Origin of the sequence: Nocardia transvalensis (assembly GCF_015477765.1) — a bacterium.
GTDB lineage: Bacteria > Actinomycetota > Actinomycetes > Mycobacteriales > Mycobacteriaceae > Nocardia > Nocardia transvalensis_A.
The window spans coordinates 287,762-345,432 of the sequence record NZ_JADLQQ010000009.1 but is presented as its reverse complement, the minus strand read 5'-3'; the positions used below and the strand labels follow the sequence as shown (position 1 = coordinate 345,432).

Genomic DNA, 57,671 nt, shown 5'->3' with positions numbered 1-57,671 from the left:
AGTGATTCCTAGCGAGCGGTCTGCGCGGCCTCGACGGCAATGACCTTCTGGCGCAACTTCTCCACGGTGGCGCCCGGGTCTTCGGTGCCGTACACCGCCGAGCCCGCCACGAAGCAGTCCACGCCCGCCTCGGCCGCCTGCTCGATGGTGTCCATATTGATTCCGCCGTCGATCTCGACGACCAGTCGCAGCTCGCCGGAATCGACCAGCCGCCGCACCGTGCGGGCCTTGTCGAGCACGTGCGCGATGAACGACTGACCGCCGAAACCGGGTTCGACGCTCATCACCAGCAGGGTGTCGAAGTGACGCAGGATCTCGAGGTACGGCTCGATCGGAGTGTTCGGCTTCACCGACAGCCCCGCCTTGGCGCCCGCGGCGTGGATGTCACGCGCCACGCCCACCGGATCGTCGGTCGCCTCGGCGTGGAAGGTGACGTTGTAGGCCCCGGCCTCGGCGTACGGCGGCGCCCATCGCCCCGGATCCTCGATCATCAGGTGGCAGTCCAGCGGAATGTCGGTGGTCTTCAGCAGGCTCTGCACCACCGGCAGGCCGAGGGTCAGATTCGGGACGAAGTGGTTGTCCATGACGTCCACGTGCAACCAGTCGGCGCCCGCCACGGCGTTGGCCTCGTCCGCCAGATGCGCGAAATCGGCGGACAGGATGGAGGGGGCGATCATCGGCGAGGGCCGGTGGAAGTGCGAATTCTCGGTGGACACAGGCCCAGAGTCTAACGGGGCCCGGTCACATCCCGGACGCGAGCCGGACCGGCCCGCGCGCATGCGACGCTCAGTGTTTGCGGGGCCACTACCACACGGCCGCGGATGCGCCGCAAATTGGGCACACCCACGCTCGAGCGGGGGCCTTTTGGGTAGCCTTCTCTCTGTGATCAATATTTCGGCGGAACAGGGACTGCGCAGTACCCCGGTGGAGATCGGCGTGGCGGCTACCGTGTCACAGTTGCCGATCGTGCGCGGGCTCGCCGAAACCCTCGTCCTGCTCAGCGATTTCACTCTCGACGAGGTGGCCGATATCCGGCTCGCCGTCGACGAGGCGTGCTCGACGCTCATCGCGATCGCCGCGCCCGGCAGCACCCTGCAGTGCCGGTTCAGCGTCGGCGAACAGGATCTGCTGGTGCGGGTGGCCGGCGTCGCCGGTCACGAGGGTCTGCCCGATGAGCATGCCTTCGGCTGGCACGTGCTGCGGACGCTCACCGACCAGATCGCGGCCACCCAGGAGCCCTTCGACGAGGCAGTTTCCGGTTATCCGACGGTCGTGGAGTTCCGTCGGGTCCGGGGGAAGGCGTAGTGGCTGACGAGGACACCGTGTTCGATTCCACCGAGGGCGGCGGGGCCGCGTCCGAGCACGCGCCGAACCCAACGGCCGCCGTGGACACCGAGGACGACAACGACACCGACGACGTCGACACGACCGACGCCGACGAGGTGGACGAGGTCGCCGAATCCGTCTCCGGATATGACGATGTCACAACGCTTTTCGAGCAGCTGGCGGCCGCGGGCGACAATCAGGAGCGCCGGGCCGAGCTGCGCGGCGAGCTGATCAGCCGCTGCATTCCGCTGGCCGATCACATTGCCCGCAAGTTCAGCGGCCGCGGTGAGCCTTTCGACGATCTGACGCAGGTCGCGCGGGTGGGCCTGGTGCATGCGGTGGACCGGTTCGATATCTCTCGCGGATCGAATTTCCTGTCGTTCGCGGTGCCGACGATCATGGGCGAGGTTCGCCGCTATTTCCGTGACAACACCTGGGCGATGCGAGTTCCCCGGCGTGTCAAGGAGACTCACCTGCGCATCGGTGCTGCCATCGATGCACTGTCGCAAACACTGGGCCGCTCCCCCACCGCCAAGGAGATCGCCACCGAACTCGGCATCTCCGCCGACGAGGTCACCCAAGCCGTGATCGCGGGCAACGCCTATCAGCCCAGCTCCATCGATGCGGTCTCGGTGGGCCGCGATTCGGAGGCGTCGCTGCTGGACACCCTGGGCGAGGAGGAATCGCAGTTCGACCGCGTCGAGGAATACGTGGCGATCCGCCCGCTGCTGGCGGGCCTGCCCGAACGCGAGCGCCGCATCCTCACCATGCGCTTCTTCGAATCCATGACCCAGACCCAGATCGCCCAGCGCATGGGCATCTCTCAGATGCACGTCTCGCGCATCCTCGCCAAAACCCTTGCCCGCCTGCGCGAGCAGTCGGCGCGGGAATAAACCCCCAGGTTTTGCGGGGTCGCGGATGATTCCGACCGGAAGGTAGCTTCAAGATCGGCCGCGCGGGCGGGGTGATGGCGCGGAAATCTTCTACCATGAGAGGTTCGGCGTGAAACTACGTGCGTCTTCGGTCCTGTCGGCGATCGCTGTCATCCCCGGTATCGCGGTAGCGACACTGGTTGGCGCACCGGCGGCGTCCGCGATCCCGACTCCCCTGTGCACGATGACCTACCCGACACCGGAGGGCGACTTCACCGTTCAGGCATCCAGCCAGGCCTCGATCATCAGTGAGGGCAGCGGCAAGATCTCGCTGTCGTTGAACACCGACGCCGCGTCCGCGACCGGTTACAGCCAGAAGTTCCACTTCACCTGGTCGAATCTGGACACCGGCCGGATCGGCGGCAACGAGGTCACCGCGTGGGTGCAGGGCCCCAACACCGTCTTGCACATCCCCACCACGGACACCCAACCCGGGCGGCTTTCGCTCGTGCTCAACGTGACGAATCAAGCGGGCCCTAAAACCACCACCGGCCAGTGCAGCGCGGAGTTCACCGCGCCCTGACGGCCTGCAGGCCGCACACCGCCCCATGTCGTAGATTGACCATGATCACTCGGTCGGACGCAAAGGGGTCGCAGTGCCGCAGGAACCGCCGTTCGAGTCGCTGTACCGGCACGGGTTCGCGCGTGTCGCGGTCGCCGTGCCGCCCGTGCGGGTGGGCGATCCGGGCTTCAATGCCGAGCAGACCGTAGAGCTGGCGCGGCGGGCGGCCGCCGACGGGGCGGTGCTCACGGTGTTTCCCGAGCTCGGGCTGTCCTGCTACACCGCCGACGATCTCTTTCATCAGGATGCACTCGATCACGCCGTCGGGTTGGCGCTGCAGCGAGTGATCGCCGACAGCGCGGCCATCGAGACGGTGCTGGTCGTGGGCGCCCCGGTGCGGGCGCAAGGGCGATTGTTCAACTGCGGCATCGTCATCGATCGAGGCCGGGTACTCGGCGCGGTCCCCAAGAGCTATCTGCCGAACTATCGGGAGTTCTACGAGAAGCGGCAGTTCGCCGCCGCGCGAGAGGCGTTGGACGACCACATCACGATCGCCGGGCAGCGGGTGCCGTTCGGGTCGGATCTGCTGTTCGAGGCCTCGAATTCGGCCGAGTTCGTCTTTCACGTCGAAATCTGCGAGGACGGGTGGGTGCCGTTGCCGCCCAGCGGGTTCGCGGCGCTCGCGGGTGCGACGGTGCTGGTGAACCTGTCCGCCAGCAATATCGTCATCGGCAAGGCGGACTATCGGCGGCAGCTGTGCGCGTCCCATTCGGCTCGCTACATGGCGGCATACCTGTATTCGGCGGCGGGACACGGCGAGTCGACCACCGATATGGCATGGGACGGGCAGGCCCTGGTCTGCGAGAACGGGGAGGTGCTGGCCGAGGGCGAGCGATTCGCCGACCATCCGCAGCTGGTCGCCGCCGACATCGATCTGCGGCGATTGACGGCCGACCGGCTGCGGATGACCAGCTTCGCCGATAACGTGCACGACCACCGCGAGCGACTGGCGAGGCTGCGCAGGCTCGAATTCGACCTGCCGATCCCATCGCGCCCGGTGACCCTGCGGCGCGAGATCGGCCGGTTTCCTTACGTTCCCGCCAATCCCGCCGTGCGCAACGAGCGCTGCGCCGAGGTGCACCACATCCAGGTCGAGGGGCTGAGCACCCGGCTGGCCGCCACCGGTTCGCAGCGGGTGGTGATCGGTGTGTCGGGCGGCCTGGATTCGACACTGGCGTTGGTCGTGGCCGCCAAGACGATGGACCGACTGGGATTGCCGCGAGAGAACGTGCTGGCCTACACCATGCCCGGATTCGCCACCAGCAAGCGCACGCTGAACGACGCGCACCGGCTGATGCGCGCGCTGGGCGTCTCGGCACACGAGATCGATATCCGGCCCTCCGCGACCCAGATGCTGCGGGACCTGAACCACCCGGCGGCGCAGGGAGTTCCGCAGTACGACGTCACCTACGAGAACGTGCAGGCCGGGGAGCGGACCTCCCATCTGTTCCGCCTCGCCAACCAGCACCGCGCGCTCGTGGTCGGCACCGGTGATCTCAGCGAACTGGCCCTGGGCTGGTGCACCTTCGGCGTCGGCGACCATATGGCGCACTACAGCGTCAACGCCTCGGTGCCCAAGACGCTCATCAAATACGTCATCGCGTGGACGATCGACACCGGTGCGCTGGGCCCGCAGGCCGACGAGGTGCTGACCTCGATCTTGGCGACCGAGATCTCCCCGGAGCTGATCCCGTCGGAAGACAGCGGGGCACACGGCGATGCGGCCCAGCCGGGGCAGAGTTCGGAGGCGACGGTCGGGCCCTACGAACTGCAGGACTTCCACCTGTACTACCTGCTGCGCTTCGGCTATCTGCCCAGCCGCATCGCCTACCTGGCCCACCATGCCTGGTCCGACCGCACCCGCGGTCGCTGGCCGGACCTGATCCCGGTCAGCGACCGCCACGAATACGATCTGCCGACGATCAAGCGCTGGCTCGCCGAATTCCTGCGTCGATTCGTCCAGACCAGCCAATTCAAACGCTCCACCCTCCCCAACGCCCCGAAGGTGGGTTCCGGCGGATCGCTGTCCCCGCGCGGGGATTGGCGGGCGCCCAGCGACGCGGTGGCCACCGCCTGGCTCGACGAGCTCGAACGCAATGTCCCCGACCTCAGCCGAGATAGCCCATCCTCCGGCTGATCCCCGTCGCGGCGGCGATGGTCAGCTCGGCCACCTGCCCGAACCGTTCCGGGGCCAGCCGGTAGGCCGGGCCCGAAACACTCAGTGCCGCAACGACCGACCCCGTGCTGTCGTGAACGGGCGCGGCAACCGCGTTCAACCCGATCTCGAGTTCCTCACGGACACTGGCCCATCCGTCGACCCGCACCCGCGCCAGCTGCGCGGCCAGGTCGCCGCCCCTGGTGATGGTGTGGGCGGTGTATGCCTCCAGCTTGGCACCGACCAGCTTGCGCACCGCCGCGGGCTCCTGCGCGGCCAGCAGGACCTTGCCGCTGGAGGTGGCGTGGGCCGGGCAGGTCTTGCCGACCCAGGAACGCAACGCGATCGAGGCCGGGCCATTGGCCTCGACGATATTGATGACCCGATTACCGTCCAGCACGGCAATATTCGTGGTCTCTCCCGATTCGGCCGCCAGTGCGGTGCACGCGCTCTGACTCTGCCCGGCGAGGTCGAACTGCGCGCTGGTGGATCCGGCCAGTCGCACGACGGAGAAGCCGAGCCGGTACTTGCCCCGCTCGGACACCGGCTCGACGTAACCCCGCGCTTCCAGGACGGCGATCAGGCGCGACACGGTCGACTTGTGCACGCCGAGTTCGGCGGCGATCTCGGTGACGCCGGCCTGGCCCAGCTTGGCGATGATCTCCATGACGAGCAGAGCGCGGTCGACCGACTGCACCGCAGCAGTCCGCCCACCGTCCCCGCCGTCCCGTCTCACCATGACAAGGTCATTTTAGGCAGAGACGGCTGCCACCTTGCGCCCCCGGATGAGATCCGCACACTTCTCCGCCATCGCCATGACGGTGATATTCGGGTTCACCGCAGGTAGTTTCGGCATGGCGGACGCGTCGACCACCCGCAACCGCTCGACGCCCTTCACCCGCAGTTCCGGATCCAGCACCGCCATCGGGTCGTCGGCCGCACCCATTCGCGCGGTACCCGCGGGATGGTAGACGGTGTTGTGGGTCTTGCGGATGTAGTCCAGCAGTTCGTCATCGGTGACCGCCTCCGGCCCCGGTGCCAGCTCCCGGGCGATCCATCCGCGCAGCGGCTCCTGTTCGGCGATCTTGCGCGCCAACCGGACGCCGGCCAGCATCACCCGTTCGTCGTGACCCTCCGGATCGGTGAAGTACCGGGGGTCGACCTTCGGCCGGTCCCGGAAGTCGCGGCTGCGCAGCCGGACCGTGCCGCGGGAACGGCCCTGGGTCACGTTGGGGGTCAGGCAGAATCCGTTGTCGGTGGTCGCATAGCCGTGGCGGACGGTGTTCATGTCGAACGGCACGCTGCCGTAGTGCATCATCAGATCCGGCACCGTCAGACCGTCCTCGGTGGTGGCGAACAGACCGATCTCCCACCACTGCGTCGAGGTGGTCACCATCGGCCGCGCGGCCTCCCAGAACACCAGCCCCTCGACGTGATCGTCGAGATTCTCGCCGACGCCGGGCGAGTCCACCCGCACCGGAATGCCCATCTCGCGCAGATGCTCCGCGGGGCCGATTCCGGAGAGCATCAACAACTTCGGCGTATCGATGGCGCCCGCGGTGACGACCACCTCGCGCCGGGCCGACACCGTGTCGTAGCCGGTGAGGTCGGGACGCTGGTAGCGCACGCCGGTCGCGTTCTGCGCGTCGTCGAACAGGATCTCACTGGCCCAGCAGCCGGTGCGCACCTCCAGATTCGGCCGCGAGCCGAGGATCGGGTGCAGGTAGGCATGCGAGGACGACATCCGCGTGTTGTCCTCGTCGGCGTTGATCTGGAACCAGCCGGCGCCGTTGCGGACGGTGGTGCCCCGGTTGAATTGCACCGTCGGAAGCCCGACCTGCGCGGCGGCCTCCAGCACCGCGGCTCCACAGGGATCGCGCGGCGGGACGTCACGCAGTCGCACCGGACCGCTACGGCCGTGGAAATCGCCTGGGGCGTCGTTGTTCTCCAGCCGGGCCACATACGGCAGCACCTCGGCCGCGCTCCAGCCCTTGGCGCCCATGGCGGCCCACTCGTCCAGTCCCTCGGCGGGCGGCCAGAAGGCGATACACGAGTTGTGCGAGGAACATCCGCCGAGCACCTTGGCCCGGGCGTGGCGCAGGAAGCTGTTGCCGCGCTCCTGCGGTTCGACCGGATAGTCCCAGTCGTAGCCGGAGTCCAGCAGGTGCATCCACCGCTCCAGCCGCAGGATGTTGTCGTCGTCGACATCCGACGGTCCGGCCTCCACCAGGCACACCGTGACCTCCGGATCCTCGGACAGCCGTGCGGCCAGCGCGCATCCGGCCGAGCCACCGCCGACGATCACGTAGTCGAAAGTATTGTCAGACATTGTTTTTCACCTCCGTGTCAGCGGCCGCATGCGAGGCCAGGGTGCCGATGTTGTGCCTGCCCTTCAGCAGGTACCACAGCAGCCCGACGCCGAGGATCAGGCCGATGTAGACGAATGCCCCCCAGGTGTTGTACCAAGGCGTGCCGTAGACCGCGGTCCGCGGCCAGGCCAGGTTCAGCGCCATGCCGATGCCCCACACGACCGCGACGATATTCACCGGCAGGCCCCATTTCCCCATGGTGAAATAGCCGCCCGCCGCCAATTCCCGTGGCGGCCACTGGCCTTGCAGCCGCTTGCGCAGCATGGGCCCGGTCACCATCAGATAGGCCAGATAGATCATGATGATCGCGATCGAGGTCAGCACCGTGAAGATCTTGGGCTGGCCGATATTGATCACCAGGATCAGCGCGGACAAGCCGCCGATCACCACGGCCGGAATCACCGGCGTCTGCGTCTTGGCGTGGACGCGAGCCAGCTTCTCGCCGAAGGGAAGTGCGTTGTCGCGGGCCATGGCGAAGGCCAGCCGGATCGCCGCGGTGTGCACGGCCAGCGAGCACACGATCACCGCCACCACGATGCAGCAGAGGAAGATTCGCCCGAGCGGCCCCCACATCACCTGCTGCACAATGTGTTGCAGGCCGCCGTCGCCGCTACCGATCTTCGGGTCGTTCAGATCGGGTGCCGCCATCACCGCGAAAACCAGAATGGCGCCGCCGATCACGAACGAGGCGAGCACCGCCCGCAGGATGGCCCGGGGCGCCGTGCGCCGGGGCTCCACGGTCTCCTCACCCAGTGAACTCGCGGTGTCGAAGCCGTACATCACGTAGCCGGAGGCCAGCGAGGCCACCAGGAAGGCGCCCAGGTAACCGCCCGACTCACCGGCACCGTAGCCGTGAGTGGAGAAGAACACCTGTGGGCCGCGAGTGGCGTTGGCCGCCAGGATGATCGCGATCAGCACGGCGGCGATCAACTCGATGAACACCCCGGCGCTGTTGATCATGGCCATCAGCCGGACGCCGAAGGCATTCACCAGCGTAGTGAAGACGATCATGATCGTGCCCAGCAGGACCGCGTTGGTGGCGAAATCGTATTGCCCGCTGCCGTCGCCGATCAGCTGGAATCCGCTCCACAGCCGGGGCAGGTTCAGCTGCAGCGCCAGCACCACCGCGGCCAGCGTCACGATCGACGCGGTGAGCATCAGCCAGCCCGACGACCACCCGATGATCCTGCTGCCCAGCGCCTTCGACCAGTTGTAGACCGAACCGGCCACCGGATACCGTGCGGCCAGCTCCATGAAACACAGCGCCACCGCCACCTGTCCGACGAACACCATGGGCCACGACCACAGATACGCCGGACCCGCGGTGCCGAACCCGAAATAGAACAGCTGGAACGTGCCGGTCAGGATCGAGATGTAGCTGACCCCGGCCGCGAAGCTGGAGAACTTCCCGATACTTCGGTCGAGGGTTTCGCGATAACCGAAGTCCGCCAATCCATTGTTGTCGGACACGCGGGGTTCCGCGACTACCATGACGTCACCGTGCCTTTCGCGGTGTGGGCCGTACGGGCGTCCGGCCCGGAGAACTTCACTGCTTGCCTCTAGATGCCCTTGAACCACTCCGCAGGTTTCGGTGCCGTGTTGTGCCAGATGTGCTTGATCTCTTGGTATTCCGCGAGCCCGGTGGGGCCGAGCTCGCGGCCGTTCCCGGACTTCTTGAACCCGCCCCATTCGGCGCCGGGCGTGTAGTAGCCGAAGTCGTTGAGCCACACCGTGCCGTGCCGCAGCGCGCGGACCACGCGCTCACCGCGCGCCGCATCCGAGGTGCGCACCCCGGCCGCCAGACCGTACTCGGTGTCATTGCCGAGCCGGATCGCCTCGGCCTCGGTGGTGAATCGCTCGACCGTGAGGATCGGCCCGAAGGTCTCCTCCTGCACGATCCGCATGGACCGGTCGCAGTGATCGAAGATGGTCGGCAGGAAGAAGTATCCCGCCGCGAGCGCCGGATCGCTCGGCCGGACACCGCCGGTCACCAGCTTGGCGCCCTCCGAAATGCCCAGCGCCACATAGTTTTCCACCTTCGCCCGGTGCTCCTCGGAGACCAGGGGGCCGGTCTCGCTGGCCGGGTCCAGGCCGGGACCGACCCGGATCCGCTCGGCCCGGCTCGCCAGCTCGGCGACGAAGTCGTCGGCGATGGATTCCTCGACGATGAGTCGTGTTCCCGCCGAACACACCTGCCCCGAGTGCAGGAACACACCGGTGAGCACCTGGTCGACGGAGCTGTCCCAGTCGGCGTCGGCGAACACGATGTGCGGGTTCTTGCCGCCGAGCTCCACGGCGACCTTGGTGACGTTGTCGGCTGCCGCCCTGGAGATGATCTTCCCGGTTGCCAATCCGCCGGTGAAGGAGATGAAGTCGACGTCCGGATTCGAGGTGAGGGCCTCGCCGAGCGCCGCGCCGCTGCCCTGTACCAGGTTGAGCACGCCATCGGGCACGCCCGCCTCCACCGCCAGGCGAACGAACGCGATGGTGCTCAGCGGGGTGACCTCACTGGGCTTGGCCACCATGGTGCACCCCGCGGCCAGCGCGGGCGCCACCTTCCAGGAGATCTGCAGCAGCGGGTAGTTCCACGGCGCGATCAGCACACAGACGCCGATCGGCTCGCGCACCACGCGGCTGAGCACCGCGGGGTCGCCCACATCGATCACCCGATCCGCCTGCGTGCCAACGAGGTTGGCGTAGTAGCGGAATACGGAGATGACGTCGTCGATATCGATCCGGCTCTCCGCGAGCGTCTTTCCGGTGTCGGCGGTTTCCAGCCGGGCCAATTCCTCCTTGTCGCGGGCCAGCAGGTCCGCGATCCGCGTCAGCAGCGCCGCGCGTTCGGCGACCGGTGTGGCGGGCCAGGCTCCCTCGTCGAAGGCCGCCCGCGCGGCGGCGACGGCGCGGCGTGCGTCCTCCGGCGTCGCCTCGTCCACGGTCGCCACCACCGAGCCGTCCGCCGGATTGATGATCCGGCGCGTGCCGCCGTCTGCCGCGCGCGTCCAGGCGCCGCCGATGAGTAGGTCCGGTTCGTCGTTCATCCAACCTCTTCCAGGCCTCGGGAGACCCACTCATGGAATTCCGCGATGTGGTGTTCGGCGGGCACCAGCACCCCGCCGTCACGGTAGGCACGCGAGGACATGGCGGGCTGGGTGCGCTCGCACGCCGCGAAGTCCTGCTCGTTCACTCGATGGAACAATTCGGCCGAACCGGACACATCCTTCCCCTGCGCCACCACATCCTCGGTGTAGAGCCAATCACATTCGACAACGGTGTGGTCGACCGCGAGCGGGTACATCCGATGGAAGATCACGTGGTCGGGCACCAGGTTCACGAACACCTGCGGCCGGATGGTGATCGCGTAGTAACGGCGATCCTGTTCGGCACGAATACCCGGTAGCGGATCGAAACCCGCCGAGCCGTCGACGGTGAAACCCGCTATGTCCGTGCCGAATTCGGCACCGTGTCCAACGTACGCCTGCGCCGCCATCCCGCCCGCGAATTCGGGCAGGACCTCGGTGAGCTCCGGGTGGATGGTCGCGCAGTGGTAGCACTCCATGAAGTTCTCCACAATTAGCTTCCAGTTCGCTGCGACACTGTAGACCACTCGGTGTCCTACCGCGAGCCGCTCGATCCCGTAGGTGTCGATGACCGTGGGATCCCCGAGCCGCGCTGTGACCGCGTTCACCACCTCGGCCTCGAACGACGGCGGCTCGTCGGCCAGGCAGACCCAGGCGTATCCGAGCCACTCGCGCAGCGCGACCGGCACCAGCCCATAGGCCACCCGGTCGATCGGCTCGCCCGACGGGTATCGCAGCGCACCCATGTTCGGTGCGGCGTGGAGCGTGCCGTCGAGCCCGTAGGTCCAGGCGTGATAGGGACACCGCAGGTTGCGCCGGATCCGGCCCGCGTCCTCGGTGCACAGCATCGCCCCGCGGTGGCGGCAGATGTTCAGGAATGCTCGCAGTTCGCTGTCGTGACCACGGATGATCAGCACGCTCTCCCGGCCGACCTGCACCCGCCGGAACCGGCCGGGTTCGGCGAGGTCGGCCGAGCGTACGGCGCAGAACCACAGGCGCTCGAACAGACGTTCCTGCTCGGCCGCGAAGATGCGCTCGTCGACGTACCAGTTGCCGCCCAGGGTGGGGATCAGCGGGTCCGCGGTGGTCATGCGGTCACCAACCTTTGCGGGTCGAAAAGGGCTATGGGATGGCGGGTTTTCGCGTCGATGGCCAGGTCGGCCAGGATCTCCCCCACCACGGGCACGAATTTGAAGCCGTGGCCGGAGAATCCGCAGGCGATCGTCACGCGCGCCGCATCGGGGTGGCGGGCGATGACGAAATGATGGTCGGGGGTGTTGGAGTACATGCAGGTGGCCGTGTGCACGGCCGGACCGTCCAGGGCCGGAACGAGTTCCGCTATGCGCTCGCGTATCTGCCGGATTTCGTGCGGATGGACGACGCGGTCGATCGTCTCGGGCGTGCACTCGGTGCCGTTGCGGAAGAAGGAGGTCTTCACCCCACCGGCCGGTCCGTCGATCGCCGGGAAGGCGTACATCTGTCTGCCGGAATCGTTTTCGGCGATGAAGATCGGCTGGTCCTCGAAGGCCGCCGTCCCGCCGACCGGGTCGAGCCAGAACAGCACGTGCCGCTCGACGGTGATCGGAATCCCGAACTGCGCCAGCAGCTGTGGCGCCCAGGCGCCGGGGCAGATCACCAGCCGGTCGGCCCGATGGGTGGCGCGCGAGGTGGTGACGGCGACCCCGTCCCCGGTCGCTGCCCAGCCCAGTACCTGTTCACCGAACGCCAATGTCGCCCCGGAACGCAGCGCGAGGTCCAGATGCGCCTGCACGGTCGCCTCCGGCCGGGCGAAGCCGCCCTTGGCCTCGTAGACGCCGAGATAGTGCGGATCCGGCGTGAAATTCGGGAAGCGGCGGCGGATGTCGGCGGCGTCGAGCACCTCGTGCGGCAGCGACCACTCCCGGCTGGTGCGCAGGCTGCCCGCGACGGTCAGGCAGTCCGGTGGACCGAGGTACAGACCGCCGGTGAGGCGAAACAGCTCTCGGCCGCTGTCGGCGGCCAGCTGCTCCCACAGCTCGTAGGCGCGCAGCAACAGCGGCACATAGGCGGGATCCTCGAAATAGGACTGCCGCATGATCCGCGAACCGCCGTGACTGGACCCCTTGTCGTGGGCGGGCGTGAACTTCTCCAGCCCGAGTACCCGCTGCCCCCGCGCGGCGAGGTGATAGGCCGCGGCGCTGCCCATACCGCCGAGACCGATCACGATGACGTCGTATCCGGCAGTCGCCGTGGCCATATCGCTACCTCCTGATCCGGGACATCTCGGGATCGACGACCGGCTCCGCGTGCACCCTGGCGGTGTAGCTGGTGCCGAGGTAGTCGACCTCGACGGCATCGCCGGGCTCGGTGGCCGCGGGCAGCCAAGCGTAGGCGATGCTGCGGCCGACGGTGGCGGAATAACCGGCGCTGGTCACATAGCCCGCGCAGGCGCCGCCGACGTACACCGGCTCCTTACCGAGCACCACCGCCGCCGGATCGTCGAAGACGATGCTGCGCAGGATCTTCGCGGGCGGCCCGGCCTTCTCCAGCGCGCTCTTGCCGACGAAGTCCGCCTTGGTCATGCGCACCGCGAAGCCGAGACCTGCTGCGGCGGGCAGATGTTCAGCGGTCATGTCGATACCCCAACTGCGGTAGCCCTTTTCGATGCGCAGGCTGTTGAACGCGATCCGGCCCGCCGCGATCGCCTCGTGCGGGCGCCCCGCCTCCCACAGCAGATCCCAGAGCGCGCGGCCGTATTCGGCGCTCGTGTAGATCTCCCAGCCGAGTTCGCCGACGTAGGAGACGCGCAGCATGGTCACGGGGATAGCAGCCACGTGAGTCCGCAGCGCGCGGAAGTATTTGAATGCCTTGTGCGAGAGATCGTCGGGGCACAGCGGCTGCACCAGCTCCCGCGCCGCCGGTCCCCACACTCCGACACAGCAGGTTCCGCCGGTGATGTCGCGCAGGGTCACCGACCCGTCGGTGGGCAGCTGCCTGGTGAACCTGTCGAAGTCCAGCGGACCGTTGGCGCCCACCTGGAAGCGCTGCTCCGCCAGCCGGGCCACCGTCAGATCGCTTCGGATGCCGCCGTTCTCGTCGAGCAGCAGCGTGTAGGTCACCGAGCCGACGCTCTTGTCCAGATCGTTGGTGGTGAGCCGCTGCAGCAGGTCCAGCGCGCCGGGACCGGCAATGTCGTAGCGCGTCAGTGGCGTCATGTCGTACAGGGCCACCCGCTCCCTGGTCCAGCGGGCCTCCGCAATCGAGATCGGCGACCAGAATTTGCCCGACCAATCGTCGCGCTCCGGGAACGGCACCCCTTGGCCGCGAAGCCGCTGTGCCAGCGCGGTATTGGCCTCGTACCACGCGGGTCGCTCCCAGCCGCCGCCCTCGAAGAAGAATGCGCCCAACTCCTGTTGCCGGTCATGGAACGGGCTGGTCCGCAGGCCGCGCAGGGCGGTGCGGTACTGATGCGGATGGATGATGTCGTAGACCTCGACGAATGCCTGGGTACTGGTCTCACGGACGAACCGTTCGCTGCGGGCGACGTCCTCGAACCGGTACAGGTCGCATTCGTGCACATCGGTACCCGGCACGCCGTCGACGATCCACTCCGCGGTCGCCCTGGCCACTCCCGCCGAATGGGTGACCCAGACCGCCTCGGCCACCCAGAATCCGGCCAGGTCCCGGTGTTCGCCCATGATCGAGAAGCCGTCGGGGGTGAACGAGAAGATGCCGTTGAACCCCTCCTCGACCTTCGAATCCGACAGTGCCGGAAGCAGTTCCACGGATTCGCGCCACGCGGGGGCGAAATCGGCATCGGTGAACGGCAGCATCGAGGGCATCGCCTCGCCCGCGGTGGCCGCCGCGAGTCCGGCCATATCGACCGGCATGGGACGGTGCCCGTAATAGCCGATCCCGATCCGGTCGACGTGCTCGCGGAAGTACAGGTCCTGATCTTGATGTCGCAGAATCGGCAGACTTGCCTCGCCGAGTTGGGTATTGCGGCCCGCGAGCGCGGCGATCGGCGCGGTCTTGGCGTACTGATGTGCCATCGGCACCAGCGGGACCACCAGGCCGACCGTCTTCGCCAGTTCGGCACCCCAGAAGCCGGCCGCGCAGACGACGATATCCGCAGGCACGACGCCCTCGGAGGTACGGACACCCGCCACCCGGCCACCGCGCTCCACGATGGCGAGCACTTCCTGATGTCCGCGGAATTGCGCACCGCGCGCGGTCGCCAGCCGGGCCTGCGCCGCCGCGGCGCGTACCGCTTTCGCCAAACCGTCGCACGGGGTGTGGAATCCGCCGAGAATTCGCTCCCGATCGATCAGCGGGTGCAGCGCGGCACATTCGGCCGGGCCGAGCAGTCGGCCCTCGATGCCCCATGACTGCGCCCACCCGGCCTTGCGATGCAGGTCGCGCCAGCGCTCCGGCGTGGTGGCCACCTCGAGCCCGCCGACGGGATTGAAGACCCAGCCCTCCGGATGGTCGAGGTCCAGGAATTTCTCGGTGGTGTAGCGAGCGAACTCGGTCATGGTTTTCGACGGGTTCGTCCGGAATACCAAACCCGGTGCGTGCGAGGTGGATCCGCCGGTGGCGAACAGTGGCCCGCGATCGAGCACGGTGACGTCGGTCCAACCGCGCGCGGTGATTTCCTCGGCCAGCGAGGCGCCGACGATTCCGGCTCCGATGACAACGACTTTGGGGTGAGCCACGACGGCCTCCGATGTTGCTCGCACCGCAACGGGTTCGTATTACGCAACGATGGTCCCGCCGTACCTCCGGGCTGTCAACCATTGGAAACCCCACTGGAAATCTAACTGTCACAAGGTGTTCCAGGGTTGACTACCTACCCCGAGGCGTCGCACACTGTTGCGTAATGTGATAGTTGTTGCGTATAACGCAACTCAGGGAGGGCCTATGGAATCTCTTGTGAACGGATCCCGGCCAAGAGCAGGCCGAGATGACGGGAGCGAACTGCGCCGGGATGACGGGAACGAACTGTTCGTCACTCGGCTGGTGGATCTCCCGGTGGGTGAGGTCGCCACCGTGCGGCCGGACGGCGGCGGCCCGATTTCGGTCTTTCACACCGTCGAGGGCCTGTTCGCGATCGATGACACCTGCACCCACCAGGACGCGTCCCTGGCCGACGGCTGGGTGGAGAACTGCACCGTGGAGTGCCCGCTGCACGAATCGTGCTTCGACCTGCGGACCGGCCGGGTATCCGGCCCGCCCGCCAAGGTGGGTGTGCGCACCCACAGCGTCCGGGTGAGCGATGGCGACATCCTGATCACGGTGGCACCCTCATGAACCCGGTGGTCGTCGTCGGCGCGTCACTGGCCGGATTCTCGGTCGTGCGCGCACTGCGCGAGTACGGCCATCGCGACCCGATCACGGTGATCGGCGCGGAGGAGTATCCGCCCTACGACCGCCCGCCGCTGTCCAAGGAATTCCTGCACGGCGACGTCGATCTGAGTCTGGCCCGCCCGGACGACGGCCTCGACCTGCGCACACACTGGCTACTCGGCCGCCGTGCCACCGGGCTCCTCGCCGGACGGGGCGTCACCCTCGAAGACGGCACCGAAATCGCCGGGGAATCGGTCGTACTCGCCACCGGCGCCCGCGCCCGCACATTGCCCAGCGCCGGGACGCTGCAGGGCGTCCACACGCTGCGGACGGTGGACGACGCCCGGGCGATCCGCGCCGCACTGGGCACCGCCCGCACCCTCGTCGTCATCGGCGCGGGGCTGATCGGCTCCGAAATAGCCTCCACAGCAATCGGTTTCGGGACCGATGTGACGATCGTCGACATCTCGGCCGAACCGCTCGCCGCGATCTTCGGACCGCAGATCGGCGCCCTGTGCGCAAACCTGCACGCCGCCAACGGCGTCCGGTTGCGCACCGGTGTGGCGGTCACGGAATTCGTCGGCACCGAGCGGGTCCGGGCGGTGCGACTGACCGACGGCAGCGAACTACCCGCCGACGCCGTCGTGATCGGCATCGGCGCGGTGCCGAACACCGAATGGGCGCGCGAGAGCGGTATCGCGATCGACAACGGATTCCTCACCGACGAGTACTGCCGCACGTCGTTGCCCGGCACCTACGCGATCGGCGACTGTGCCCGTAGCTATCTCCCCGCCCTGGGCGCCCATCACCGCAGCGAACACTGGACCAACGCGACGGCCCAGGCCCGCATCGCCGCCGCGACCATCGCCGGTGTGCCGCCGCAACACTCGGCCCTGCCGTACTTCTGGTCGCGACAGTATGGGCGAATGATCCAGTTCGCGGGCGCGTGCCGACCCACCGATACCGTCCACTTCGTCGACGGCGATCCGTCGGCCCCGTCGTGCACCGCGCTCTACGAGCGCGACGGCGCACCGGTCGCCGTCTTCGCCCTCGACAACCCTCGCCGGTTCATCCGGTACCGCAAGCAGCTCGAGCGGCAACCCGCCCCCGCCGCAGCCCCCTGATCTAGGCGGATTCGTACTCGGGCAGGACCGTGAAATGCCGGACGAAACCGGAGATGTCGGGGAGTTCGCGCGGTGGTGTCCAGGTGCGGAAACCGTCGGAACTGTCGCTGTAGAGGTACCGGCCCTCGGTGTAGGCGTCGAGGTAGATGCGGTGACCGCCGTCGGGGAGTGCGATGACGCATTGGCCTTCGCGTGGGGCGCCCCAGCCTGCCCAGTCGCCGGTCTCGATGAATTCGTAAGGGCCGAGCAGGGATTCGGCGACGGCGAGTTCGACCTCCTTGGTGGTTTCGTTCTTGGTGAACGCGTAGTACCGGCCGTCCAGCACGCTGACGGTGGTGTCGATGTAGCCGAGCGATCCCGGTGCGGCCGTGATGCCCTCCAGCGGAGTGAGCGGACTCCAGGACTGCAGCGCCTCGTCGGTGGCCGTCATCAAATGCGGCTGGAAGTATTCCCCGCCGTGCAGCGACACGATCACGTTGACGCTGCCGCCGGGATCGATGAACCACTCCGGTGCCCAGGTGTGCCGGATTCCGGGAATCGGCACGGTGTAGTTGTACAGGAATGTCCACTCGATCCGGTCGGTGCTGCGGGCGAATCCGATGGTGTCCCCGTCCCAGCCGGTCGTGTAGGTGATGTAGTAGGCGCCGTCGGCATGCCGGATCACGCTGGGATCCCGAATCAGCCCGGTCGGTGGCCGGTAGGCAGGACCGCGCACCAACGTGAAGGTGGTGGCGTCCGTCGATTCGTAGACGTACATCTCGGCTTCGCTGCTGTTGGTGAATGCGGTCATCGTGTATCGCACGGTGCTCTGCGTCCCCATGATCGCCACGTCCCTCGGCATAGCTCGACGACAAGACCCCTCACCACGAGGATAGGCCGCTCAGGCCGCCGGTTTGCGGAGAGCGGCCATGAACATGGCGTCGGTGCCGTGGCGGTGCGGCCACAGCTGGGCGGCCGGGCCGTCGCCGAGGTCGGGGACGCCCGGCACCAACTCGCGGGTGTCGAGGTGTTCGGCGTCGGTGCGGCGCAGCAGGTCGGCGACGACGGCGACGGTTTCGGGCAGATGCGGGGAGCAGGTCGAATAGACGACCACGCCGCCGGGGCGCAGCAGATCCCATGCGGCACCGAGCAGTTCGCGCTGCAGGGTGGTGAGGTCGCGGACGTCGGCGGGGGTACGCCGCCAGCGGGCCTCCGGGCGGCGGCGCAGCGCACCCAGACCGGTACAGGGGGCGTCGACGAGAATGCGATCGTAGCCCGGGGTGAGACCGCTGGCGCGGCCGTCGGTCACGTGCACGGTCACCGGCAGTTCGCGGGTCGCCTTGCGGACCAGTTCGGCACGATGCTCGGCCGGTTCGACCGCGTCGACGTGGAAGCCGTCGATATCGGCCAGCGCCCCGAGCAGCGCCGCCTTACCACCCGGTCCGGCGCACAGGTCCAGCCAGCGCCCGGTATCGGGACCCAGCAGCGGGGCGCGGGTGAGCGACAGCGCCACCAGCTGACTGCCCTCGTCCTGCACCGCGGCCATCCCCTCGCGGACCGGCTCGAGTTTGCCCGGGTCGCCGCCGTCGAGATAGACCGCGTACGGCGACCAGCGGCCCTCTTCGCCGCCGGTCACCAGGGCCAATTCCTCGGCGGTGATATCGCCGGGACGCGCCACCAGATGCACCGCCGGGCGCCCGTCGTCGGCGGCCAGCAGATCCCGCAGCTCGCCGGCGCGCGCGCCGAGCGCATCGGCGAACGCCTGCGCGATCCAGGTCGGATGGGCGAATTCGAAGGCCAAGTGCCCCACCGGATCTCGCGGCGCGAGCTCCTGCACCCACTGCTCCGGCGTGCGCTCGGCCACCCGGCGCAGCACCGCATTCACGAATCCGGCCTTGCCCCCGCCGAATTCGGCGCGCACCAGGGCCACGGACGTGTCGACGGCCGCATGCGCCCCGACGCGGGTGCGCAGCAGCTGATAGGTCCCCAGCCGCAACACATCCAGCAGCGCGCCGTCGATCTCGGCGGCCGGTCGCCCCGCACCGGCCTCGATCACCGCGTCGAGGACCCCGAGCGATCGGCACGACCCGTACGTCAATTCGGTCGCGAACGCCGCATCCCGCCCGGCCACCCGCCGCTCGCGGAGCAGCCCGGGCAGCACGAGGTTCGCATACGCATCCCGCTCCCGCACGGCTCGCAGCACATCGCGCGCCACCAGCCGCGCGGCATCCGCCCCGACGTCACGCCCGCCTCGCCCGGACCCGCCGCGGCCGTTCTGCCGGCCGGTGCCCCCGGACGGAGCGGAACCACGCCGCGGCCGACCGGCTCTGTTGCCGGAATTTCTTCCGCCGCTGGTGTTTTCGCCGCGCCGTCCCCGATGCGGGCCGCTCATTCGACCACCGCGCCGGGCTGCAGACGAGCGCCACGGGCCCAGTCGAGAGCGGACATCATGCGTTTACCTTCGGGTTGGACCTGGGTCAGGCGCACGGCGGTGGTGGCGGTGCCGACATAGACACCGGACTTGCGGACCTCGATCGTCCGCACGGGCAGCGACTCCTCCACAAGTTCCACCGGGCCCAGCTTCAGGCGTTTGCCCTCGACCTGGGTCCAGGCGCCGGGAGCGGGAGTCACCGCGCGGATGCGCCGGTTGATCGCCAGCGCGGGCTGATCCCAGCGGATATGGCCCGCATCGGCATCCACCTTCGGCGCGTACGACACGCCCTCGGTCGGCTGCGGCACCGCCTGCACCGTGCCGTCCTCGATGCCGTCCAGCGTCGATTCCAGCAGGCGCGCACCGGTGTCGGCCAGCCGCTCCAGCAGCGTTCCGGCGGTGTCGGTGACTGCGATCTTCTCGGTGACCACGCCGAACACCGGGCCCGTGTCCAGCCCCTTCTCGATGCGGAAGGTGGAGGCGCCGGTGATCTCGTCACCGGCCAGCAGCGCCGCCTGCACGGGTGCCGCGCCCCGCCAGGCGGGCAACAGGGAGAAGTGCAGATTCACCCAGCCGTGGCGCGGGATGTCGAGCACCTGCTGGGGCAGCAGGGCGCCGTAGGCCACCACCGGGCAGCAGTCGGGCGCCAATTCGGTGAGTTTCTCGACGAATTCGGGCTCCGCGGGCTTGTGGGGCGTCAGCACCGGGATGCCGTGCTCGTCGGCCAAGCGCCCGATCGGCGATCGGGTGACCTTGCGGCCCCGGCCCGCGACGGCGTCCGGGCGGGTGACCACGGCGACGACCTCGTGGCGCGACGACTCGAGCAGACGCCGCAGCGAGGGCACCGCCGGGTCGGGGGTGCCCGCGAAGACCAGGCGCATCAGCGGCTCCGTTCCGCTGCCGCGGTGGCTTTGGAATCGGCCACCTCCGCGGCCGACATCACCGTCTTGCCCGTGGTGAACCACACCGATTCGCGCACCGCGCGCATCGCCTCCTTCCGTGTCGCCGGATCCAGACGGTCCAGATACAGCACACCGTCGAGATGGTCGGTCTCGTGTGCGACGCAGCGCGCCAGCAATCCCTCGGCCTCGAATTCCACGGGAGCGCCGGTCATATCGACACCGCGGGCCCGCACCCGCAGCGCGCGGGTCACGTCGTAGCGCAGGCCCGGAATCGACAGACAACCCTCCGGCCCGGTCTGCTCCTCCGTGCCCAGGACCTCGTAGGCCGGATTCACCAGGTGCCCGGCCGCGGTGCCCGTATCGTAGACGAACACCCGCAGACCGACCCCGATCTGCGGTGCCGCCATCCCGACACCCTGGCTGGCATGCATGGTGTCGGTGAGGTCGGTCACCAGCTGGCGCAGTTCCCTGTCGAAGGTGGTGACCTCGTCCGCGCGAGCGCGCAGGACGGGATCGCCGAACAGGCGAACGGGCTGGACGGTCACGAGCAACTCCCCGGGCGAATCGGATACGGTCGTCTCATTTTACGGACGCCGTCCGCTCAGCCGTGCGCACCCAGGATGACCTCCGGAATCCCGGTGCCCAGCGGCACGAACCGGCAGACCGGTTCGCGGGCGTGCTCGGGATCGAGGACGTTGGCCAGCAACTGCTGCACGTACGGGTCGTACACCATGTGGAAGTGTCCGGTCAGATTGATCGGGCACAGATCCTGCAGCACCAGATTGGTCGCGCCCGGACCGCGCAGGGCGATGTTGTCGAAGGGCTGGATCATCTCGTCGACCCGGCTGCCGATCGTGGTGTACTGCACGCCCGCGACGGTGTCCCCACCGGCGTTCAGCTCACGCATGAACGGCGCCCCCTGCGCCTGCTGCACCGCCGCCCGCGAGGTGACCTTCTCGAAGGCATCCCACAGCGGCGGCAGGGCATTGGCCACCGGCACCAGGCCGAACATCACCCCGCCGTAGGTCGGCGAGGCCAGGCCGACCCACCGGGCCACCTTGGCGGCGCCGCCCAACTTGTTCGTGTAGTACCGGGTGACGCTGGCCCCCTGGGAGAATCCGACCAGATCCACCTGCCGGGCACCGGTCGCCGCCAGCACGCGGTCGACGAACTCGCCGACCTGGCGAGCCGACAGCCACAAATCCTCGGTGCCGTAGCTGGTCGCCCCCGGTTTTCCACCGTAGTTGAGGGCGAACACGCAGAATCCGGCCCGCGCCAGCTGGGGAGCGATCACCGACCAATCGGAATAGGCGGAGGCGTCGGTACCGTGCGCCAGCACCACCGGGCGCGGATGGTCGGCGCGCGGACGGCAGCCGAAGTCGTTGGCGCCCTGGGGAGCTGCGTTCGGATGGGTTTTCATGTACCGGGACGCGGCCAGGTGATCCGACTGCGGCGGTCCCGGTTCGGTCGGCACCACGGGCGGATGGTATTCGGCAGCGGTGTCGCGATCGGCCGGGGCGGCCCCGGCGAGCGCACCGGTCCCGACCACCAGCGCGCACACCACCGCACCCGTCACCGCGATCCGCCGCCACTGTGAGATACCACGAGCCACCCGGCTCCAACGCTGTCCCATGTCATGATCATTCCGCACACCGGCGGAAATCCGCGCTGGGACACATCATTTCGTCGCCGTTACTTCTCCTGGGTGTCATCATCGGCGAGGATGCGGTAGAGCGAGCGCCGCGCCTCGGTGAGCACCTCGGCCGCCTTGGCCGCCTGCTCCGGCGTGCCGGCCCGCGCCACCTGCGCGACGGCGCCCATCAGTTGACCGACCAGTTCCCGCAGGTCGAGGGCCTGGTCGCCGATGCCGTCGCGCACCTCCTGCCACGGGTCGCCGAGCTCGTCGCGGTGCGACCGGACGTACTCGACGCCCTCGTCGGTGAGCTTGGCGGTCTTGCGGCCCGACACCTGCTCGATGATCACCAGGCCCTCGTCCTCGAGCTGGGACAGCGCGGGATAGATCGAGCCCGGGCTCGGACGCCAGACGTCCTCGCTGCGCTCGCGGATCTGCTGGATCAGCTCGTAGCCGTGCATCGGGCGCTCCTGCAGCAACAGCAGGATCGCCGCGCGCACGTCACCGCGCCGGCCGCGACCGCCGCGGCCACGACCCCGGCCGAACGGACCGCCCCGGCCGAATTCCGGTCCGAACGGGCCGAACTCGGGGCCGAAACCGTGCGGCCTGCGGGGGTGGCGACGGTAGTGCTCGTGTCCGCCGTGATCGCGACGATCGGGGCGTCGGCCGCGTCGGCGGCCGCGCATGTCCATGTTCTCCATGCCTTCCATGGGTTGCCTCCTCAGGCTTGTTCTGTCGTTGACGCTATTGACGATATATCGGCAATGCATCATCGACAAGTGTGAGGAGGCACACGAACCGACCGGGTCGTTCTATATGGTGGGGATCCAATTGCCGTGGAATCCGGCAGGGACGCGATGCGGCAGATGCACGCCGGCCACCGTCTCGAGGGTGGCGGCATCGAGAATCTCCAGATCGCTGCTGTCGGAGTCGGCGTGGTAGACCAGGCCCATCAGCACGCCTTCGTCCTCGGCGGCATCGGGCGCGGATGGTTCGAAGACGAACTCCCCCAAAGACGTTCCGCTTCCGAAGAATCGGGTGGCGGTCGTTCCGGTGGTCAGATCGTGTTTGAACAGCTGCCCGCCGTCCCGAAGCCTGCCGCCCACCGACACCGCGTAGCCATAGCGGTGGCGCTTACCGGTGCGGCGCTCATCCACCCGCGGGAACTCCTGCGCCCGGTCGTCGAATCGGTCATCGCGGACCTTGTCGGCCGTCAGATCGATCTCCCAGCGGTCCAGGGTGGGCGGAACCTCACCGGGGCCGGTGCGGTCGGTCGCGAACATCGTCGGATAGCGCACGACATCGAGCACGATCCTGTCGCCCTCGTCGTAGGCGTTCAGCGGGTGGAAGAGGTAGCAGGGGTCGATATCGAACCAGCGGACGTCGGCATTGGTCCCCGCACGCGGCATGACGCCGAGGCGGGCCTGGTACTTCGGATTCCAGCTGTACGGCAACCGCCGGTCCCTACCCTGCCGGCGCTGCATCGCGGCCGGTGGACTCGGAATCGGAATGCGTCCGATGAGGGCCGACAGCATGAGCCGGGCGGGCAGCCGCAGCCAGCGCGGCACGCTCATTTCCGCCGCCTGCTGCGCGTCGAAGGTGACCGGCAGGTCGTAGAACACCACATAGTTCTCGGTGAGTGAGAAGTCGTGCATCATCGTCGCGCCGCCGACCTCGATGTCCTCGGTCCGGCGGACGCGGCCGTCGACTCCGATCACCGAATACTGAATCTTGTTGCCGCGCAGGAACGAATACGACACCGCATGCAGCTCACCGGTGTCGGGGTCGCGTTTGGGGTGGGCGGTGTAGCCGCCGGTGAGGGTGCCGTCGAAATCGCAGACGCCGACGGTCTCGAGTTCCTCGGTCAGTTCATAGACCGGCGGACCGCCCTCGACCAGCGCGAGAGTGCGCCCCGCGTGGCCGATGACGTTGGTGTTGGGACCGGTGCCCGCGAACCCCGCGCGGTCGTCGATCGTCGGTTCCCCCAGCGCGCGGGCGGCCACGGGACCGCGCACCCACCGGTTGCGGTACCACTCGGCCTTGCCATCGCGCAGGCGGATGCCGTGCACCATGCCGTCGCCGGTGAACCAGTGGTACAGCGCGGGATCCAGCTCTCCGATCGGATTCGGTCCGTTGCGTAGGTAGCGACCGTCGAGGTGGTCGGGGATGGTGCCGGTGACCTTCAGGTCGGTCAGCGTGTACTCGTGATGTATCGGGGCGAAGATGCCCCCGAGAAAGTGATTGCCCATGCCAGGCCCCCGGTTGATAACTGTGTTATGAGTCTAGAATAACGTCGTTATGGAGGTGTGGCAACGGTGAATTCCCGCTCTCGCCCGGCGCGGTCGACCGGGGCGACCACGCGAGATCAGTTGATCGAGGCCGGTATTCGGCTGTTGGAGGAGGATGGCCCCGAGGCACTGCAGACGCGTCGGGTGGCCGCGGCGGTCGGGGTGTCGACCATGGCGGTCTACACCCATTTCGGCGGTATGACCGGACTGCTGGAGGCGATCGCGACAGAGGCGTTCGCACGGTTCGGCGCCGCCCTGGCGCGGGTGGCTCCCACCGCCGACCCGGTCGCGGACCTGTTCGTCATGGGCACCGCGTATCACCGCTACGCACTGGCCAATCCGCAGCGGTATCGGCTGATGTTCGGGCTCACCGCGCCGCACGTATTCGGCATGCCCGCACCGCAAGCCGGCCGGGGCATCGTCCGCGATCTCACCGCCGGTCCGGCAGACGACGCGATCGGGGCCGAGACCTTCGAACAACTCGTGCGGGTGACGGAGCGGATCATCGAGGGCGGCCACATTCGCACGGATCCGGTGCGTCGGGTCGCCGCGCGGCTGTGGGGGATGATCCACGGCGTGGTGCTGCTGGAGCTGTCCGGTCACCTGGGCGGCGAGAATCGGGCGCTGGTCGACGTTCTCGCGCCGCTGACGGTGGACGTGCTGGTCGGGATGGGTGCCGACCGCGGCGACGTCGAGGCGTCGCTGGGCCGGGCGATCCGGACGATCACCTCCGCACGCTGACCGTCAGCCGATATCGATCGGATCGATCTGCACCCGCAGGGGGGCATCGGAGCGGTGGGTGCTGCGGACCGCCTGGGCCGCGGCCAGCGCCCTCGACAGGGCCGAGCCCGCGGGTCTGTCCACACGCAGGATCATGCGCTCGACCTCGGCGGGAGAATCGCCGGAGGAGAACGGCTTTCGGGCACCGGGGGGCAGCGGGACCGGGCCGAGGACCTCGACCTGGCCGGGAAGCTGTGCCTCGCCGAGTAATTCGGCGATGGAGTCGGTGGTGCCGTCGACGGCGGCCAGGCGGACCGCGGGCGGAAAGCGCACCTCGGCGCGGGCGGCGAGTTCGAAACCCGCGTGGCCCACCGGATCCCACCGCACGAGGGCCTGCACGGTCGGCAGGGAGGGTTCGGCCATGACGATCACCTGGCCGGTCGAGCGCACCAGGGCGGCCGCGCACATCCAGCGCCGCAACGCATCCTCGGCCGCCCGCAGATCCGCTCGCCCCAGCAGGGCCCAGCCGTCCAGCAGCAGCGCCACGCCGTAGCCGCCGGGCACGACCGGTTCGGCCCCGATGGTGGACACCACGACCTGCGGTCCCTCCGGCACCGAATCCAGCACTGCCGCACCGCCGGAGCCGCGGATGGGCACGCCGGGGAATGCCCGACCCAACTCCTCGGCGGTGCGGGTCGCCCCGATCACCACCGCCCGCAGCGCCCGCGAACCACACGATCCGCACCGAAACGCCGCGTCGGTCTTCCCGCACCAGCGACAGCTCGGACTGTGGGCCACCTCGCTGCTGCGCTGTCCGCCCGAATCCTCGGCAGCGGGCAGGGCGAGCGGGCCGTTGCAGTGGCGACAGCGGGCCGGGGTGCGGCATTTCGCGCAGGCGAGGGCGGGAACGTATCCGCGACGGGGCACCTGGACCAGCACCGGTTCGCCCGCGGCCAAGGCCTTGCGCGCGGCGGTGAAGGCGACGGCCGGGATGCGCACCGCCCGCGCGACCGGATCACGTTCCAGCGCAATGTCACTGTCGCCGGGCGCGCTGATCCGCGGCATGTGCTCGCGCACCACGGCCCGGTCGGCGATCAGATCGTGGGCCCACCCCGACTCCACCACGGCCTGAATCTCCGCGGTCCTGGAGAACCCCCCGGCCAGGAACGCCGCCCCGGTCTCGTGCGCCCGCAGCATCGCCACTTCCCGCGCATGCGGATAGGGCGCCCGCGGCTCGGCATACATGTCGTCGCCGTCGTCCCAGATCGCGATCAGCCCCAAATCCCGCACAGGCACGAAAACCGTACTGCGCGTACCGACCACAACCCGCGCACTCCCCCGCAACGCCGCCAGCCACCGTCGATACCGCGCCGCGGGCCCCAACCCCGCCGCCAGCCCCACCACCGAATCCCCCACCAACTCACCGCATGCCGCCAGCACCCGATCCAAATCCCGCTGATCCGGCACCACCAGCACGGCACTGCGCCCACTCTCCACGGTCACCGCCGCCACCTCGGCCAACCGCCGCGCCCACTCCTCCCCCGGCAGCGCCTGCCACGCCGCCCGCGGCCCTCTCCCCTGCGCCAAGGCCGCCAGAAACGACTGCCCGTGCCGATACTTCCCCCACCCCGGATATCGCGAAACATCCACCGCTGCTTCATTACTCGAGGTGAGCGAAGACCCCTGACCGGACTCCGTCCGGTCAGGGGAAGCAGAAGGAGACCCGCCGGAGTGAACGGTCGCAGACTCCGCCCGGTCAGGCAAAGCGGGAAGAGCTTCCGCGCTGGGGGTATCCGATTCCGACGAAACGTGAAGTGCGGGTTCCGATTCTGCCGTACGGGGAGATGGGGGTTGGGATTCCGCCTTGGCGTGGCGTGGCGGGATGGCCAGGCGGAGGACGTCGGCGCGGGTGCCGGCGTAGCGGGTGGCTACGGCGTTGACCAGGCGGAGGATCTCCGGGGTGAGGACCTGCTCGCCCGAGACCACGCGGTCCAGACGGACCAATTTGCCGGTGTGGTCGGACTTTTCGAGGCGGTCGAGGATGAAGCCGTCGACCAGGCGGCCGGAGAAGCGGATGCGCACGCGTACGCCCGGTTGGGCGAGGGCGTCCATCTCCGGGGGGACCAGATAGTCGAAATCCCGGTCCAGATGGGCCGGTTCCAGCAGCGGCAGCACCCGCGCGATCGGGCGCTCCACCGCCGACGAGGCTCCCCCGGTGGGAGGCCCGGACGCACCTCTGGCGGCAGCCTGCGGAGAATCCGCGGCTGCCGCCAGAGGTGCGGCCTGCTCGGCCAATTACAGGCCGACGGCCGCGCGGAGCTTGTCGGCGCGCATCAGATGCAGCCTCCCGCGGCAGGTCGACGTGTCCATCCCGGGCGCTACCTTACAGGCCGACGGCCGCGCGGAGCTTGTCGGCGCGGTCGGTGTGCTCCCAGGGCAGATCGACATCGGTGCGGCCGAAGTGGCCGTAGGCCGCGGTCGGGCCGTAGATCGGCCGCAGCAGGTCCAGGTCGCGGATGATCGCGCCCGGACGCAGGTCGAACACCTCGGCGATGGCCGCGGAGATCTTGGCCGGGTCCAGCTTCTCGGTGCCGAAGGTCTCCACGAACAGACCGACCGGGGCCGCCTTGCCGATGGCGTAGGCGACCTGCACCTCGACGCGGTCGGCCAGATCGGCGGCGACCACGTTCTTGGCGACCCAGCGCATGGCGTAGGCGGCCGAACGGTCCACCTTCGACGGATCCTTACCGGAGAACGCGCCGCCACCGTGGCGGGCCATGCCGCCGTAGGTGTCGACGATGATCTTGCGGCCGGTCAGGCCCGCATCACCCATCGGGCCGCCCAGTACGAACTTGCCGGTCGGGTTCACCAGCAGCCGGATATCGGAGGTGTCCAGCGGCTCGGGCAGCGCCAGATCGGCCAGCACCGAGTCCACGACCTTCTCGCGGATATCGGGGGCCAGCAGGTTGTCCAGGTCGATGTCGGCGGCGTGCTGGGTGGAGATGACCACGGTGTCCAGCCGCACCGCGCGGGCGCCGTCGTATTCGATGGTGACCTGGGTCTTGCCGTCCGGGCGCAGGTAGGGCAGCACGCCGGACTTGCGGACCTCGGTGAGCCGCCGCGACAGCCGGTGCGCCAGCGCGATCGGCAGCGGCATCAGCTCGGGGGTTTCCTTGGTGGCGTAGCCGAACATCAGGCCCTGGTCACCGGCGCCCTGCCGCTCGATCTCGTCGTCGATGCCGCCGGTGCGGGCCTCGTGCGAGATATCGACGCCCTGGGCGATATCGGGCGACTGGGAGCCGATGGCGACGTTGACACCGCAGGAGGCGCCGTCGAAGCCCTTGGCCGAGGAGTCGTAACCGATCTCGAGCACCTTCTCCCGCACGATGGTGGGGATATCGGCATAGGCGGAGGTGGTGACCTCGCCGGCGACATGGACCTGACCTGTTGTGACCAAGGTCTCCACCGCGACTCGGCTGCGCGGGTCTTGCGCGAGCAGCGCGTCGAGGATGGAATCGCTGATGGCATCACAGATCTTGTCCGGGTGACCCTCGGTCACGGACTCACTCGTGAATAGCCGGCTACCGGACGTGCGCACAGTTCTTCCCTCTCCCTCAACGGGTTTCTCGTCTCGGACTGCGACGGTAACGGCATGACGTCATCGCGCAACCCTTTGACTCAGACTATTCCAAACCACCGACGGGGTGGGCGATGACGCCGCCTCTGCGACGCCCCCACCTGCGACAACACCTCCACAGGGCTCCGTTTCGGTGGTCGGTGCGCAAGTGCATCGAGTGCACTTCGGCACGGTGTGCCGTTATCAGGATATGACGGAACCTGCCGGCGCGTCAGCGCAGGAGTGGTCCCAGGGCATCCAGCACACGACTGGCAAGCAAGGCCTTCGATCCGTGATCGAGGGCCTGTTCGGTGCCGTCGGCGCCGAGCAGCCAGCCGTCGTTGTTGTCCACCTCGAACGCCTTGCCCTCGCCGACCGCGTTGACGACCAGCAGATCGCAGCCTTTGCGTTCGAGTTTGGCTCGGGCATAAGTCAATACGTCGCCCTGCTCGTCACCGGTTTCGGCGGCGAAGCCGACGATCGCGAGATCGGGGAGCCGACCGTCCTTGCGCGCCTGCACCAATCCGGCGAGGATGTCGCGGTTCTTGGTGAGCTTGATCGAATCCGGTTCGGCCGCACCCTTTTTGATCTTCGCGGCGGCCACGTTCGTGGGCCGGAAATCGGCGACGGCGGCGGCCATGATCACCGCGTCCGCACCGACCGCATGCTTGTCGACGGCGATGCCCATCTGCTCGGCGGTGGTGACCTGCACCACCTCCACGGCGGCGGGCGGCTCCAGCCCGACGGTATTGCCTGCGATCAACGTCACCTGCGCGCCGCGCTGCGCGGCCACCCGGGCCATCGCGTAACCCTGTTTGCCGGAGCTGCGGTTGCCCAGGAAGCGCACCGGATCCAGCGGCTCGCGGGTGCCGCCCGCGGATACCACCAGGCGGCGGCCCTCCAGATCGCGCGGAACCGCGTCGGCGCGTTCGAGCAGCAGCGAGGCCAGCGCGAAGATCTCTTCGGGCTCGGGCAGCCGGCCGGGACCCGTGTCGGCACCGGTGAGCCGCCCCGAGGCGGGCTCCATGACGATCGCCCCGTGCGAGCGCAGCGTCGCGACGTTCGCGACCGTCGCCGGGTGCTCCCACATCTCGGTGTGCATGGCCGGGGCGAACAGCACGGGACATCGCGCGGTCAGCAGGGTGGCGGTGAGCAGGTCGTCGGCGCGGCCCATGGCCGAGCGGGCCATCAAATCGGCCGTCGCCGGGGCGATCACCACCAGATCGGCCGCCTGGCCGATTCGCACGTGCGGAACCTCCGGCACATCGGCGAAGACGCCGGTATCGACTCGATTTCCCGACAGCGCCTCAAAGGTAGCCTTGCCGACGAACTGCAGCGCCGACTCGGTGGGAATCACCCGGACGTCGTGCCCGGTCTCGGTGAACTTGCGAACGAGCGAGCAGGCCTTGTAGGCGGCGATTCCGCCGCCCACGCCGACAACGATCCGCATCTGACTACGCCTTTTCGGTCCGGTGGTGGGCGGCGGGCGACCGCGACTTACTCGCCTTCGGAGTGCTCGAGCAAATCCGCGTGGATCTCCCGCAGCGCCACCGACAGCGGCTTCTCCTGCAGACCCGGCTCGACGAGCGGACCCACATACTCGAGGATGCCGTCGCCGAGCTGGTTGTAGTAGTCGTTTATCTGGCGCGCCCGCTTGGCCGCGTAGATGACCAGCGCGTACTTGGACGACGTGCGCTCGAGCAACTCGTCGATCGGCGGGTTGGTCAGGCCGACCGGGGTGTCGTACGCGGGCACGGTCTTGGTGTCGCTCACTAGTGAGGCTCCTGCGGGTCGTGTGGATGGATCCCGGCATGCACCGGGACGGGCGAAACCCCTGGGGTCCGCCTACATCGATTTTGTGCTAACGAACAACGATACCAATTGCCCACAGGCGCTGGTCAGGTCGTCGTTCACGATCACGGTGTCGAACTCGTCACACGCCGCCAGTTCCATCTTCGCCGTCTGCAGACGACGCTCGATGACCTCCGGCGATTCGGTGCCGCGCCCGGTCAGCCGGGCAACCAGTTCGTCCCAGCTGGGCGGTGCGAGGAAGACCAGATGCGCCTCGGGCATCACCTTGCGAATCTGGCGCGCCCCCTCGAGGTCCACCTCCACCAGAACGTTCTTCCCGGCCGCGAGCGCCTCGCGCACCGGTGCGACCGGAGTGCCCGACCGCTGCAGGCCGCCGTGAATCTCGGCCCACTCGAGCAGTTCCCCCTTCTCGATCATGGCGTCGAACTCGGCCCGGGCCACGAAGTGGTAGTCGCGGCCGTCGACCTCCCCGGGCCGGGGGGCCCGGGTGGTGGCCGATACACTGAAGACCAGGTCCGGCAGTCGTTCTCGGACACACCGGACGATCGTGGACTTGCCGACGGCCGAGGGGCCGACCAGTACTACCAGCCGACCCTTCTGCGTGTGCTCGACCACCCTCGTGATCAGGCTTGGTCGAACTTCGCCAGCAGCGCCTTGCGCTGACGGTCGCCCAGGCCCCGCAGGCGACGGGTCGGGGCGATCTCGAGCTCGCTCATGATCTCGGCGGCCTTGACCTTGCCGACCTTGGGCAGGGCCTCCAGCAGCGCCGACACCTTCATCTTGCCCAGGACCTCGTCCGTCTCGGCATCCTTCAGGACCGTCTTCAGGTCGGTGCCGCCACGCTTCAAGCGCTCCTTGAGCTCTGCCCGAGCGCGGCGAGCGGCAGCCGCCTTCTCCAAAGCAGCGGCGCGCTGCTCGTCAGTCAGCTGGGGAAGGGCCACGGTTCCTCCGTCTCATCGTTCATTGCTTCATCTCCCGCCGGTAACCCGGCGGTCTGTGCGACCGTACCCACGCCGCGTGCCGATTGCGAACCCACCCCCCAGGTCAGCGCGGGATTCGGGCAGGGTATCGGGCGGGCGAGCGCCTCTTTGCGCCCGATCCGGCCGATAGCGCAGATCCTACCGCCGAATCCCCGAACAGCCTTGTGACCTGCGTTTTTTCACCCTCCGACCGGCGTTGTCGCAGTACAGCCCAGATACCCGAACAGCTTGTAACCGGGCCGTTATCGCGCGACCTGGAACTTTCTTGAAATTCCCGGCGTGTCGCGCATTTTCACCCCCGCGTGTCGCGCATCACAGCCGACGAGAGGCGAGGTGCGCAATCCGGGACGGCACCTCCTCGCCCACAGAGGCGCGAATCGGGTCCCCAGACCGCCGCTGACGCCGCAAAACACACAGGTGTAGTTCCTGGGGCAGGAGCGGCCCGCAACGCCGCAGCGGGCCGCAGACGCAAAACGGACCGGTCTCTTCGGAGACCGGTCCGTGTGCTGAGGGCCGCGGCGCGGCGGATGTCAAGCCTGCAGGAAGGCGAACTCCTCGGCGAGTTGATGGACGCGGGTGCGCAGCGCGGCGACCGACGGTCCGGCCGACAGGACCTCGCGGGAGACGGCGGGCACCGCCGCGTGGAGGCTTTCCGGCGGGACGAGTTTGCGGATCGACTCCGGTCCCCCGCCCTGCGCTCCGACACCCGGCATGAGGATCGGGCCGTTGAGCATGGTCAGGTCGGGGGCATCGGTGAGGGTGGCGCCGACGACGACGCCGACCGAGCCGAATTCCGGGCCCGCGTTGCGGGCGGCCGCATCGTCGACCATGGTCTGGGCGATGCTGCGGCCGTCGGCGGTCATGGTGCGCTGCAGCCCCGCGGCCTCCGGGTTGGAGGTGGCGGCCAGCACGAACACACCCCGTTCGTTGGCCTTCGCCGATTCCAGTGCGGGCGTGAGCGATCCGAATCCGAGATAGGGCGAGACGGTGACGGCGTCGCTGCCGAGCGGGCCGTCACCGAGCCAGGCCTGCGCATAGGCGGCCATGGTGGACCCGATGTCACCGCGCTTGGCGTCGGACAGCACCAGCGTGCCTCCCGACCGCAGCGCGGCGATGGTGTCCTCGAGCACCATGATGCCGCCCGACCCGTAGGCCTCGAAGAACGCCACCTGGGGCTTGACCAGCGCCACCCGGCCCTCGAACGCCTCGACGCAGGTGTCGGCGAACCGTTTGAGGCCCTCGACATCCTCGGACAGCCCCCAGGCGCGCAACAGCGGCGGATGCGGATCGATACCCACGCACAGCGCACCGTGGCGCCCCATGGCATCGCGCAACCGCACGCCGAACGACGTCACCGATTCTCCGAATCGGTTCCCGCCGCGGCCGCCGCCAGTTCCCGCTCGTCCGACTCCTCGTCGGTCCACAGCGGCGTACGGTCGAAGGGCGGGGTGGCGCGGAAGCCGACGGTCGAATAGCCGCCCACATTCCGCATCCACCGGATGTCCCCGCCGCCCGGCAAGGCCGCCTCGCCGGTGTCGAACGCCCGGCGCCGCCGCGGTTTCACCCGCCCGGCGCCGACCGGCCGGGCACCCGCACCAAACCCGATGGATCCCACCGTTTCCTCTCCTGTCCAACCGCAGTTGTTATCCGCGGAGCACGGCGTGCAGCTCTTGCAGTGAGCGCACGCCGATCCCGCCGTTGATCGTTGCCTCGATGCCCTGCACGGCCGCGGCCGCGCCCTGCACCGTCGTGATGCACGGAATGTTCGCTCCCACCGCGGCGGTGCGGATCTCGTAGCCGTCGACCCGAGGCCCGGAATTGCCGTAAGGGGTGTTGAACACGATGTCGATCTCACCATTCTTGATCCGATCGACGATCGCCGGCTCGTCCGCAGGTACCGGTTCGGACTGCTTGCGCACCCGTTCGCAAGGAATCCCGTTGCGTCGCAACATTTCCGCCGTGCCATCGGTGGCCAGAATCCGGAAGCCCAGGTCGTGCAGCCGCTTCACCGGGAACACCATGGCCCGCTTGTCACGGTTTGCGATCGACACGAACACCGTACCCTGCGTGGGCAGCGAACCATAGGCCGCGCTCTGACTCTTGGCAAAGGCGGTACCGAAGTCGGCGTCGATGCCCATCACCTCGCCGGTGGATTTCATCTCCGGCGACAGCAGCGAGTCGATGCCGGTGCCGTCGGGCCGGCGGAATCGGTGGAAGGGCAGCACGGCCTCCTTGACCGCGACCGGGGCGTCCATCGGCGCGTGACCGCCGTCCCCCTCGGCGGGCAGCATGCCCTCCTTGCGCAGTGCGGCGATGCTCGTGCCCAGCATGATCCGCGCCGCCGCCTTGGCCAGCGGCACCGCGGTGGCCTTGGACACGAACGGAACCGTGCGGCTCGCGCGCGGATTGGCCTCGAGCACGTAGAGCACATCGTCCTTGAGCGCGTACTGCACATTGAGCAGGCCCCGCACGCCGATCCCCTTGGCCAGCGCCGCGGTGGAGCGGCGCACGGCCTCGATATCGCTGCGGCCCAGGGTGATCGGCGGCAGCGCGCAGGCGGAGTCGCCGGAGTGGATACCGGCCTCCTCGATGTGCTCCATCACCCCGCCGAGGAAGACCTCGTCGCCGTCGCACAGGGCGTCGACGTCGATTTCGATGGCGTCCTCCAGGAATCGGTCCACCAGCACCGGGTGGTCCGGGTTCAGTTCGGTGGCCCGGGAGATGTAGCCCTCGAGGGACTTCTCGTCGTAGACGATCTCCATGCCGCGCCCGCCGAGCACGTAGGACGGGCGCACCAGCACCGGGTAGCCGATGCTCGACGCGATCTTCTTGGCCTGCTCGACCGTGGTGGCGGTGCCGTACTTCGGCGCGGGCAGCCCGGCATCGACCAGCACCTGACCGAATTCGCCGCGGTCCTCGGCCAGGTCGATGGCCGCCGCGGAGGTGCCGACCACCGGAACCCCGGCCTCGGTGAGCCGCTGCGCCAGGCCCAGCGGGGTCTGCCCGCCCAACTGCACGATCACGCCCGCGACCGAACCGGATTCGCGTTCGGCGTGGTACACCTCGAGCACGTCCTCGAAGGTCAGCGGCTCGAAGTAGAGGCGGTCGGCGGTGTCGTAGTCGGTGGAGACGGTCTCCGGATTGCAGTTGACCATCACCGTCTCGTACCCGGCCGCCGATAGCGTCTGCGCGGCATGCACGCACGAGTAGTCGAATTCGATGCCCTGGCCGATGCGGTTGGGGCCGGAGCCGAGGATGATCACCTTCTCGCGCTCGCGCTGCGGGGCGACCTCGGATTCGGCGCCCGGATCCAGCTCGTAGCTCGAGTAGTGGTACGGCGTCTTGGCCTCGAATTCGGCGGCGCAGGTGTCGACGGTCTTGTACACCGGGCGGATGCCGAGCCGGTGCCGCAGCTCCCGCACGCCGTTCTCCCCCGCGAGTTCCGGTCGCAGCGCGGAGATCTGGCGATCGGACAGGCCGTTGTGCTTGGCACGGCGCAGCAGCGGCTCGTCCAGCACGGGGGCGTCGAGGATCTCGCGGCGCAGCTCCACCAGCCCGGCGATCTCGGCGACGAACCAGGGGTCGATACCCGAGGCGGCCGAGACGTCTTCGATACTCGCGCCCAGCCGCAGCGCCCGTTCCACCTGGTACAGGCGGCCCTCGGTGGGCACCTTCAGATCCTCGAGGATCGCGGCCACCTCGATCCACTGCCCGTCGGGCTGGGTCCAGAATCCGGTGGCCTTGGTCTCGAGCGAGCGCAGCACCTTGCCCAGGGCCTCGGAGAAGTTGCGGCCCAGCGACATCGCCTCACCGACCGACTTCATCGTGGTGGTCAGCGTCGGGTCGGCGCCCGGGAACTTCTCGAACGCGAACCGCGGCGCCTTCACGACCACGTAGTCCAGCGTCGGCTCGAAGCAGGCCGGGGTCTCCTTGGTGATGTCGTTGACGATCTCGTCGAGGGTGTAGCCGATGGCCAGCTTGGCGGCGATCTTGGCGATCGGGAAGCCCGTCGCCTTGGAGGCCAGGGCCGACGACCGCGACACCCGCGGGTTCATCTCGATGACGATCAGGCGGCCGTCGCGGGGGTTGACCGCGAACTGGATATTGCAGCCGCCGGTGTCGACGCCGACCTCGCGCAGGATGGCGATGCCCAGATCGCGCATCGTCTGGTACTCGCGGTCGGTGAGGGTCATGGCCGGGGCGACGGTCACCGAATCGCCGGTGTGCACACCCATCGGGTCGACGTTCTCGATCGAGCACACGATGACCACATTGTCGCGGCCGTCGCGCATCAGCTCGAGTTCGTATTCCTTCCAGCCGAGGATGGACTCCTCGATCAGCACATTCGCCGACGGCGACGCGGCCAGACCGCCACCGGCGATCCGTTCGAGGTCGGCATCGTTGTAGGCCATGCCCGAACCCAGTCCGCCCATGGTGAACGAGGGCCGCACGACCACCGGGAAGCCCAGTTCGGCAACGGTTTCGCGGACCTCGTCCATGGTGTAGCAGACCTTGGAGCGGGCGCTCTCGCCGCCGACCTTGGCGACGATGTCCTTGAACTTCTGCCGGTCCTCACCGCGCTGGATGGCGTCGAAGTCCGCACCGATCAGCTCGACGTCGTACTTCTCCAGCACGCCGCGCTCGTGCAGGGCGACGGCGGTGTTGAGTGCGGTCTGGCCGCCCAGCGTCGCCAGAATCGCGTCGGGGCGCTCCTTGGCGATGACCTTCTCGACGAACTCCGGAGTGATCGGCTCGACGTAGGTGGAGTCGGCGAACTCCGGATCGGTCATGATCGTCGCCGGGTTGGAGTTCACCAGCGAAACCCGCAGGCCCTCCGACCGCAGCACCCGGCACGCCTGGGTGCCGGAGTAGTCGAATTCGCAGGCCTGGCCGATCACGATCGGGCCCGAGCCGATCACCAGGATGTGGTGCAGATCCTCGCGGCGTGGCATCAGGCTTCCTCCATCAGGCCGGCGAAACGGTCGAACAGATAGGCGGCGTCGTGCGGACCGGCGGCAGCCTCCGGGTGGTACTGCACGGAGAAGGCGCGACCGTCGGTCAGCCGCACGCCCTCGACGGTGCCGTCGTTGGCGCAGGTGTGGCTGACTTCCGCGGTGCCGAACGGCGTGTCGAAGCGCTGACCCGCCTCACCCTCGAGGGCGAAGCCGTGATTCTGTGCGGTGATCGAGATCTGGCCGGTGGTGTGGTCGACGACCGGCACGTTGATGCCGCGGTGGCCGAACTTCATCTTGTAGGTGTTCAAACCCAGTGCGCGGCCGAGGATCTGGTTGCCGAAGCAGATACCGAACAGCGGAAGGCCCTCGCCCAGAACGGCTTTGGTGAGCTCGACGGCGTCGTCCTGGGTGGCCGGGTCGCCCGGGCCGTTGGACAGGAACACCCCGTTGGGCTTCAGCTCCTTGATCCGGTCCAGGGTGACGTTCGAGGGCACCACGTGCACCCGCATGCCGCGCTGGGCGAACATGCGCGGGGTGTTGGTCTTGATGCCGAGATCGACCGCCACCACGGTGAAGCGGTGCTCGCCGGCCGGCTCGATCGTGTACACGTCGTCGGTGCTGACCTCGCCGGCCAGATCCGCGCCCAGCATCGAGGGCTGGCCGGTGACCCGCGCCAGCAGTTCGTCGACCGAGGCCGCGGCGGCGTCGCCGGAGAAGATGCCCGCCTTCATCGACCCGCGGGTGCGCAGGTGCCGCACCAGCGCGCGGGTGTCGATGCCCGCGATGCCGACGACGCGCTGGCGTTCCAGCTCGTCCTGCAGGGTGGTGGTGGCGCGCCAGTTGGAGGCGCGCCGCGCGGGGTCTCGCACGGCGTACCCGGCGACCCAGATCTTCCGTGACTCGTCGTCCTCGTCGTTCCAGCCCGTGTTGCCGATCTGCGGGGCCGTGGCCACCACGATCTGACGGTGGTAGCTGGGGTCGGTCAGGGTCTCCTGATAGCCCGTCATCGCGGTACAGAACACCGCTTCACCCAATGTCTCACCCACGGCACCGAAGGGCGCGCCGCGGAATACGCGGCCGTCCTCCAGCACCATCAGCGCGGTCTCACCGCTCATTTCTTCTCGTCTCCCGTCATCGTGCCGGTCGCGCTCGCCGTCCAGGCCGGATACACCGTCTTGTCGTCACCGCGGAATCCGGTGTCCACCTCGGTCCCGGTCGGCAGCTTCCAGCGAATTACCAGCACACCATCTTGTGTCATGACCTTGCCCGCATGTCCCCGCTCGGTGCGCACCGCGGTGATGGACTCCTGCGGAATCCAGATCGCCGTCGCGCCGTCGCGCTCCAGCAGGATGCCGCGTTCGAAGCGGGTGAGTTCCGCTGTGGCCCGGAACCCCAGATCGCCGACCGCGACCCGGTTCTGCCAGCTGGGTGCCAGAGTGGTTCCGGTGTACAGGCCCGTGGTCGGTTCCAGCAGTTGCGCGCCCAGATCGGCGGGCACCGCCGGTAGCTCACCGATCGAGGCCGCCTGCCGCCGCGCCTTCTTCTGCCAGGCTCGGTACATCAGCCACAGGCACAGCGCAAACAGGACGAGCAGCCCGACCACCCACAGCGTTCGCTCCATCAGAGTCTCTCTCTCGCTACCAACGACGCGCCGCGCCCATCAGCGTGCTCGCGTCGTTGCACTGCCGCTTTGCCGTCGCGAGCGGTGACCCGTCCGCGCAGGAACGTTGCCGTCACCCGCGCGGGCAGGGTCATCGCCTCGTACGGCGTGTTGCCGGAAATGCTCGCGAGCTCCGTTGCCCGCACCGTCCATTCCGTCTCCGGGTCGACCAGCGTCAGGTTGGCCGGTTCGCCCACCGCCAGCGGCCGACCCTGGTCGTCCAATCCCGCGATGCGCGCGGGATTTTCGCTCATCACCCGGGCCACACCGCGCCAGTCGAGCAGGCCCGGCCGCACCATCGTCTCCACGATGATCGACAGGGCCGTCTCCAGACCCAGCATGCCGGGACGGGCGGCGGCGAATTCGCAGCACTTGTCCTGCTCGGCGTGCGGGGCGTGGTCGGTGGCGACGCAATCGATGATGCCCGCGGCCAGCGCCCGCCGCAGCGCCTGCGCATCGGAGGCCTCGCGCAGCGGCGGATTCACCTTGTTCACCGCGTCGTAGGTCTCCAGCCGCGAATCGTCCAGCAGCAGGTGATGGGGGGTGACCTCGGCGGTGATCGAAATGCCTTGGTCCTTGGCCCATTTCAGCAGTTCGACGGTCCCGGCGGTGGAGGCGTGGCAGATGTGTACGCGCGCACCGGCATCGCGGGCCAGCAGCGCGTCGCGGGCCACGATCGACTCCTCGGCCGCTCGCGGCCAGCCCGCCAGGCCCAGCCGGGCGGCGTTGGGACCCTCGTGTGCGACAGCGCCTTTCGTCAGCCGCGGCTCCTCGGCGTGCTGGGCGATGAGGACGCCGAGGGAGTTCGCGTACTCCAGGGCGCGGCGCATGATCAGCGGGTCGTAGACGCAGTGGCCGTCGTCGGAGAACATCCGCACCCCGGCCTCACCGGCGGCCATGGTGCCCATCTCCGCCAACTGCTTCCCTTCCAGGCCCACCGTGACCGCGCCGACCGGATAGACATCGACCAGGCCGACCTCCCGCCCGCGCCGCCAGACGTGATCGGTGACCACGACACTGTCGGCGACCGGGCTGGTGTTGGCCATCGCGAACACCGCGGTGTAGCCGCCGAGAGCGGCTGCGGCCGAACCGGTTTCGATCGTCTCGGTATCCTCGCGGCCGGGCTCGCGTAGGTGGGTGTGCAGGTCGACGAAGCCGGGCAGCAGGATCTTGCCGGTGCCGTCCACGGTCTCCGCAGCCTCGTCCCCCAAACGTGTCCCGGCGCGCTCTTTGCCGGGATCCGTGGCTATATCGCGGATCTCACCGTCGGCCAGCAGCACGTCGACCGGATCGCCCTCGCCATAGAGGCGCACGTTCTTGATCAGGACATTGCTCACGCCACTGCCTCCCCGGCTCCGATCAGCAGGCGGAACAACACCGCCATGCGCATGTGCACACCGTTGGTGACCTGTTGCAGCACCGCGGTTTTCGGCGAATCCGCCACCGACGACGCGATTTCCATACCGCGCAGCATCGGGCCGGGATGCAGCACCACGGCGTGCTCGTCGAGCAGCGCCATGCGCCGCTCGTTGAGTCCGTAGTGAATCGAGTACTCGCGCGCCGACGGGAAGAAGCCGCCGTTCATCCGCTCGGCCTGCACGCGCAGCATCATCACCGCATCCGCGCCTGGCAGTTCGGCATCCAGCGAATGCGAGATCCGTACCGGCCACTGGTCGACGCCGACCGGCAGCAGGGTGCGCGGGGCGACCAGCACCACCTCGGCGCCCAGGATGTTCAGCAGGAACGCATTCGAGCGGGCGACCCGGCTGTGCAGGATGTCACCGACGATGACGACGCGCTTGCCCTCGAGGGCGCCCAGCCGCTGCCGCAGCGTGAGCGCGTCCAGCAGGGCCTGGGTGGGATGCTCGTGCATGCCGTCACCGGCATTGATGATCGCCGGACCCGCACCCGCGTAACCGCCTGCGCCGTTTTCCAATTCGCCGAACCAGCGGGCCATCTGGTGGGCCGCGCCGGAGGCCGGATGCCGCACGATCAGCGCGTCGGCACCGGCGGCGTGCAGGGTCAGGGCGGTGTCGCGCAGCGACTCACCCTTGGACACCGACGAACTCGACGCGCTGACGTTGATCACGTCGGCGCTCATCCATTTGCCCGCCACCTCGAACGAGACCCGGGTGCGGGTGGAGTTCTCGAAGAAGACGGTCATCACGGTGCGCCCGCGCAGTGTCGGCAACTTGCGCACCTCGCGGCCGAGCAGGGCCTGCTCGAAGCGCTGGGCATCGTCGAGCAATTCGGTGGCAACGCCACGATCCAGGTCGGTGACGGAGAGCAGATGCCTCACTTTTCTCCTCCCTGGTGCAGATACACGCCGTCGCGGCCGTCGTGTTCGGTGAACAGCACCGAGATGTCCTCGCTGCGTGAGGTGGGCACGTTCTTGCCGACGTAATCCGCGCGAATGGGCAGTTCGCGGTGGCCTCGATCGATGAGCACCGCCAGCTGCACCGCGCGCGGACGGCCCAGATCGCGCAGTCCGTCCAGCGCCGAGCGCACGCTGCGGCCGGAGAACAACACATCGTCGACCAGCACCACCAGCGCGTCCTCGATACCGCCCTCGGGCACCGAGGTGCGCTCCAGCGGGCGATGCGGACGATTGCGCAGATCATCGCGATACAGCGTGATGTCCAGCGAACCCAGTGCCGGACGCACGCCGGAGAACTCCTCGATCCGATCGGCCAGCCGCGCGGCCAGAGTGGTTCCGCGCGTGGGGATTCCGATCAATGCCACCCGCGGGGTATCCGGATCCTGCGAATCGAGAGCGGTCTTCTCGATGATCTGATGCGCCATGCGCGCGATGGTTCGGCCGACATCCTGCGCCGACAACAACTCCCGCCCGGCCTGTACCCACTCGGGATCGTGCCGCGGCGAGTATTCGCCAGCGTTCGACCTGGCCGCCCGGTCCTCGGGCACGACCATGCCGACCTCCTTCCCCGCCTCACGGGACGGTCCTTAAAGGATGTCTTCCGGCGTGAAAGCCTAGCAGCAGCCCCGCAAACCATCGGCAGCGGGGGTACCGGTGTGAGCCCCGCCACCTGCGCAAATGCCACCGCATCCCCGCCCCCGCGAAGAACGCCACCGGATCGCTGGAGTGGCGCTCGTGCACGCGGGTATCGCCGAGGTATGTCTCACTTCCGACGATGGGGAGCTGTCTACCTGCTGTTTCTGTTGTTCGTCGGATCGTGGATCGGTCAGTTCTTCGCCCAGCTGAGCGAATACCGCAACACTGCGCAAGCACACGGTCAGACATTCGCCTGGTCCGGCTACTGGCCCGATTTCCTTGCCAGCACCCTCGAGAACTGGCAGAGCGAATGGCTGCAGCTGGTCTTCCAGGCCATCTTGTTGCTGGGCGCCAAACACTGGCTGTTCCGCGTCGACGCGCAAGACCTCGAACGTATCGAAGCCAAGATCGACGACTTGCGAGACCTATACGCCGTAAATCGGAATGTGCGATGCTCGGGGGGTGAGCAATGACGCTGACTTCACCGAACCACGGCGGATGAGCTTTCGCGGGGAGGGCGGGATCACCCTTGCCGGGGAGAGTTGGGGGCCCGATGACGGGCCGCCGACGGTGTTTCTGCACGGCGGCGGGCAGACCCGGCACTCGTGGAAGGAGTCGGGAGCGGCGCTGGCCAAGGCCGGGATGCGGGCCGTGCTGTTGGATGCGCGCGGGCACGGCGAGAGCGATTGGGCGCCCGACGGGAACTACACCCGTGAGGCGATGACCGGCGATCTACTCGGGATTCTGCGCGAGCTCGGCCGGCCGGCCATCGTGGTCGGCGCGAGTATGGGAGGGCTGACCAGTTTGCTCGCCACCGCGCGGCCCGGTAGCGAACTCATCGCCGGGCTGGTGCTGGTGGATGTGGTGCCCCGCCCGGAGCACCGGGGCGTGACGCGGGTGCTGAATTTCCTCGGCGGACATCGCGAAGGCTTCGCCACCCTCGAGGAGGCCGCCGACGCGGTCGCCGCATACCTCCCCCACCGTGCCCGCCCGCGCACCACCGAGGGCCTGCGCCGCAATCTGCGACAACGCGAAGACGGCCGCTGGTACTGGCATTGGGATCCGGCCATGCTCTCCGGCCGCGGCGAGGACATCGAATTGCACAGCGAGGCCCTCGAACAGGCCGCCCGCCAACTGACCATCCCCGTCCTGCTCGTCCGCGGCCGCCTGTCCGACGTGGTCAGCGAACAGGGCGTCGCCGACTTCCGCGCACTGGTCCCCCACCTCGAATACGTCGAAATCGGCGGCGCCGCCCACACCGCCGCCAGCGACGTCAACGACGAATTCTCCGACGCCGTGGTCGATTTCGTGCGAGCCCACCTCGAGGTGTAGCGCCCGGTGTGAATCACTCAGAGCAGTAGCCCTCGGGGCGAACTACTGCCGTGATCTGATGGCGGGACCACCGGCTGGCGAAGGATGCGGACAACAGGGCCCCGCAGTGGTCATGATGTTTCGGTGGCCATCGAGGGATCCCGGACTCCGGAAGAGGCGGCCGTGCGGCTGTTCGCGCGGGTGGCGGCGAGCGTGCCCGCCTATCGGACGTTCCTGGCCGAGCACGGTGTCGACGCCGCGGCCGTGACGACACACGCCGATTTCGCCCGCCTTCCGCTGATCGACAAACCCGGGTATCTGCACCGGTATCCGCTGCCCGAGTTGTGCCGTGACGGCCGGCTCGGCGATCTGATCGCGCTGTCGTCGGGCTCGACCGGGGAGCCGACGCCGTGGCCGCGGACGCTGGCCGACGAGCGGGTGACCGGTGAACGGTTCGAGCAGATCTTCCGCGACGGATTCGATGCCCGGACACGGTCGACCCTGGCCGTCGTCTGTTTCACCCTCGGCACCTGGGTCGGCGGGCTCTACACGCTGGGCTGTGTGCGGCAGCTGGGCGATCGCTATCGGGTCACCGCGGTGGCGCCGGGCAACGACACCGAGGAGATCATGCGGGCGCTCACCCGCCTGGGCCCCCTGTTCGACCAGGTTGTCCTGCTGGGTTATCCGCCGTTTCTCAAGGATGTCATCGACCGCGGGCGAGCCGCCGGGGTGGACTGGGCACGGTACCGCATCAAGCTGGTCACCGCCGGGGAAGTATTCAGCGAACAATGGCGCACCCTCGTGGCGCAACGGGCCTGCATGGACGATCCCGTGCGCGATATCGCCTCGCTGTACGGAACCGCGGATGCGGGCGTGCTCGGCAACGAGACTCCACTGTCGGTGGCCATCCGGCGATTTCTGGCCGATCGTCCGGATGCGGCGCGGGAGCTGTTCGGGTCGTCGCGGTTGCCGACGCTGGTGCAGTACGACCCGTATCGGCGCTTCTTCGAGGAGATCGACGGCACGCTGGTCTTCTCCGGCGACAGCGGTGTCCCCCTGATCCGCTATCACATTGCCGACGAAGGCGGCCTGATCGCCCACCATAGGATGTTGAACTTCCTTGCCGGACACGGGTTTCGGCCGACTCCCGACACACCGGAGCTGCCGTTCGTCTACGTGTTCGGGCGCAGCCGGTTCATCGTCTCGTTCTACGGCGCGAACATCTACCCCGAGAACGTCACGGTAGGCCTCGAACAGCCCTCCGTCTGCGACGAGGTGACCGGCAAATTCGTCCTGCAGGTCGACGAGGACGCCGACCGAGACCGCCACCTGACGATCGATGTGGAACTGGCGCCGGAGGCAACGGCTACACCGGAATTGGCCGACCGGGTGGCGGAATCGATTCGGCGCGAACTGATCCGGCTCAACAGCGAGTTCGCCCATTACGTCCCGCCGCACCGTCAGCACCCGCAGGTACGGCTGCGTCGGCACGCCGACCCCGCCCATTTTCCGCCGGGCGTCAAACACCGCTACACCCGCGCCGAGTGACCCGGGAACCCGAGGTGCTGCGAGAGTGGCAGAACCGCAGTCCGGTCACCATACTGACGGCACCGACGCACGAACGCGCTCGCCAGCGCTCGAGAAGGGGCGGGATCTCCATGGCTTCTACAGTTCCTGTCGGTGTGGTGATCTTCCCGCCGCCGGTGCACTCCGTACTCGAGGCGATCACGCGCGCGGAAGAGGCGGGCATCGGCACGGCCTGGGTGCCCTCGTGGCCGGTGGGGCCGGACGGGCTGAGCATCGTTGCCGCGGCCGCGGCGCGGACGAGCAGAATCGGGCTGGCCAGCGGCATCGCGATCACCTACCCCACCCATCCCCTGGCGCGGGCGAACCAGGCGCTGGTCGCAGCCGAGTTGGCGCCCGGACGTTTTCGCCTGGGCATCGGCGCCAGTCACCGACCGGAAATCGAGGACCGCTACGGCCTTAGGTTCGACAAGCCACTGGCTCACTTACGCGAGTACATCGCGGTGCTGCGCGGGATGTTGTGGGACGGACATGTCGACTTGGACGGGGAGTATTACCAGGTCCATGCCGGTCTGCCCCCGGCACTCACGCCGCCGCGAACGCCGATCATCCTGGCTGCGCTGCGCGAGAACATGCTGCGGCTGGCGGGCGAGGTCGCGGACGGTGCGATGCTCATCTGGGCGGGGCCCTCCTATGTGCGCTCGATTGCCCGGCCGGCGCTGGAGGAGGGAGCACGGCTGGCACAGCGGCCACGGCCACCGCTGATAGTCGGCGCGACCGTCCTGCTCACCCGCGACTTCACCACCGTGCGCCAGGTTGCCCAGGAGGTGTTCTCCGTCTATTCCTCCCTCCCTACCTACCGAAAAATGTTCCGCGAGGCCGGTTTTCCCCTCACCCCTCAGGGCCAGTTGAGCGATGAGCTCATTCACGAGGTCATCATCTACGGCGACGAGGAAACCATTCGCCAGCGCCTGCTGACCCTGCACCAGGCAGGCGCGGACGAAATCGCGGCCACCATCCGGCCGCTGACCGATCCCGCCCGCGAAGAGGCCACCGTTCTGGAAATCCTCACACAGATATCCGGATAGGACGCGCACCGGCCAAGACGTTGCCGCGCCAGTGAAAATAAACGCCAGGAACTGCCCTCGGATCTGCGACGGTTTCGGCTGTGAGCGATTTACTCGCCACTGACGATGAAATCGGCATAGTCGCGGGTGTGTTCGCGGGCGAAGTGGGCGTCTTCGGCGGTCATCCATTGCTGCCACAGCGGTAGGGCGTCGGCGCCGTCGCGGGCCAGACCGCGGGCCAGTCTGGTCGGTCGCGGGGTTTCCACCCAGATTGCCAGGGACAGCCACGCGCGGATGGCGGTGCGGGCGGAGGACACGCCTTCCAGGATCAAGACACCGCCGGGTGTGATGTCATGCCATTCCGCCAACTCGCGCGAACCCCAGTCGTAGCGTTGATATCTCGCCGGTCTCCCCTCGGCGAGAGGCTCGAGAACTTGAATCTCGAGCCGGGGCCACCAGTCGAATTGATTGTCCCAGGAGGCGAAAGCGTCGGTCGGCAAAACGCGGCCACCACACGCATCCGAAATGCGTTTCGCCAGAGTCGACTTGCCCGCCCCCGCGGGCCCGTCCACCGCCACGAGGCGTGTCGTCCCCAGCCGTGGGATGCTCGCACGCACCCGGGCCGCGATCTCTTCGACCACCACCCCCGCACTCTACGACCCACACCTACTCCCCCGCCGCCGACAACACCTACCGGTCGGCAGACAACCCACAGCCGCACCCTTTCTGTGCAGACGCACCCCCTGCGGACGGTCGCAGGGGGTGCGTCTGCACAGAAGGGGTGCGTTTGTTCGGAGCTAGGCTTGGTCGAACTTGCCCTGCTGGATACCTGCGGTGAAGGCATCCCATTCGGTCGGGGTGAACACCAGCGCGGGGGCGGTGGGGTTCTTGGAGTCACGGACGCCGACGCTGCCCTCGGCCAAGTGCGCGACCTCCACACATTCCTTTGTCGAGCTGCTACGGCTGGACTTGAACCACTTCGCCCCGGACAGGTCGTTGGTCACTCCCCGTACTCCTTCGCTAGGGCCAGGATCATTCGCCTGGAATCGCTTTCGCCCAACGCTACACGCCCAAGCTCCCTCAGAGCATCCTGATAACGCTGGACCTCCTCCTCTCGTTCCAGGTACAGATCGCCCGCATATTCCTCGACGTAGACGATCGGTGGCTGAACGAGCTTCGTCTGCTGGAGGAGCGGAAACTCCATCAGAAAGAAGGATCCGACCAACGCCCCGAGGTGGCTGCGGGCCTTGAAGGGGACGACCCGGACCGAGACGTTCGGCAGGGTACCGACATCGGCAAGGAAGCCGAGCTGGCCCTTCATCACTCCGGGCCCACCTACCTCTTCCCGCAACGCCGCCTCCGACAGCAAGATGTTGGCGGTGAAGCTCGGATCTTCGAGGCGCTTCTGCCGCCGCGTGGACCACTCGATCCGCTTCTCGATCTGCTCGGTCGGCAGGTTCGGCGACTCGGTCCAGGCGATCGCACGCCTGTAATCGGGTGTTTGCAGCAGCCCCGGTATGACCATCACTTTCCAGGCCGTCAGCTTGATGGCCGCTTCTTCGAGTGCAAGGAAATGGTCGAAGCCTCCGGTGATCTGGTCGGCGTACGCACGCCACCAGCCTCCTCCTTTTTTCGCCGCGTCCCGAACCTCTTGGGCGAGGGCCAGAATGACCCTCCGCTCTTCCTGCGTCGCGCCATACGCATCGCACAGCGCATTCATGAACAGATCGTTCGCGAGCCTGGTCGACTGTCCTTCCTCCAACCGTCCGATCCCCTGCGGCGACACTCCGATGATCCGAGCGGCCCCCGCCTGCTTGATCTTTGCCCTCTCGCGCATCATCTGCAGCTTTCGCCCGAGAGCCCGGCGTGCGAGAGTAGAACCTTCTGCGCCCATATTGTTAGCCTCGCTAGTGGTTGAGTGGATAATTGGAAGCCTCCGCAGCGGAAGCCCCCATAACGCAGCGTTCCGCACACGAATTCCGGTACTTTTGAACGGTTTTCCCCTTCCGAAGCCCCTCGGCTCCGACCTTTTCCGAGTACAGCTATCGCCAAGTGCCTTATGCCGCACCACAATCCAAACCCCAACCACCGGTATAGCAGACCCACCGAAATCACGGAGGCATTACAGCTCCATATCGCATGTCCAATTTCTACCGGACTTCCGAGGTCCCGAGAAAGGAATTCGACGGATGACCCATCGATCCGAATACGGGATCGACAATCTGTCTTGCTCAATCCAAGTTGAACAACTCAGGTTGTCGTTCTAGCCTGGAGATATGGCCGAACGCACCCGCCCCTCCGCATCCGCCACCCAAGCCGCCCGTGAGCTGCGGGTACTGGTCGGCCGGTTACGACGCCGGTTTCTGGAGGCGGCGGGCGGGCAGGAGGTGACGCCGTCGCAGTTGTCGGTGCTCGGCCGGCTGGCGAAGGGGTCGATGACGGCCAGTGAAATCGCTGCGGCCGAGCGAGTTCGGCCGCAGGCCGCGGCGACCTGGCTGGCGGCGCTGGAGGAGCAGGGGCTGATCGAGCGGCGTCCCGATCCGCACGACCGGCGGCGGCAGCAGGTGTCGCTGAGCAGGCGCGGGCGCGCATTCTTCGAGGGACGCACGCGCGCGAAGGACGAGTGGCTGGCCACCGCCCTGCAGGAGAGGTTCACCGAGGCCGAGCGCCGAGTCGTGCTCGAGGCGCTGGCCCTGCTGGAACGATTGGGGGACGCATGATTTCGACGGTTCCGCAGGCAGCGGAGCGTTTCGATCGGCGGTTGATCGCGCCGATGATCCTCGGCTCGATCCTCAACCCGGTCAACTCATCGATCATCGCGGTGTCACTGGTGCCGATCGGGGTGGCGTTCGGGGCGCCGCCGTCGGAAACCGCCTGGCTGGTGTCGGCGCTGTATCTGGCCACCGCCATCGGGCAGCCGGTCGTGGGGCGGCTGGTCGACCTGCACGGGCCGCGGCGACTGTATCTGGCCGGGGCGGTGCTGACCGGAATCGCCGGTGTGCTCGGGGTATTCGCGCCCGCACTGTGGGTGCTCGTGGTCGCGCGGGTGATTCTCGGGTTCGGCACCTGCGCCGGATATCCGGCGTCGATGTATCTGATCCGCAGCGAATCCGAACGCACCGGGCACGACAGTCCGGCGAGTGTTCTGACGGCGCTGGCGATCGCCAACCAGACGATCGCCGTGATCGGTCCGACCCTGGGCGGTTTGCTGATTCACGCGGGGGGCTGGCGCACCACCTTCGCCGTCAACATCCCGCTCGCTCTCGCCTGCCTCGTCGTAGGTGCTCGCCGGATGCCGAAAACTCCTGCACCGCAACCCGGGTCGCTGAAGGCCCTGGATCTCCCCGGCATCACACTGTTCACGGCGATGCTGGTATCGATGCTGTTGTTCTTGATGAAACCGCAAGTGGCGCATTGGTATCTGGTGCTCATCACCGTGGTGTCGGCAACTCTGCTGGTGCTGCGCGAATTACGAGTCTCCCAGCCGTTTCTCGACGCGCGGGTACTCGGCGGCAACCTCCCGCTGCTGGCCACCTATCTGCGCATGCTGTTGACCGCCCTGGTCGGGTACTGCTTCCTGTACGGCTTCACCCAGTGGATGGAGGACGATCGCGGCCTGAATCCGACCGTCGCCGGACTCGTTCTGCTCCCCATGTCCTTGACCGCGATCGCGGTTGCGGCAATCACCGGACGCCGCAAGGAGATTCGCGGCAAACTCGTTGTCGGCGGCATCGCCCAGCTCAGCGCCTCGGCACTGCTGCTCACCGTGCACTCCGCGGCCGCGATCTGGCTGCTGCTCGCCGCCACCCTGATCATGGGCATCCCGCAGGGCCTGAACAATCTCGCCAACCAGAACGCCGTCTACTACCAGGCCGATCCCGACCGCATCGGTTCCTCGGCCGGTCTGCTGCGCACCTTCATGTATATGGGCGCCATCGGCTCCGCCGCCGCCAGCGGCACCTTCCTGACCCACGGCTCGGGCGTCCTCGGCCTCCACCACCTGGCCCTGTTCATGCTCGCCGCCGCCGCTCTGTTCCTGGTCCTGGCCCTTGCCGACCGGTCCCTGAGCCGGGTGCGCGCTCGGCAGGCCTGACCCGACCCGCACTCCCTAACACTACGGTTGACTCCAAATGTGATGCTATCGAACCAGTTTCGTCGAAATGCAACTCTCCTGTGATGTCTCGGCATTCGAAATCCCGTAAATTCCCATATGGGAGAACAGGCTTTCGCGACAGCAAGTCTGGGAGGGGTCTCGAGGAGACCGATGACTACCACGGGGGATTGCCGATGACGACGTTACAGGCTGATCTGGATCACCTGAGCGCGATGTCCAAATCACTACACGCACTGAGCGGGGAGGCGGCCGGGCTGAACGCAGTCCACGGGGTGCCGCCGTCGATGCTGTTGCCCGCCCCGATCTTTGCGACGCTGCCCTCGGTCGCCGAGGCGAGCAAGATGGCGACCGGTGTGCAAAACAGCTTGATTCCGACGGTGTCGGGGCGGCTGCGGGAGATCGGGGAACTCATGCATGCCATCACGGTCGAGTTCCGGAAGGTCGAGGATGCCAATGCGACGATGCTGGCGGCAGCGTACCTGAAGGGCTCGGGCGCCTGGGGGCGCCGGTGAGACCGACCAGAAGTCAACTCGAAAGCTACGACGCTCAGCCCCTGCTGGATATCGCCACCGGGTTCAAACGTCTCGGCCCGCAAGTCGAAAACCTGTTCAAGCGCTACGTCACCACCATCAGCGCGCCCGATTGGAAAGGGCTGGCCTCCGAGGCCGCGCATGCCCGTGCCGTCGGCGACCGCAAGACGGCATACGAGATGGTCGATCGCTTGGAGAAGGCAGCGAGTCGACTCGAGCAGGGCTACTGGGACGTCAGCACGCCGTTGAAGTCCGCGCGGAATCTCATCACCTCCGCCGAGGCGGCCGGTTTCAGCGTCTGGCAGAACCTGTTCGTCAATGTCGGGCCGGGTCAGCAGTGGACTCCCGAAGTGGAATCGGCCCGGGCTCGATGGGAGCAGCGGATCCTGCGGGCCGTCGACACCTTGGTAGCCGAGGACACGCGTCTTCAGCAGGATCTGTCGTCGCTGGCCGCGTCGATGAAGGCCGAGTTCGAGGCGATCGGCCGCAGCCAGACCACGCGCGAGGAAACCCGCTTCACCGATGCGGAACGGTTCATTTTCGAAGAAATGAAGCGCAACCTGGACTCCGACACCGTCAAAACGATCCGAGAAATGCTGCGCCAATCGGAATGGTGGGAGTTCGGTCGCGATAAAGGCGCCGGGAGTAGATACCTGACGGCTCTCGCCATGTGGGCCGAGAAGGTCGCGACCGGCCGGGACTGGGATCACAAGGGGGACCTGCGAGAGCTTTTCGGCCTGAAGAGCGAAGGCACCCCGAAAGGGGCACCCGGCGACGACCGCTACTTCCAGCAGCCGGGGACCAATCGCCGAGTGCTTTTCGACATCTATTCGAACATGCATTACGGATATGTCGGCCGCGCCGCGGGAATCGACTCCGAGACGCTGATCAAGGCAGCCTCGATCGGTGAGAAGGGCACCGGCAAAGACGATGCGGGAGACCAGATCACGATGAGGGCCGGGATGGAGCTCTATGAGAAGTACGGCTCCGGCATGACCGAGGAGCAGTTCCGCCAGGCCGCTCGCGCGACCGTCGACAAGCTGGTCACTGCCAAGGTCGAAGGCCACGAGATACCGCAGATCGCGTATAAGTGATTCCAGCGGCCGGAAGCCGCACGAACATGTACAGACCGGAAAACAGGAGCACGGTGAGCGGGAGCAGCGGCAGGTAGGACACCCAGATCGGACCCTGCAGCGCCAAGTCGACGACGGTGACGAGCACGGTCGAGACAAGGACAATGGCCGACCAGCGGTGCAGCTGCCGGACCGGGGTGGCCGCGGCACGTGGGCTGCGCGTCCCGCGGACATACGGCAACACGAGCAGGTAGAGACCGGAGAACAGAAGCAAGGCGAGTGGGGCCAGCGGTACGTAGGACACCCAGGCCGGGCCCCGCAGCGCCAAGGCGACGATGGTGACGATGACGGTCGCGGCAAAGACGATGCCCAGCGATCGGTGCGCCTGCCGAACCCGTTTGTTCCAGTTCATCGAGTCCTCCTCCGACTACGAGCAAGCCGTGCCCGGCGGTCTGCCGGGTGAATGCCGGTAGCGAAGACGCTAGCCACGAGGGGGTGGCGAGAGCTTCTCGATTCCTGATCGTTCTGGTCAGGTGAGGTCGGCGATGCCTTCGGCGTAGGTGACGATCGGCTTGTAGCCGAGCTCGCGGCGGGCCTTGCCGATGTCGTAACGCCGGGGCAGCGACAAGAATTCGACCTCGAACGGGGTGATCGGCGGGCGTCCCGGCAGCGGCAGTGCCGACCACAGCCACTCGCTCATACGTGCCACCGGGTACAGCACGCGGGACGGTACCGAACGCCGCGGCATGGGTGCGCCCTGGGCGCCCAGGACACCGGCCAGGAACTCGCGGACCGGCATCGGTTCCCCGTTGGTGACGAAATAGATTGCGTCCGGCGTTCCTTCGGTCAGCGCGGCGCTGACCGCGGCGGCGACATTGTCGACATGGACGTGTTCGAAAACGGCCGCACCGTGATCGACCAGCGGTAGCTTGCCCGCTCGGGCCCGATCGGCGAAGTCGGCCACCTGCGCCGACCCCCTCCCCCAGATGAAGGTCGGGCGCAGCACGATCGTCTCGATGGCACCTCGATGCTCTCGAATCGCCTGCTCCGCTTCGAGTTTGGCGCGCCCGTAGCCCGAACTGGGGTGCGCCGGAGCCGGCTGGGCCTCGGTGATGTCCAGCAGCGGCCGCCCGTCCTGCAGGACCGACTCACTGCTGATGTAGACGAAGCGCCGGACATGGTGAGCCTCGGCCGCCGCGAGCAGATCGCGTGTCGCCACGACGATGGCCTTCTCGTACTCGCGCCAGGGTGCCCAGGCCGTCACCAACCCTCCGAGGTGAGCGACCGCATCGATGCCCGACAGCCGGTCCTGCCACTGCGCCACATCGGTCAGGTCGCCGGTGACGACGGTGGCGCCCGCCACCTCGCGCCCGCCGCCGCGGACCAGGGCCACCACCTCGTGCCCCTCACCGACCAGCCGCTGTACCACGCGACGACCCAAGAACCCGGTTGCCCCGGTAACGAAGACCTTCATGAGTCCTCCTCGTAGTGGGTTTGTCGACCTGGTCCCGATCCTACGCCTGTAAGTGGAACGGTCGACATAGTAAGGTGGGTCACGTGCCACGTCCACCGTCCGATTCCCGGCGACGCCTGCTGGCCGCCACCCGTGAACTACTGCAGCGACAGGGCTATCAGGCCACCGCGATGAGCGAGATCGTCGCCGCCAGCGGCGCCCCGCGCGGATCCCTGTACTACCTGTTCCCGGGCGGAAAGGAGGAGCTGGCGGTCGCCGCGATCACCGAGTCGGCCGCGGAGTTCACCGACCTGATCCGGGAGACGGCGGCGCACTCCGATGGTGTCCGCGCGTTCTGTGAACTACTGGCCGATCGCCTGCGCGAAGGGCTGGTGCGCACCGATTACCTCGGCGGCAGCCCGGTGAGCGCGGTGACACTGGATTCGACACCCCGCTCCCCCGCACTGACCATCGCCTGCCGCGACACCTACCGGCAGTGGCGCACCGCCCTGGAGGCCGCGCTCGTACAGTACGGCGCCCCGCCCGACCGAGCCGCCCGCCTGGCCACGCTCATGCTGTCGGCGGTGGAGGGCGCTCTGATGATCGCGCGCGCCGAAGGCTCGACCCAGCCCCTGGACGACATCCGCGCGGACCTGGTCGACCTCGCCGTCGCGGCGACCGAGATGTCGGCACGAACATCCCGAAATGCCGACGAGCGAACCTAGTTTCACGATCTCGGCCACCGGTTCGACGCCCTCCGAAACTGTCGTACCCCAGCGAGATAATGGCGCTGTCTGACAGGAGGCTCGGCCATGAGCAATGAGCACGAACCGGATATCCAGGCATGGCTCGCCGGACTCGGCGAAAAGCAGCGGGACGAAGCCGAGGCGCTGGTGGCCCTGGTCAACACTGCGGATCCTCGGATTCAGCAAGCCGTGAAGTGGGGCCGGATCACCTTTACCGTCGAAAATCGCTGGCACGACTGGCTGTGCGGGATCTCGGCCGCCAAAACGGGAGTGCGGCTGGTCTTTCACAAAGGCGTGCTCCTGGACGATCCCGATGGCCTTCTCACCGGCTCGGCGCGCTACGTCCGTGAGATTCCGGCACAGCGGGCCATCGGCCACCCCGACGCCATCAGGGCCCTGATCCACAGCGCACTCACCCATCAAACCGACATGCTCGACCGGCCCTAGCTCCGATCGCGAAGGGTTCCGAAGGGCCTGAATTCTGCCCGCTGAGATCCACATCACGGACGGCCAGGACGGGAATCGCGGGCAGACAAGGGCTGTTGCCCTACTTCAGCGATCAGCTTGTTCGCCCAGAGTTCGGACCGTCGTGTCGAAGGAGCGTGTGCGTGATGCCGCAAGGCTCGGTCGGTGGATCCTCGTCGATCCGCCTCGATGAGTTGTTCACCGAGTTCGACCTGTCATCGTTGCGATTGCGAAACAGGTTCGCGATGGCCCCGATGACCAGAATGCAGTCACCGGACGGGATTCCGAACGAAGAGAACGTCGAGTACTACCGCGCTCGTGCCGCCGGCGGGGTAGGACTGATCATCACCGAGGGAACGTACGTCCGCGGCCCGGCGGCCGGTCCCAGCGCGAATGTGCCGCGCTTCTACGGCGACGCCGGCGCGGCCGGCTGGCGGGCGGTGGTCGACGCGGTGCACGCCGAAGGCGCCGCCATTGTTCCGCAGCTCTGGCATACCGGTGTGGAGCGTGGTGACAACCCCGAGTTCGAGCCGCAGTCGCAGACGGTGAGCCCGTCGGGTGTCGATTACGCCGGACGTCGGGTGGGCCGGGCGCTGGGTGCCGATGATCTGGACGCCCTCGTCGGCTCCTTCGTCGAGTCGGCGGTGCTGGCCAAACAGCTCGGCTTCGACGGTGTCGAACTGCACGGGGCGCACGGATATCTGCTCGACGAGTTCTTCTGGGCCGCGACCAACCGCCGCGCGGACGACTATGGCGGATCACTGCGTCGCCGTGCGGCCTTCCCCGCCCGTGTGGTGGCCGCCGTCCGCGAGGCGGTCGGCCCCGATTTCGCGATCATCTATCGCTATTCGCAATGGAAGGGCGTCGATTACAACGCCAGGATCGCCGACACCCCCGCCGAGCTCGAGGAGCTGCTGACACCGCTCGTCACGGCCGGTGTGGATGTCTTCCACACCTCCGTGCGGCGACACTGGCTGCCCGAATTCACCGAGCACGCAGACGATTTGAGCCTGGCCGGATGGACGAAGAAGATCACCGGCCTGCCGGTGATCACGGTCGGCTCCGTCGGAGTCGACAGCGTCTTCCGCGGCGATCGGATCGACGAGACCCAGGCCCAGCGATTCCGCGTGCTGGAAGAGCAATTCGAACGCGGCGAGTTCGACGTCGTCGCCGTCGGCCGGGCCTTGCTGGCAGATCCGCAGTGGGTCGACAAGATTCGCGAGGGACGGCTCTCGGAGATCACTCCGTTCAGATAGCGCTCACGTAACCGGGCAAATGCGGCGAAGTGACCGTACTATCGGCCGCTGTGAGAAAGATCATCGCCGCTGCCGCGGTTGTGTTTTCGGCTGTAGTCGCCGCGTCCTCGTGTTCGTCCACGCAGCCGAACCAGGCGGCGGACCCGTCTGCCGACGGCCCACCGTATCCGGAGTTCCTGTCGGCAGAGGACAAAGAGGCGATCGCCTACCGCGACACCCTGCGACCGCTGGATCCGTGCGGCTATCTCGACGACGCGGCGGTACGCCGGATCGGGACACCGATCTACATGGGCGCGGAAACCATTCTCAGCTGGTGCACCGTGCGTTTCGCATCCCCGAGCGCGGTGCCGGGTGTCGGCTCGATCAGCGTCGCCATGATGCGATCGGGATTGGGGGACGCGACACACCAGGTTGGGGACGTCGAGGTATGGACCATCCCCTCCTCCGAACCGGGAAGGTTCTGTCGGGCGGGTGTCCCCGTCGACGGCCGCCGGGACATCGTCTTGGGCGTGTATGCCGATCCCGACTCCGAGGCAGGCGGATCGACAGGTGATCTGTGCGCGACGGCGCTGGACCTCGCCACAGCCACTGTCCCGCACCGTTCCGAGCGCCCGCTGCGGGCGAGTTCTCAACGTGCCCATATGAACTCACGCCTGGCGACCCTCGACCCGTGCGCCGTCCTCGGCACCGTCGGCAAAGGGCACCATCCGACTCTGCGGGCGCACGAAGTCGACCCCTACGTGGACCCATGGAAATGTGAATTCCTGCTCGACAGCGGCGATGTCACCACCGCCCAGACCATCCGCTACATGTTCGAGCTCGACGCCACGCACATGAAGGCGAAGGGCACGCGGAAGGAGACCACGATCGGCGGGCTCCGCGCCACCGAGGACCCCACCCCCGGCGATCCCTGGCCTGCCGGCACCTGCGAGATCAAGCTCTCGACCGCTCCGCAGCCACCCGTCTTCGAACCCGGCACCCCCACCGGCCCCGCGGACGCCGGGTACTCCGAGATCATCTCGATCCGAACCCACAACGGCTGCACCACCGCCCGCACCACCGCCGAAGAACTCGCACGGCTCTACCACCAACTCCCACACTGACATGTCCCCGACGCGACCGCACCTCGACACCACCCGAGCTCCGGCTCGGAAACCTGAAGTACTCCGGAGTCCTCCAACCCGGCCGCAAGGTTGCGGCCGGGCAGGCTTCGGTGGGCGGTTGGGTTGACGGCCAGGCGCGGCGGCCTGGCCGAGTGGACATCCGGTAATGCCGATTGAGGAAGTTGGTGTGGGCCAAGTTCGAGGTTTGGCTACGCGGTACGGACCGCGGTGGGGCGGGCGTGGGTCAGAGGGAGCCGTCGACCGTTATGCCCACACGGTTCCGAGGGCGTGGTTGACCGGTTACGGGTTCTCCGGTACTGGCACCCCAGTTGAATTCGGACAGAACCGCGCGTACGTGCAGAGTTTCCGCGTCGCGTAGTCCTCCACGAGCGCCTGCAATGTCCAGCTACATGGCTACTCTCTGGCAAAGTGCAGTCTATTAAAGAACCGCACACCTTCAGGGTCTTATGGTCAGAGACCGGCATGGCTATAGTTTCAGCAATGACACAGCAAACACAGGTCACGAGGAGCGCCATCCGCCTTGGCCTCGTCGCTTCGATCGCAATCGGCGTTGTGGCCGCAACCGCCTCTCCCGCGGCTGCCGCTGGAGTGGAGTTCCCTCCGGTCTATACCGTTGGGAACGGTCAACTCGGCTGCGTCGGGACCGTCACCGCTACCGTGCGACCGGGCCCGGACGAGTATGTTCCGGCGAACGAGGCGCGGGTTTACCTCCGCGGTACCTTCTACGGGCCCGAGGCGCCGTCGGGTTCGCCGCTGTGCTTTATCGGAGGCATCGTCCGCTGGCACAACCTGGATACCGGCACATCCGGGGACTCGATTCCTGCCATCGTGTCGAGCGTCGTCGGCAGGCCCAGCACCGACGATGCCTCAGTGACAATCAACACCGGCTCCGGCCGGATCAGGGCCACCCTGACGACCAACGCCATTCACATTCCGACAACCGTCGAATTCACGGTGCCGTAGTGCGACAGTGATCCGCGCGGTCCTACCCGTCCACGGTGCGATACCAGCCAGTCTCGTTGCCGCTGGTCGTGCTGAGCGAACCGGCCATCGGCACCTCGCCGGCAGCCGAGTTCATTCTGAGGGAGCGGGTGTCCAGGCAATCAATCACATGCCTGGGTGGTAGCTCCGCTCGACATGGCCGTTGAGGTCGTCGGGGTAGAAATAGACGGGCCGGAGGTTGCCGCTTGCGTAGCGTTCGACTTGGTCTATGAAGTGCGGCGAGTCGGAATGGCCGCTCGCACCCCCCTCCCGCACCGCCATGGCACGCAGCCTCGGCCCGAACTCCACGACCGCCACGAAGGTGTTGCCGCTGGTGCCGTAAAAGCGCTTCGTTGTGCCACCGGTCGGTACCGGCTGGCGCCTGGCCGCAAACGAGGCGAGGGACCCCCACGTCCCAGAGACGAAAGGCACCGGGGTGCTCGGCTTCGCATCGTCGAACGTCTGGTCGATCGCGTCGTCGAGGCGCTGAAAGCGGTTGATCTCGCCCCAGGGCACTTGCCAGCTGCCGAAATCGTGCGTGAGCCGCTCCACCGCCGCCTCGAGCGATGCGAGTCGCTGCTCATCGGTGTCGTGCGGCCCTGCGGCCCAGAATATGGCCAGCGAAGTCGCAGTCGAATCCGCACCCCAGCGATAGTCCCAGCCGCGTAGCAGGCCGATCGGGTCGGCGAGCTTCGCCTTTTGCGGGTTGCCCTCGGGCAGTTTGTCCCACGCCTCGACCAGCTGCGGCACGAGCCCGCTCACCGGCTCCCTATTCCCCGCATCAGGGGCGAAGGCGGGGATGTGGGAATCGAAGGCGATGTCGCGCAGCGTCTGTGGGGTGAAGACGTTCCGCGCGGTCAGTAACCCGACGGCATGTGGCCCGCGTGCGGTCTCGCCCGCCTGGTCGAAATACCGCGGATAATCGGTGGCTTTGGGGCTGTCCGGGCCCGCGCAAGTCCAGGGCCAGTTGTTCGAGTTGAACACCCAGCCATTCCGCGGATTCACCGCCTGCGGCATGTCTTCGAGACTGTGCAGCCCTTGCCAGTCGGTCGCCGGATCGCTGCCGTCGACGGGCTGCGTATAGTCGAAGCGATCGTCGCGGATCGGCATGAACTGCGGCATCAGGAAGGCGACGTCCCCCTTCGAGTCCGCGAATATCGTGTTG

At 67.7% G+C, this 57,671-nt stretch carries 56 protein-coding genes (2 of these 56 running past the window's edge); 21 read left to right on the top strand and 35 right to left on the bottom strand.

Annotation, left to right across the window (positions count from 1 at the left end; translation table 11 throughout):
• A protein-coding gene (locus tag IU452_RS27205; RefSeq protein WP_195112016.1) for a hypothetical protein crosses the window boundary here: on the top strand, positions 1-12 show its final stretch. The gene continues 453 nt to the left of window position 1, outside the view; 12 of the gene's 465 nt are visible here — the last part of the coding sequence; its start codon lies beyond the left edge, outside the window; it ends in the stop codon at positions 10-12.
• Here IU452_RS27205 and rpe read toward each other — a convergent pair.
• Positions 9-677, bottom strand: a complete 669-nt coding sequence (gene rpe, locus IU452_RS27200) for a ribulose-phosphate 3-epimerase (RefSeq protein ID WP_195112046.1) — start codon at positions 675-677, stop codon at positions 9-11. The genes IU452_RS27205 and rpe overlap by 4 nt on opposite strands.
• A 205-nt stretch (positions 678-882) precedes the next feature.
• On the opposite strand from rpe, the gene IU452_RS27195 reads away from it, so the two are divergent.
• From IU452_RS27195 to IU452_RS27180, 4 genes are all read left to right on the top strand, one after another.
• Positions 883-1,305 carry an anti-sigma factor gene (locus tag IU452_RS27195; RefSeq protein ID WP_195112015.1) on the top strand — a complete coding sequence of 141 codons (423 nt, stop codon included), beginning with the start codon at positions 883-885 and terminating at the stop codon, positions 1,303-1,305.
• A gap of 137 nt (positions 1,306-1,442) precedes the next feature.
• A complete protein-coding gene (locus IU452_RS27190) occupies positions 1,443-2,219 on the top strand; it encodes an RNA polymerase sigma factor SigF (protein ID WP_195112045.1) in 777 nt (258 codons plus the stop codon).
• A gap of 223 nt (positions 2,220-2,442) precedes the next feature.
• On the top strand, positions 2,443-2,781 hold the full coding sequence (locus IU452_RS27185) for a hypothetical protein (RefSeq protein ID WP_195112014.1): 339 nt from the start codon (positions 2,443-2,445) through the stop codon (positions 2,779-2,781).
• A 73-nt stretch (positions 2,782-2,854) separates the two neighbouring features.
• Entirely contained in the window at positions 2,855-4,957 is a 2,103-nt protein-coding gene (locus tag IU452_RS27180) for an NAD(+) synthase (RefSeq protein WP_195112013.1), read from the top strand.
• Here IU452_RS27180 and IU452_RS27175 read toward each other — a convergent pair.
• From IU452_RS27175 to IU452_RS27145, 7 genes are all read right to left on the bottom strand, one after another.
• Positions 4,929-5,714 carry an IclR family transcriptional regulator gene (locus tag IU452_RS27175; protein ID WP_195112012.1) on the bottom strand — a complete coding sequence of 262 codons (786 nt, stop codon included), beginning with the start codon at positions 5,712-5,714 and terminating at the stop codon, positions 4,929-4,931. The genes IU452_RS27180 and IU452_RS27175 overlap by 29 nt on opposite strands.
• 12 nt (positions 5,715-5,726) lie before the next feature.
• Positions 5,727-7,304 (bottom strand): GMC family oxidoreductase, encoded by a 1,578-nt coding sequence (locus tag IU452_RS27170; RefSeq protein WP_195112011.1) that lies wholly within the window; start codon positions 7,302-7,304, stop codon positions 5,727-5,729.
• The gene (locus tag IU452_RS27165) at positions 7,297-8,835 is read right to left on the bottom strand and encodes an APC family permease (RefSeq protein WP_195112010.1); all 1,539 of its coding nucleotides are present in this window, start codon (positions 8,833-8,835) and stop codon (positions 7,297-7,299) included. Before IU452_RS27165 ends, IU452_RS27170 begins: the two co-directional genes overlap by 8 nt.
• A 68-nt stretch (positions 8,836-8,903) precedes the next feature.
• On the bottom strand, positions 8,904-10,385 hold the full coding sequence (locus IU452_RS27160; RefSeq protein WP_195112009.1) for an aldehyde dehydrogenase family protein: 1,482 nt from the start codon (positions 10,383-10,385) through the stop codon (positions 8,904-8,906).
• Positions 10,382-11,515 (bottom strand): aromatic ring-hydroxylating oxygenase subunit alpha, encoded by a 1,134-nt coding sequence (locus tag IU452_RS27155; RefSeq protein WP_195112008.1) that lies wholly within the window; start codon positions 11,513-11,515, stop codon positions 10,382-10,384. Before IU452_RS27155 ends, IU452_RS27160 begins: the two co-directional genes overlap by 4 nt.
• Complete coding sequence (solA, locus tag IU452_RS27150; protein ID WP_195112007.1) at positions 11,512-12,660, bottom strand: N-methyl-L-tryptophan oxidase; 1,149 nt, start codon at positions 12,658-12,660, stop codon at positions 11,512-11,514. Before solA ends, IU452_RS27155 begins: the two co-directional genes overlap by 4 nt.
• Before the next feature lie 4 nt (positions 12,661-12,664).
• Positions 12,665-15,118: a GcvT family protein gene (locus tag IU452_RS27145; RefSeq protein ID WP_195112006.1), complete on the bottom strand. Its 2,454-nt coding sequence runs from the start codon at positions 15,116-15,118 to the stop codon at positions 12,665-12,667.
• Between the two features lie 205 nt (positions 15,119-15,323).
• Here IU452_RS27145 and IU452_RS27140 point away from each other — a divergent pair, with 205 nt between their 5' ends.
• Together IU452_RS27140 and IU452_RS27135 are read left to right on the top strand one after the other, a co-directional pair.
• The gene (locus IU452_RS27140; protein ID WP_195112005.1) at positions 15,324-15,713 is read left to right on the top strand and encodes a bifunctional 3-phenylpropionate/cinnamic acid dioxygenase ferredoxin subunit; all 390 of its coding nucleotides are present in this window, start codon (positions 15,324-15,326) and stop codon (positions 15,711-15,713) included.
• Positions 15,710-16,873: an NAD(P)/FAD-dependent oxidoreductase gene (locus tag IU452_RS27135; RefSeq protein WP_195112004.1), complete on the top strand. Its 1,164-nt coding sequence runs from the start codon at positions 15,710-15,712 to the stop codon at positions 16,871-16,873. The genes IU452_RS27140 and IU452_RS27135 overlap by 4 nt, the downstream gene beginning before the upstream one ends.
• A 1-nt stretch (position 16,874) precedes the next feature.
• Here IU452_RS27135 and IU452_RS27130 read toward each other — a convergent pair whose 3' ends face one another.
• From IU452_RS27130 to IU452_RS27100, 7 genes are all read right to left on the bottom strand, one after another.
• Positions 16,875-17,693 (bottom strand): glycoside hydrolase, encoded by an 819-nt coding sequence (locus tag IU452_RS27130; RefSeq protein WP_228818788.1) that lies wholly within the window; start codon positions 17,691-17,693, stop codon positions 16,875-16,877.
• 60 nt (positions 17,694-17,753) lie between these two features.
• The gene (locus IU452_RS27125) at positions 17,754-19,244 is read right to left on the bottom strand and encodes an RsmB/NOP family class I SAM-dependent RNA methyltransferase (RefSeq protein WP_195112002.1); all 1,491 of its coding nucleotides are present in this window, start codon (positions 19,242-19,244) and stop codon (positions 17,754-17,756) included.
• Positions 19,241-20,164, bottom strand: a complete 924-nt coding sequence (gene fmt / locus IU452_RS27120) for a methionyl-tRNA formyltransferase (RefSeq protein WP_195112001.1) — start codon at positions 20,162-20,164, stop codon at positions 19,241-19,243. The genes IU452_RS27125 and fmt overlap by 4 nt, the downstream gene beginning before the upstream one ends.
• Complete coding sequence (gene def / locus IU452_RS27115) at positions 20,164-20,730, bottom strand: peptide deformylase (RefSeq protein WP_195112000.1); 567 nt, start codon at positions 20,728-20,730, stop codon at positions 20,164-20,166. The genes fmt and def overlap by 1 nt, the downstream gene beginning before the upstream one ends.
• Before the next feature lie 56 nt (positions 20,731-20,786).
• Positions 20,787-21,818, bottom strand: coding sequence for an esterase/lipase family protein (locus IU452_RS27110; protein WP_195111999.1), 1,032 nt, complete (start codon positions 21,816-21,818; stop codon positions 20,787-20,789).
• Positions 21,819-21,877: 59 nt separating this feature from the next.
• A complete protein-coding gene (locus IU452_RS27105) occupies positions 21,878-22,519 on the bottom strand; it encodes a PadR family transcriptional regulator (protein ID WP_195112044.1) in 642 nt (213 codons plus the stop codon).
• Positions 22,520-22,630: 111 nt separating this feature from the next.
• Positions 22,631-24,067 carry a carotenoid oxygenase family protein gene (locus IU452_RS27100; protein WP_195111998.1) on the bottom strand — a complete coding sequence of 479 codons (1,437 nt, stop codon included), beginning with the start codon at positions 24,065-24,067 and terminating at the stop codon, positions 22,631-22,633.
• Between the two features lie 66 nt (positions 24,068-24,133).
• On the opposite strand from IU452_RS27100, the gene IU452_RS27095 reads away from it, so the two are divergent.
• Positions 24,134-24,847 (top strand): TetR/AcrR family transcriptional regulator, encoded by a 714-nt coding sequence (locus IU452_RS27095; protein ID WP_195111997.1) that lies wholly within the window; start codon positions 24,134-24,136, stop codon positions 24,845-24,847.
• Between the two features lie 3 nt (positions 24,848-24,850).
• Here the strand turns inward: IU452_RS27095 and IU452_RS27090 are convergent, their stop codons facing one another.
• The 14 genes from IU452_RS27090 to pyrR form a co-directional block, all read right to left on the bottom strand.
• Positions 24,851-27,022 carry a primosomal protein N' gene (locus tag IU452_RS27090; protein ID WP_324192840.1) on the bottom strand — a complete coding sequence of 724 codons (2,172 nt, stop codon included), beginning with the start codon at positions 27,020-27,022 and terminating at the stop codon, positions 24,851-24,853.
• A gap of 187 nt (positions 27,023-27,209) precedes the next feature.
• Positions 27,210-28,424, bottom strand: coding sequence for a methionine adenosyltransferase (metK, locus tag IU452_RS27085; RefSeq protein WP_195111996.1), 1,215 nt, complete (start codon positions 28,422-28,424; stop codon positions 27,210-27,212).
• A 250-nt stretch (positions 28,425-28,674) separates the two neighbouring features.
• Positions 28,675-29,892, bottom strand: coding sequence for a bifunctional phosphopantothenoylcysteine decarboxylase/phosphopantothenate--cysteine ligase CoaBC (gene coaBC, locus IU452_RS27080; RefSeq protein WP_195111995.1), 1,218 nt, complete (start codon positions 29,890-29,892; stop codon positions 28,675-28,677).
• A gap of 47 nt (positions 29,893-29,939) precedes the next feature.
• Positions 29,940-30,215 carry a DNA-directed RNA polymerase subunit omega gene (gene rpoZ, locus IU452_RS27075; RefSeq protein WP_195111994.1) on the bottom strand — a complete coding sequence of 92 codons (276 nt, stop codon included), beginning with the start codon at positions 30,213-30,215 and terminating at the stop codon, positions 29,940-29,942.
• A 72-nt stretch (positions 30,216-30,287) separates the two neighbouring features.
• A complete protein-coding gene (gene gmk / locus IU452_RS27070) occupies positions 30,288-30,869 on the bottom strand; it encodes a guanylate kinase (protein WP_195111993.1) in 582 nt (193 codons plus the stop codon).
• Between the two features lie 8 nt (positions 30,870-30,877).
• Complete coding sequence (mihF, locus tag IU452_RS27065; protein WP_068018717.1) at positions 30,878-31,195, bottom strand: integration host factor, actinobacterial type; 318 nt, start codon at positions 31,193-31,195, stop codon at positions 30,878-30,880.
• 569 nt (positions 31,196-31,764) lie between these two features.
• Positions 31,765-32,589 carry an orotidine-5'-phosphate decarboxylase gene (gene pyrF, locus IU452_RS27060; RefSeq protein WP_195111992.1) on the bottom strand — a complete coding sequence of 275 codons (825 nt, stop codon included), beginning with the start codon at positions 32,587-32,589 and terminating at the stop codon, positions 31,765-31,767.
• Positions 32,586-32,849, bottom strand: a complete 264-nt coding sequence (locus tag IU452_RS27055) for a hypothetical protein (RefSeq protein ID WP_195111991.1) — start codon at positions 32,847-32,849, stop codon at positions 32,586-32,588. Before IU452_RS27055 ends, pyrF begins: the two co-directional genes overlap by 4 nt.
• A gap of 28 nt (positions 32,850-32,877) precedes the next feature.
• Positions 32,878-36,186, bottom strand: coding sequence for a carbamoyl-phosphate synthase large subunit (gene carB, locus IU452_RS27050; RefSeq protein ID WP_195111990.1), 3,309 nt, complete (start codon positions 36,184-36,186; stop codon positions 32,878-32,880).
• Complete coding sequence (gene carA, locus IU452_RS27045; protein ID WP_195111989.1) at positions 36,186-37,304, bottom strand: glutamine-hydrolyzing carbamoyl-phosphate synthase small subunit; 1,119 nt, start codon at positions 37,302-37,304, stop codon at positions 36,186-36,188. The genes carB and carA overlap by 1 nt, the downstream gene beginning before the upstream one ends.
• A complete protein-coding gene (locus IU452_RS27040; RefSeq protein ID WP_195111988.1) occupies positions 37,301-37,810 on the bottom strand; it encodes a transporter in 510 nt (169 codons plus the stop codon). Before IU452_RS27040 ends, carA begins: the two co-directional genes overlap by 4 nt.
• Positions 37,810-39,186, bottom strand: a complete 1,377-nt coding sequence (locus tag IU452_RS27035; protein ID WP_195111987.1) for a dihydroorotase — start codon at positions 39,184-39,186, stop codon at positions 37,810-37,812. Before IU452_RS27035 ends, IU452_RS27040 begins: the two co-directional genes overlap by 1 nt.
• On the bottom strand, positions 39,183-40,148 hold the full coding sequence (locus tag IU452_RS27030; RefSeq protein WP_195111986.1) for an aspartate carbamoyltransferase catalytic subunit: 966 nt from the start codon (positions 40,146-40,148) through the stop codon (positions 39,183-39,185). Before IU452_RS27030 ends, IU452_RS27035 begins: the two co-directional genes overlap by 4 nt.
• Positions 40,145-40,780: a bifunctional pyr operon transcriptional regulator/uracil phosphoribosyltransferase PyrR gene (pyrR, locus tag IU452_RS27025; RefSeq protein WP_195111985.1), complete on the bottom strand. Its 636-nt coding sequence runs from the start codon at positions 40,778-40,780 to the stop codon at positions 40,145-40,147. Before pyrR ends, IU452_RS27030 begins: the two co-directional genes overlap by 4 nt.
• Positions 40,781-40,984: 204 nt before the next feature.
• On the opposite strand from pyrR, the gene IU452_RS27020 reads away from it, so the two are divergent.
• From IU452_RS27020 to IU452_RS27005, 4 genes are all read left to right on the top strand, one after another.
• Positions 40,985-41,335: a DUF6766 family protein gene (locus IU452_RS27020; RefSeq protein ID WP_195111984.1), complete on the top strand. Its 351-nt coding sequence runs from the start codon at positions 40,985-40,987 to the stop codon at positions 41,333-41,335.
• Between the two features lie 25 nt (positions 41,336-41,360).
• Entirely contained in the window at positions 41,361-42,194 is an 834-nt protein-coding gene (locus IU452_RS27015; protein ID WP_228818861.1) for an alpha/beta fold hydrolase, read from the top strand.
• Between the two features lie 123 nt (positions 42,195-42,317).
• Positions 42,318-43,721 carry a phenylacetate--CoA ligase family protein gene (locus IU452_RS27010; RefSeq protein WP_228818786.1) on the top strand — a complete coding sequence of 468 codons (1,404 nt, stop codon included), beginning with the start codon at positions 42,318-42,320 and terminating at the stop codon, positions 43,719-43,721.
• Between the two features lie 110 nt (positions 43,722-43,831).
• Positions 43,832-44,785, top strand: a complete 954-nt coding sequence (locus tag IU452_RS27005; protein WP_195111981.1) for an LLM class flavin-dependent oxidoreductase — start codon at positions 43,832-43,834, stop codon at positions 44,783-44,785.
• A gap of 89 nt (positions 44,786-44,874) precedes the next feature.
• On the opposite strand, the gene IU452_RS27000 is transcribed toward IU452_RS27005, so the two are convergent.
• From IU452_RS27000 to IU452_RS26990, 3 genes are all read right to left on the bottom strand, one after another.
• A complete protein-coding gene (locus IU452_RS27000) occupies positions 44,875-45,408 on the bottom strand; it encodes a uridine kinase family protein (RefSeq protein WP_195111980.1) in 534 nt (177 codons plus the stop codon).
• 153 nt (positions 45,409-45,561) lie between these two features.
• Positions 45,562-45,768, bottom strand: a complete 207-nt coding sequence (locus tag IU452_RS26995; protein WP_195111979.1) for a DUF397 domain-containing protein — start codon at positions 45,766-45,768, stop codon at positions 45,562-45,564.
• Positions 45,765-46,658, bottom strand: a complete 894-nt coding sequence (locus tag IU452_RS26990; RefSeq protein WP_195111978.1) for a helix-turn-helix domain-containing protein — start codon at positions 46,656-46,658, stop codon at positions 45,765-45,767. The genes IU452_RS26995 and IU452_RS26990 overlap by 4 nt, the downstream gene beginning before the upstream one ends.
• Positions 46,659-47,040: 382 nt before the next feature.
• Here IU452_RS26990 and IU452_RS26985 point away from each other — a divergent pair, with 382 nt between their 5' ends.
• The 4 genes from IU452_RS26985 (at position 47,041) to IU452_RS39295 (ending at position 50,502) form a co-directional block, all read left to right on the top strand.
• Positions 47,041-47,484, top strand: coding sequence for a MarR family transcriptional regulator (locus tag IU452_RS26985; protein WP_195111977.1), 444 nt, complete (start codon positions 47,041-47,043; stop codon positions 47,482-47,484).
• A complete protein-coding gene (locus IU452_RS26980; RefSeq protein ID WP_195111976.1) occupies positions 47,481-48,857 on the top strand; it encodes an MFS transporter in 1,377 nt (458 codons plus the stop codon). The genes IU452_RS26985 and IU452_RS26980 overlap by 4 nt, the downstream gene beginning before the upstream one ends.
• Positions 48,858-49,045: 188 nt before the next feature.
• Positions 49,046-49,390, top strand: coding sequence for a hypothetical protein (locus IU452_RS26975; protein ID WP_195111975.1), 345 nt, complete (start codon positions 49,046-49,048; stop codon positions 49,388-49,390).
• Positions 49,387-50,502 carry a polymorphic toxin type 44 domain-containing protein gene (locus IU452_RS39295; protein WP_195111974.1) on the top strand — a complete coding sequence of 372 codons (1,116 nt, stop codon included), beginning with the start codon at positions 49,387-49,389 and terminating at the stop codon, positions 50,500-50,502. The genes IU452_RS26975 and IU452_RS39295 overlap by 4 nt, the downstream gene beginning before the upstream one ends.
• Here the strand turns inward: IU452_RS39295 and IU452_RS38445 are convergent.
• Positions 50,453-50,893, bottom strand: a complete 441-nt coding sequence (locus tag IU452_RS38445) for a hypothetical protein (RefSeq protein WP_228818785.1) — start codon at positions 50,891-50,893, stop codon at positions 50,453-50,455. The genes IU452_RS39295 and IU452_RS38445 overlap by 50 nt on opposite strands.
• A gap of 117 nt (positions 50,894-51,010) precedes the next feature.
• A complete protein-coding gene (locus tag IU452_RS26955; RefSeq protein WP_195111973.1) occupies positions 51,011-51,955 on the bottom strand; it encodes an NAD-dependent epimerase/dehydratase family protein in 945 nt (314 codons plus the stop codon).
• An 83-nt stretch (positions 51,956-52,038) separates the two neighbouring features.
• Here IU452_RS26955 and IU452_RS26950 point away from each other — a divergent pair, with 83 nt between their 5' ends.
• The 5 genes from IU452_RS26950 to IU452_RS26930 all read left to right on the top strand — a co-directional run bounded on the left by IU452_RS26950 (position 52,039) and on the right by IU452_RS26930 (position 56,488).
• Positions 52,039-52,659 (top strand): TetR/AcrR family transcriptional regulator, encoded by a 621-nt coding sequence (locus tag IU452_RS26950; RefSeq protein WP_195111972.1) that lies wholly within the window; start codon positions 52,039-52,041, stop codon positions 52,657-52,659.
• 87 nt (positions 52,660-52,746) lie between these two features.
• Positions 52,747-53,127: a DUF1801 domain-containing protein gene (locus tag IU452_RS26945; protein ID WP_195111971.1), complete on the top strand. Its 381-nt coding sequence runs from the start codon at positions 52,747-52,749 to the stop codon at positions 53,125-53,127.
• 164 nt (positions 53,128-53,291) lie between these two features.
• Complete coding sequence (locus IU452_RS26940) at positions 53,292-54,401, top strand: NADH:flavin oxidoreductase (protein WP_195111970.1); 1,110 nt, start codon at positions 53,292-53,294, stop codon at positions 54,399-54,401.
• A gap of 50 nt (positions 54,402-54,451) precedes the next feature.
• Positions 54,452-55,504, top strand: coding sequence for a hypothetical protein (locus IU452_RS26935; RefSeq protein ID WP_195111969.1), 1,053 nt, complete (start codon positions 54,452-54,454; stop codon positions 55,502-55,504).
• A 501-nt stretch (positions 55,505-56,005) separates the two neighbouring features.
• Complete coding sequence (locus IU452_RS26930; RefSeq protein WP_195111968.1) at positions 56,006-56,488, top strand: hypothetical protein; 483 nt, start codon at positions 56,006-56,008, stop codon at positions 56,486-56,488.
• Positions 56,489-56,632: 144 nt separating this feature from the next.
• Here the strand turns inward: IU452_RS26930 and IU452_RS26925 are convergent, their stop codons facing one another.
• Positions 56,633-57,671: the final stretch of a penicillin acylase family protein gene (locus IU452_RS26925; RefSeq protein ID WP_195111967.1), read on the bottom strand. Its footprint extends 1,178 nt past the window's final position; only the last 1,039 of its 2,217 coding nucleotides appear in the window; the start codon falls outside the window, past its right edge — the gene reads right to left on this strand; it ends in the stop codon at positions 56,633-56,635.

Excerpts from the sequence above, each read along its gene's own strand:
- IU452_RS27100 (WP_195111998.1), bottom strand. The coding sequence starts at position 24,067 with ATGGGCAATCACTTTCTCGGGGGCATCTTCGCCCCGATACATCACGAG.
- IU452_RS27170 (WP_195112011.1), bottom strand. The coding sequence starts at position 7,304 with ATGTCTGACAATACTTTCGACTACGTGATCGTCGGCGGTGGCTCGGCC.
- IU452_RS26955 (WP_195111973.1), bottom strand. The coding sequence starts at position 51,955 with ATGAAGGTCTTCGTTACCGGGGCAACCGGGTTCTTGGGTCGTCGCGTG.
- IU452_RS27005 (WP_195111981.1), top strand. The coding sequence starts at position 43,832 with ATGGCTTCTACAGTTCCTGTCGGTGTGGTGATCTTCCCGCCGCCGGTG.
- IU452_RS27105 (WP_195112044.1), bottom strand. The coding sequence starts at position 22,519 with ATGGAGAACATGGACATGCGCGGCCGCCGACGCGGCCGACGCCCCGAT.
- IU452_RS27140 (WP_195112005.1), top strand. The coding sequence starts at position 15,324 with ATGGAATCTCTTGTGAACGGATCCCGGCCAAGAGCAGGCCGAGATGAC.
- IU452_RS27015 (WP_228818861.1), top strand. The coding sequence starts at position 41,361 with ATGAGCTTTCGCGGGGAGGGCGGGATCACCCTTGCCGGGGAGAGTTGG.
- IU452_RS26930 (WP_195111968.1), top strand. The coding sequence starts at position 56,006 with ATGACACAGCAAACACAGGTCACGAGGAGCGCCATCCGCCTTGGCCTC.
- IU452_RS27165 (WP_195112010.1), bottom strand. The coding sequence starts at position 8,835 with ATGGTAGTCGCGGAACCCCGCGTGTCCGACAACAATGGATTGGCGGAC.
- solA (WP_195112007.1), bottom strand. The coding sequence starts at position 12,660 with ATGGCCACGGCGACTGCCGGATACGACGTCATCGTGATCGGTCTCGGC.
- coaBC (WP_195111995.1), bottom strand. The coding sequence starts at position 29,892 with ATGCGGATCGTTGTCGGCGTGGGCGGCGGAATCGCCGCCTACAAGGCC.
- IU452_RS26940 (WP_195111970.1), top strand. The coding sequence starts at position 53,292 with ATGCCGCAAGGCTCGGTCGGTGGATCCTCGTCGATCCGCCTCGATGAG.
- IU452_RS26945 (WP_195111971.1), top strand. The coding sequence starts at position 52,747 with ATGAGCAATGAGCACGAACCGGATATCCAGGCATGGCTCGCCGGACTC.
- pyrR (WP_195111985.1), bottom strand. The coding sequence starts at position 40,780 with ATGGTCGTGCCCGAGGACCGGGCGGCCAGGTCGAACGCTGGCGAATAC.
- IU452_RS27125 (WP_195112002.1), bottom strand. The coding sequence starts at position 19,244 with ATGAGCGGCCCGCATCGGGGACGGCGCGGCGAAAACACCAGCGGCGGA.
- IU452_RS27130 (WP_228818788.1), bottom strand. The coding sequence starts at position 17,693 with ATGGGGACGCAGAGCACCGTGCGATACACGATGACCGCATTCACCAAC.
- IU452_RS26980 (WP_195111976.1), top strand. The coding sequence starts at position 47,481 with ATGATTTCGACGGTTCCGCAGGCAGCGGAGCGTTTCGATCGGCGGTTG.
- fmt (WP_195112001.1), bottom strand. The coding sequence starts at position 20,164 with ATGCGCCTGGTCTTCGCGGGCACCCCCGACCCGGCGGTGCCCTCGCTG.
- IU452_RS27155 (WP_195112008.1), bottom strand. The coding sequence starts at position 11,515 with ATGACCACCGCGGACCCGCTGATCCCCACCCTGGGCGGCAACTGGTAC.
- IU452_RS38445 (WP_228818785.1), bottom strand. The coding sequence starts at position 50,893 with ATGAACTGGAACAAACGGGTTCGGCAGGCGCACCGATCGCTGGGCATC.
- carA (WP_195111989.1), bottom strand. The coding sequence starts at position 37,304 with ATGAGCGGTGAGACCGCGCTGATGGTGCTGGAGGACGGCCGCGTATTC.
- IU452_RS26990 (WP_195111978.1), bottom strand. The coding sequence starts at position 46,658 with ATGGGCGCAGAAGGTTCTACTCTCGCACGCCGGGCTCTCGGGCGAAAG.
- IU452_RS27185 (WP_195112014.1), top strand. The coding sequence starts at position 2,443 with ATGACCTACCCGACACCGGAGGGCGACTTCACCGTTCAGGCATCCAGC.
- carB (WP_195111990.1), bottom strand. The coding sequence starts at position 36,186 with ATGCCACGCCGCGAGGATCTGCACCACATCCTGGTGATCGGCTCGGGC.
- IU452_RS27020 (WP_195111984.1), top strand. The coding sequence starts at position 40,985 with ATGTCTCACTTCCGACGATGGGGAGCTGTCTACCTGCTGTTTCTGTTG.
- IU452_RS27175 (WP_195112012.1), bottom strand. The coding sequence starts at position 5,714 with ATGGTGAGACGGGACGGCGGGGACGGTGGGCGGACTGCTGCGGTGCAG.
- IU452_RS27040 (WP_195111988.1), bottom strand. The coding sequence starts at position 37,810 with ATGGAGCGAACGCTGTGGGTGGTCGGGCTGCTCGTCCTGTTTGCGCTG.
- IU452_RS27135 (WP_195112004.1), top strand. The coding sequence starts at position 15,710 with ATGAACCCGGTGGTCGTCGTCGGCGCGTCACTGGCCGGATTCTCGGTC.
- IU452_RS26985 (WP_195111977.1), top strand. The coding sequence starts at position 47,041 with ATGGCCGAACGCACCCGCCCCTCCGCATCCGCCACCCAAGCCGCCCGT.
- IU452_RS27110 (WP_195111999.1), bottom strand. The coding sequence starts at position 21,818 with ATGGGACAGCGTTGGAGCCGGGTGGCTCGTGGTATCTCACAGTGGCGG.
- IU452_RS27160 (WP_195112009.1), bottom strand. The coding sequence starts at position 10,385 with ATGAACGACGAACCGGACCTACTCATCGGCGGCGCCTGGACGCGCGCG.
- rpe (WP_195112046.1), bottom strand. The coding sequence starts at position 677 with ATGATCGCCCCCTCCATCCTGTCCGCCGATTTCGCGCATCTGGCGGAC.